Source organism: Sphingomonas sp. Leaf25, from assembly GCF_001421635.1.
Taxonomy (GTDB): domain Bacteria; phylum Pseudomonadota; class Alphaproteobacteria; order Sphingomonadales; family Sphingomonadaceae; genus Sphingomonas.
Map to the genome: position 1 here is coordinate 278,333 of NZ_LMKU01000012.1, position 55,224 is coordinate 333,556.

40 protein-coding genes and 2 pseudogenes (2 of these 42 only partly in view) are annotated in these 55,224 nt (G+C 68.4%); 15 read left to right on the forward strand and 27 right to left on the reverse strand.

Annotation, left to right across the window (positions count from 1 at the left end):
- A protein-coding gene (locus tag ASE78_RS05955; RefSeq protein WP_056494479.1) for a DJ-1/PfpI family protein crosses the window boundary here: on the forward strand, positions 1–24 show its 3' end. The gene continues 612 nt to the left of window position 1, outside the view; only the last 24 of its 636 coding nucleotides appear in the window; the start codon falls outside the window, past its left edge; it ends in the stop codon at positions 22–24.
- On the opposite strand, the gene ASE78_RS05960 is transcribed toward ASE78_RS05955, so the two are convergent.
- The 3 genes from ASE78_RS05960 to ASE78_RS05970 form a co-directional block, all read right to left on the reverse strand.
- Positions 1–989 carry the 5' portion of a FecR family protein gene (locus ASE78_RS05960; protein ID WP_056494482.1) on the reverse strand. 1 nt of this gene lie to the left of the window's left edge, so the window shows 989 of its 990 coding nt (coding positions 1–989); its start codon is at positions 987–989; the stop codon is cut by the window's left edge — 2 of its three bases fall inside, at positions 1–2. The genes ASE78_RS05955 and ASE78_RS05960 overlap by 25 nt on opposite strands.
- Positions 986–1,477, reverse strand: a complete 492-nt coding sequence (locus tag ASE78_RS05965; RefSeq protein WP_056494485.1) for a sigma-70 family RNA polymerase sigma factor — start codon at positions 1,475–1,477, stop codon at positions 986–988. Before ASE78_RS05965 ends, ASE78_RS05960 begins: the two co-directional genes overlap by 4 nt.
- 147 nt (positions 1,478–1,624) lie before the next feature.
- Positions 1,625–4,342: a TonB-dependent receptor gene (locus ASE78_RS05970; RefSeq protein ID WP_056494487.1), complete on the reverse strand. Its 2,718-nt coding sequence runs from the start codon at positions 4,340–4,342 to the stop codon at positions 1,625–1,627.
- Positions 4,343–4,571: 229 nt separating this feature from the next.
- Between ASE78_RS05970 and ASE78_RS05975 the strand changes: the two genes are divergently transcribed.
- Complete coding sequence (locus ASE78_RS05975) at positions 4,572–5,258, forward strand: acid phosphatase (protein ID WP_056494490.1); 687 nt, start codon at positions 4,572–4,574, stop codon at positions 5,256–5,258.
- On the opposite strand, the gene ASE78_RS05980 is transcribed toward ASE78_RS05975, so the two are convergent.
- Complete coding sequence (locus ASE78_RS05980) at positions 5,242–7,998, reverse strand: TonB-dependent receptor (protein WP_056494495.1); 2,757 nt, start codon at positions 7,996–7,998, stop codon at positions 5,242–5,244. The genes ASE78_RS05975 and ASE78_RS05980 overlap by 17 nt on opposite strands.
- 85 nt (positions 7,999–8,083) lie before the next feature.
- Here ASE78_RS05980 and ASE78_RS05985 point away from each other — a divergent pair, with 85 nt between their 5' ends.
- Together ASE78_RS05985 and ASE78_RS05990 are read left to right on the forward strand one after the other, a co-directional pair.
- Entirely contained in the window at positions 8,084–9,175 is a 1,092-nt protein-coding gene (locus tag ASE78_RS05985; protein WP_056494498.1) for an SPL family radical SAM protein, read from the forward strand.
- Positions 9,172–9,669, forward strand: a complete 498-nt coding sequence (locus tag ASE78_RS05990; RefSeq protein ID WP_056494501.1) for a metallophosphoesterase family protein — start codon at positions 9,172–9,174, stop codon at positions 9,667–9,669. Before ASE78_RS05985 ends, ASE78_RS05990 begins: the two co-directional genes overlap by 4 nt.
- 12 nt (positions 9,670–9,681) lie before the next feature.
- On the opposite strand, the gene ASE78_RS05995 is transcribed toward ASE78_RS05990, so the two are convergent.
- The 11 genes from ASE78_RS05995 to ASE78_RS06045 all read right to left on the reverse strand — a co-directional run bounded on the left by ASE78_RS05995 (position 9,682) and on the right by ASE78_RS06045 (position 21,570).
- A complete protein-coding gene (locus tag ASE78_RS05995) occupies positions 9,682–10,626 on the reverse strand; it encodes an FAD:protein FMN transferase (protein WP_321163086.1) in 945 nt (314 codons plus the stop codon).
- A 29-nt stretch (positions 10,627–10,655) separates the two neighbouring features.
- Positions 10,656–11,501 (reverse strand): DUF4198 domain-containing protein, encoded by an 846-nt coding sequence (locus ASE78_RS06000; RefSeq protein ID WP_056495257.1) that lies wholly within the window; start codon positions 11,499–11,501, stop codon positions 10,656–10,658.
- Positions 11,502–11,523: 22 nt separating this feature from the next.
- Positions 11,524–12,012, reverse strand: a complete 489-nt coding sequence (locus ASE78_RS06005) for a DUF2271 domain-containing protein (protein WP_056494504.1) — start codon at positions 12,010–12,012, stop codon at positions 11,524–11,526.
- 17 nt (positions 12,013–12,029) lie between these two features.
- The gene (locus ASE78_RS06010; RefSeq protein WP_414886775.1) at positions 12,030–12,701 is read right to left on the reverse strand and encodes a PepSY-associated TM helix domain-containing protein; all 672 of its coding nucleotides are present in this window, start codon (positions 12,699–12,701) and stop codon (positions 12,030–12,032) included.
- A gap of 104 nt (positions 12,702–12,805) precedes the next feature.
- Positions 12,806–13,483: a response regulator transcription factor gene (locus ASE78_RS06015; protein ID WP_056494507.1), complete on the reverse strand. Its 678-nt coding sequence runs from the start codon at positions 13,481–13,483 to the stop codon at positions 12,806–12,808.
- Positions 13,483–16,152 carry a sensor histidine kinase gene (locus ASE78_RS06020; RefSeq protein WP_056494508.1) on the reverse strand — a complete coding sequence of 890 codons (2,670 nt, stop codon included), beginning with the start codon at positions 16,150–16,152 and terminating at the stop codon, positions 13,483–13,485. The genes ASE78_RS06015 and ASE78_RS06020 overlap by 1 nt, the downstream gene beginning before the upstream one ends.
- Positions 16,152–16,736 carry a potassium-transporting ATPase subunit KdpC gene (kdpC, locus tag ASE78_RS06025; protein WP_056494512.1) on the reverse strand — a complete coding sequence of 195 codons (585 nt, stop codon included), beginning with the start codon at positions 16,734–16,736 and terminating at the stop codon, positions 16,152–16,154. Before kdpC ends, ASE78_RS06020 begins: the two co-directional genes overlap by 1 nt.
- A 12-nt stretch (positions 16,737–16,748) precedes the next feature.
- On the reverse strand, positions 16,749–18,785 hold the full coding sequence (gene kdpB / locus ASE78_RS06030) for a potassium-transporting ATPase subunit KdpB (protein ID WP_056495263.1): 2,037 nt from the start codon (positions 18,783–18,785) through the stop codon (positions 16,749–16,751).
- A gap of 13 nt (positions 18,786–18,798) precedes the next feature.
- Complete coding sequence (gene kdpA, locus ASE78_RS06035; protein ID WP_056494515.1) at positions 18,799–20,502, reverse strand: potassium-transporting ATPase subunit KdpA; 1,704 nt, start codon at positions 20,500–20,502, stop codon at positions 18,799–18,801.
- A 13-nt stretch (positions 20,503–20,515) separates the two neighbouring features.
- Positions 20,516–20,605: a K(+)-transporting ATPase subunit F gene (kdpF, locus tag ASE78_RS06040; RefSeq protein ID WP_056494518.1), complete on the reverse strand. Its 90-nt coding sequence runs from the start codon at positions 20,603–20,605 to the stop codon at positions 20,516–20,518.
- Between the two features lie 113 nt (positions 20,606–20,718).
- Positions 20,719–21,570 (reverse strand): TorF family putative porin, encoded by an 852-nt coding sequence (locus ASE78_RS06045; protein WP_056494527.1) that lies wholly within the window; start codon positions 21,568–21,570, stop codon positions 20,719–20,721.
- 226 nt (positions 21,571–21,796) lie between these two features.
- On the opposite strand from ASE78_RS06045, the gene ASE78_RS06050 reads away from it, so the two are divergent.
- Positions 21,797–22,147, forward strand: a complete 351-nt coding sequence (locus ASE78_RS06050) for a hypothetical protein (RefSeq protein WP_056494530.1) — start codon at positions 21,797–21,799, stop codon at positions 22,145–22,147.
- Entirely contained in the window at positions 22,140–23,216 is a 1,077-nt protein-coding gene (locus ASE78_RS06055; protein ID WP_056494533.1) for a DUF1176 domain-containing protein, read from the forward strand. The genes ASE78_RS06050 and ASE78_RS06055 overlap by 8 nt, the downstream gene beginning before the upstream one ends.
- Before the next feature lie 31 nt (positions 23,217–23,247).
- Here the strand turns inward: ASE78_RS06055 and ASE78_RS18585 are convergent, their stop codons facing one another.
- Positions 23,248–23,523, reverse strand: a complete 276-nt coding sequence (locus ASE78_RS18585; RefSeq protein ID WP_268795702.1) for a DUF6440 family protein — start codon at positions 23,521–23,523, stop codon at positions 23,248–23,250.
- 137 nt (positions 23,524–23,660) lie between these two features.
- Here ASE78_RS18585 and ASE78_RS06060 point away from each other — a divergent pair, with 137 nt between their 5' ends.
- The gene (locus ASE78_RS06060) at positions 23,661–24,158 is read left to right on the forward strand and encodes a hypothetical protein (RefSeq protein WP_055756029.1); all 498 of its coding nucleotides are present in this window, start codon (positions 23,661–23,663) and stop codon (positions 24,156–24,158) included.
- Positions 24,159–24,222: 64 nt separating this feature from the next.
- Here the strand turns inward: ASE78_RS06060 and ASE78_RS06065 are convergent, their stop codons facing one another.
- The 8 genes from ASE78_RS06065 to ASE78_RS06100 all read right to left on the reverse strand — a co-directional run bounded on the left by ASE78_RS06065 (position 24,223) and on the right by ASE78_RS06100 (position 39,951).
- The gene (locus tag ASE78_RS06065; protein ID WP_056494535.1) at positions 24,223–26,295 is read right to left on the reverse strand and encodes a catalase; all 2,073 of its coding nucleotides are present in this window, start codon (positions 26,293–26,295) and stop codon (positions 24,223–24,225) included.
- 146 nt (positions 26,296–26,441) lie between these two features.
- The gene (locus tag ASE78_RS06070; RefSeq protein ID WP_200910999.1) at positions 26,442–28,070 is read right to left on the reverse strand and encodes a Na+/H+ antiporter; all 1,629 of its coding nucleotides are present in this window, start codon (positions 28,068–28,070) and stop codon (positions 26,442–26,444) included.
- Between the two features lie 265 nt (positions 28,071–28,335).
- Positions 28,336–29,259, reverse strand: coding sequence for a metallophosphoesterase family protein (locus ASE78_RS06075; RefSeq protein WP_056494537.1), 924 nt, complete (start codon positions 29,257–29,259; stop codon positions 28,336–28,338).
- A gap of 65 nt (positions 29,260–29,324) precedes the next feature.
- Positions 29,325–31,838, reverse strand: coding sequence for a TonB-dependent receptor domain-containing protein (locus ASE78_RS06080; protein ID WP_056494540.1), 2,514 nt, complete (start codon positions 31,836–31,838; stop codon positions 29,325–29,327).
- 79 nt (positions 31,839–31,917) lie between these two features.
- On the reverse strand, positions 31,918–32,850 hold the full coding sequence (locus ASE78_RS06085) for a FecR family protein (RefSeq protein ID WP_056494543.1): 933 nt from the start codon (positions 32,848–32,850) through the stop codon (positions 31,918–31,920).
- A complete protein-coding gene (locus ASE78_RS06090; RefSeq protein ID WP_056494546.1) occupies positions 32,820–33,392 on the reverse strand; it encodes an RNA polymerase sigma factor in 573 nt (190 codons plus the stop codon). The genes ASE78_RS06085 and ASE78_RS06090 overlap by 31 nt, the downstream gene beginning before the upstream one ends.
- A gap of 186 nt (positions 33,393–33,578) precedes the next feature.
- Positions 33,579–36,800 (reverse strand): S41 family peptidase, encoded by a 3,222-nt coding sequence (locus tag ASE78_RS06095; protein ID WP_156351302.1) that lies wholly within the window; start codon positions 36,798–36,800, stop codon positions 33,579–33,581.
- Positions 36,801–36,873: 73 nt separating this feature from the next.
- Positions 36,874–39,951 (reverse strand): TonB-dependent receptor plug domain-containing protein, encoded by a 3,078-nt coding sequence (locus ASE78_RS06100; protein ID WP_056494552.1) that lies wholly within the window; start codon positions 39,949–39,951, stop codon positions 36,874–36,876.
- Between the two features lie 177 nt (positions 39,952–40,128).
- On the opposite strand from ASE78_RS06100, the gene ASE78_RS06105 reads away from it, so the two are divergent.
- From ASE78_RS06105 to ASE78_RS06135, 7 genes and pseudogenes are all read left to right on the forward strand, one after another.
- Complete coding sequence (locus ASE78_RS06105) at positions 40,129–40,617, forward strand: Lrp/AsnC family transcriptional regulator (RefSeq protein WP_055756045.1); 489 nt, start codon at positions 40,129–40,131, stop codon at positions 40,615–40,617.
- A gap of 289 nt (positions 40,618–40,906) precedes the next feature.
- The gene (locus tag ASE78_RS06110) at positions 40,907–42,571 is read left to right on the forward strand and encodes a hypothetical protein (protein ID WP_056494556.1); all 1,665 of its coding nucleotides are present in this window, start codon (positions 40,907–40,909) and stop codon (positions 42,569–42,571) included.
- Between the two features lie 18 nt (positions 42,572–42,589).
- Complete coding sequence (locus tag ASE78_RS06115; RefSeq protein ID WP_056494559.1) at positions 42,590–44,221, forward strand: GDSL-type esterase/lipase family protein; 1,632 nt, start codon at positions 42,590–42,592, stop codon at positions 44,219–44,221.
- A gap of 57 nt (positions 44,222–44,278) precedes the next feature.
- Positions 44,279–45,778 (forward strand): hypothetical protein, encoded by a 1,500-nt coding sequence (locus ASE78_RS06120; protein ID WP_056494561.1) that lies wholly within the window; start codon positions 44,279–44,281, stop codon positions 45,776–45,778.
- Between the two features lie 79 nt (positions 45,779–45,857).
- The gene (locus ASE78_RS06125; protein WP_056494563.1) at positions 45,858–46,934 is read left to right on the forward strand and encodes a helix-turn-helix transcriptional regulator; all 1,077 of its coding nucleotides are present in this window, start codon (positions 45,858–45,860) and stop codon (positions 46,932–46,934) included.
- A 76-nt stretch (positions 46,935–47,010) separates the two neighbouring features.
- Complete coding sequence (locus ASE78_RS06130; RefSeq protein WP_056494566.1) at positions 47,011–48,396, forward strand: hypothetical protein; 1,386 nt, start codon at positions 47,011–47,013, stop codon at positions 48,394–48,396.
- A gap of 89 nt (positions 48,397–48,485) precedes the next feature.
- A pseudogene (locus ASE78_RS06135) lies at positions 48,486–49,312 on the forward strand (IS630 family transposase).
- Positions 49,313–49,454: 142 nt separating this feature from the next.
- Here the strand turns inward: ASE78_RS06135 and ASE78_RS06140 are convergent.
- Positions 49,455–50,423 (reverse strand): alpha/beta hydrolase, encoded by a 969-nt coding sequence (locus tag ASE78_RS06140; RefSeq protein ID WP_056494569.1) that lies wholly within the window; start codon positions 50,421–50,423, stop codon positions 49,455–49,457.
- Between the two features lie 191 nt (positions 50,424–50,614).
- Here ASE78_RS06140 and ASE78_RS06145 point away from each other — a divergent pair, with 191 nt between their 5' ends.
- On the forward strand, positions 50,615–53,374 hold the full coding sequence (locus ASE78_RS06145; RefSeq protein ID WP_056494572.1) for a DUF3857 domain-containing protein: 2,760 nt from the start codon (positions 50,615–50,617) through the stop codon (positions 53,372–53,374).
- Positions 53,375–53,464: 90 nt separating this feature from the next.
- On the opposite strand, the gene ASE78_RS06150 is transcribed toward ASE78_RS06145, so the two are convergent.
- A complete protein-coding gene (locus ASE78_RS06150; RefSeq protein ID WP_056494574.1) occupies positions 53,465–54,520 on the reverse strand; it encodes a 1,9-bis(guanidino)-5-aza-nonane synthase in 1,056 nt (351 codons plus the stop codon).
- Positions 54,521–54,703: 183 nt separating this feature from the next.
- Positions 54,704–55,224: pseudogene (locus tag ASE78_RS19450) on the reverse strand (type III PLP-dependent enzyme); the annotation flags it as partial.

Below are 55,224 nucleotides of genomic sequence, written 5' to 3' on the forward strand. Positions count from 1 at the left end.
TATCGTACATCGCACCGTGGGTAGCGGGCGGACGTCAGGCACAGCCCTCCGCTTCGCCGGTCGACGGACAGATCGAACAGCGACGCGATCAGCGCGACCGAGCGGTCGGGCGTATCGAGCGGGAAGCGGCCACTGACGCTGAGCCGTCCAAGCATCGGGTCGGCGAGCCGTATCGGCGTGACGCTATAGCGTTGCAGCCGCGCGACGGCGGTGGCGAGCGGGATGGCGTCGCCATCGATCCATGCGCCGCGCCAGCTCATCCGGTCGGCATCGCCCAACCGATGGAGCAGGATGCCGCCGTCGCGAACGCTGGCATAGCGTCCCGCCTCGACCACCACCGGCTCGCTGCCGGGTACGTCGAGCCGGACGCGGCCGCGAAAGACCCGCAGCTCGCTGCCCCCCGGCAGTCGTTCGGCGCTGAAACTGGTGCCGAGCGCGGTCATTGTCGCATCGCCGGTGTTCACGCGAAACGGTCGCGTGCCGTCGTGGCGGACGTCGAAGCGCGCCGCCCCCGTGGCGAGCGACAGGTCGCGCCCGCCGCTGCCGAAGGCGATGGTGATGCGGGATGCGGCATCGAGCGTCATCGCCGATCCATCGGGGAGCATCACCGCGCGCCGCTCGGCGATCACGCTGGCATAGTCCCGCCGGTCAACGGGGCCGGGGGCGACCGCCCGCCAGCCGAGTGGCACCGCGACGACCACCAGCGCCGCCGCCGCGGCGATGGTGAGCCTCCGCCGCAACCGGGTGCCGACCGCACGTCCCCGCCAGCGCGCCCGGCGGGGTGCCGCTGCCGGCGGCAGGGCGGGCTCGCTCGCCACCGCATCGAACAGGGCCGGATCGCCCAGCAGGCGACGGAACCGGTCGAACGCGACGGCATGATCGGGCGACTCCGCCAGCCACGCGCGCAGTTCGGCACGGCCGGCGGCGTCCAGCGTTTCGGCGCGATCGGACCAGTCGGCGGCGATCGCCAGCACCCCATCGGCGATCATTGCCCAAGGTCCAGTGCGTCGGCGACAGCGGCAAGATCGATCATCGCGCGGACGAGGTGCTTCTTCACCGCTTCGATCCCCATGCCCAGCTCCTCGGCGATCTCGCCGCGCGACTTGCCCTCGATATGGCGTTTGACGAACACCGTGCGGCGCTGCGCGGGCAGGGTGGCGAGGACGGTTTCGAACCGGGCCAGCCGTTGCCGGTAATCCAGCGTGGCATCGGGCAGCGGCGCGGCGCAGACCAGGTCGGGATCGACGGGCTCGCCCGCCCGCCCGTCGCGCCGGGCACCGGCATAGACGACCGAATCTGCCACGCGGAACGCATAGGCGAGCGGTTGCTCGATCGCCTGTCGCCGGTCCTGTTCGATGACGCGCAGCATAGTTTCCTGCACTACCTCCTCCGCCTGATCGGGATCGCGCAGCCGTTTGCGGGCATAGGCGAGCAGCCGGGCATAGCCCGCCGTCAGCGCCGCCGCCGTGCCGCTCACGCGCGCGTCCCCTGCCCGTAGAGCGGGCGGCACCGGGATCGGGGACATCGTGGGGGCACAGGTGGCGGCACGCCGGTCCTTTATCGCGTGGCGGCACGCGGGCAACGACAATCGGGCGGGACCGCCGCAGCGGCCCCGCCCGGGTATTCAGAAGGTGACGCGCACCCCGCCGAGGACGGTCGCACCGGAATGGGTCGACACGTACAGGCGCTTCATCGAGTCCGAATATTGCCGTTCGCGCTGATCGGTCAGGTTGATGCCGTCGAGCGTCAACTGCATTCCCGGCACGATGGTATAGCGCGCCGAGAAATCGACATAGAAGGTGCTCTCATAGCCGGTGATGTCCTGATCCTTGCCCAACGTGCTGAACACTGGCGACGCGCTGAAGACATAGGGGCTGCGATAATTGCCCGAGACGCGCGCGTTGAAACGATCGTCCTGATAATAGAGTGTCGCATTGGCGTTGACCCGACTCAATCCCTCCAGCGTCGTCCGCGTGCTGCCGGGGATGATCGTCGCATAGTCGAACTTGGAATCGATCAGCGTCAGGTTCAGCACCGTGCCCAGATGATCGAACGGCGCGGGCAGGAACGTGAAGTCGCTCTGCCCCGACAGTTCCAGACCGGTGATGTCGGTCTTGCCGATGTTCACCGGCCGGCTGAACGAGGCGACGTTGGTCGTGTCGGTCAATCCGGGCAGCAGGCTGGTCGGCAGGCCGGTGGTGCCGAAGGCGACGTTGTTGATCGTCCGGTTGGTGATGAACCCGTCGAGCTTCTTGTGGAACAGCGCGGCGGCGACATAGCCGACCTTGCCGAAATAGCGTTCGATTGACAGGTCGAGGTCGGTCGAGCGATAGGGCCGCAGGTTCGGATTGCCGATCGATACCGTCACTTCGCCATTGTCGCGCGCCACGCTGCCGTTCACCGCCAGCGATCCGAGGCCCGGCCGGTTGATGTTGCGTGCGGCGGCGGCCCGGACGATCAGCCCGCGTGCCGGTTCGACGACGAGGTTCATCGCCGGCAACACGCCGTCATAGTCGCCGCGCACTGTCACCTGTCCGACATTGGCGACACCCGACGAGATCACGTCGGTACGGTAATAGCGGAACCCGGCATTGCCGCGGAACGGCAGCGCGCCGAGCATCTGGTCCCAGTCATATTGCACGAAGCCCGCGCCGGTGCGTTCCTCGACAGTGAAGACGTTCTGGCGCGTGCCGAGATAATCGGCGCGGTTGACGCCCAGCGCCTGCAATGCCTTGGCATAATCGACGACGGTCCAGTCCTGTCCGGGATAGTCGCGATAGGTGCGGGCATAGGCGGCGATGTTCGAGCTGACCGCGCCCGACCGGAATTGCGGCAGCAGCACATTGTCGACGCCCTGACCATAGCCGCCGTTGCCGAACCGGCGCCATTCGCCGCCGACGCTGATCGTGCCGCCGGGCATCACGTCCCAGCCAAGCGAACCCTTGGCATTGTCGAACGCCGAATCCTGATAGCTGGCGCCGATGTTGATGTTGCGCGCGTGCCAGCGCTTGGCATCGGCGGTGTCGTATTTGTAGGTGTTGACCAGCGAATAGGTGCCGCCGCGATAGTCGGACACTACGTCGCCATAGGTTTCGAGGTAGAATTTGTCGCTGAGGGGGATCGAGAAGCGCGACCGCTCGACACCGCCCAGCGCGGTCAGCCGGACGCCCGGTGCCACTTCGGCGTCGCCGCTCAGCACCAGTTGCCTGAACACGTTCTTCGTGTCCTGCCGCCGCGTCTCGGTCGCGGTGTTCGCGCCGCTGACGTCGAGGTACACGACCTCGCGCTGGTCGTTATACTGGAGCGCGTTGATGGTGGCGTTGGGATAGGTGACGCCGGCAAAGGTGCCGCCGCCGCCCAGCCACGTCGAACCGCCACCACCGCGCGAGGCCAGATGGGTTTCGAACCGGTCGCCGCTGAACCGGCCGTACAGACCGTCGAGCGTCACCGTAGCGTTCGGCATCGGCTTCCACTGGATCGATCCGGTCAGGCCGATCCGCTCCTGCGTGCTGTCCCATACCGACAGGCGATTGCCCCGCGCGAACCGCAGCGTGCCCGATCGCACCGCCGCCTGATCCTCGGCCGATAATTTGGCGATGTTGCTGCCGGCGGCGTTGTTCAGCCGCCAGCGATAGGTGTCGAATCCTTCCTCGCGCGTCTGGCGCCGGCTGTACGCCCCCGACAGCAGGATGCCGACATCGCCCCAGTTCTGCGACACCAGCGCGGTGAAGCGCGGCTGCACGTCGCGGGTCAGGCTGTTGGTGCCGATCTGTCCGCCGATGGCCGCGCGAAAGCCCTTGTTGTCGAACGGTCGCGCGCTGAACAGCCCGACGGTTCCGGCGAGCCCGCCCTCGGTCTGGTCGGCGGCATAGGATTTGCGGACGTCGACCCGGCTGAACAGTTCGGCGGCGAACAGGTTGAAATCGAACGCGCGGTCGCGGGTCGTCTGTCCCCGGCTGTCCTGCGGCGAATCGACGTTGCCCAGCACTTCCATGCCGTTCAGTTGCACCCGCGCGAAATCGGGGCCGAGGCCGCGCAGGCTGATCCGGCGTCCTTCGCCCGCCTCGCGGTTGATCGCGACGCCGGGCAGGCGTTGCAGCGCTTCGGCGAGGTTCAGATCGGGGAAAGCGGCGATGTCGGTCGCGGCGATCGAATCCTGAATGCCGGTCGCGCGACGCTTCATATCGCGCGCCTGCGCCAGCCCGGTGCGATAGCCGCTGACGACGATCTCGTCGGCGGCACCCGTGTCGGTCGTATCGCCCGGCGCGACCTGCGCCAGCGCCGGTTGCGCGCACAGGATCAGCGCGGTGGATGCCATCCACCGCCAGCTATTGTTCTGCATGAAAATTCCCCAATCAAACCCCGGTATCGTCCGGCATCGAACGATTGACCGGGAAGAACATCGACCGGTTCGGGTGGGGACAAAGAAATTTGTAAAAGTTTTGTGACAGTTATTGCAGTTTTGTTACCGGATATAAGCCACCGCTACCAAGAACGTAATCTAACAGGAATGTCCCCGATCGACAGGAACGATACTCTACCGTTCATACAGACAGCAGCAGGTTGGATCGATGTTCGTTTATCTACTCGCCATCGCGGCGGTTCAGCCCGGCTACCTCACGCCGGCGCAACGCCCGGACCTGACCGCGATCCTGCCCGGGCCGCCCCTGGCCGGCAGCGCGCGGGCCGATGCCGATGCGCGAATCTTCGCGACCGAACGCGGTGTGCCTGACGATCCGCGCTGGCGGCTGGCGGCGGCCGACGTGTCGTCGGACCTGCCCGAGCGTTTTGCCGACGCGATCGGATTTCGGCTCGATCTGACGCGGCTGCCCGCGACGCGGCGGCTGCTCGACCGGTTCGGCAGCGACCGGTCGGCGGCGATCGGCCAGGCCAAGGCATATTGGCAGTCGCGTCGGCCGTTCGTGGCAAGCGCCGCGCCGATCTGCGAACCACGGACGGCGGCGCTGGCGGCGAACGGCGACTATCCGTCCGGCCATACCGCGCACGGCTGGGCCTTCGCGCTGGTAATGGCGGAGCTGTTGCCCGACCGCGCGCAGCCGATCCTCGCCCGCGGGCGCAGCTATGGCGCGAGCCGCTGGATCTGCGGATCGCATTCGTGGAGCGCGGTCGAAGGCGGATACCTCGCCGCCGCCGCGATCGTCGCCCGCGACCATGGCGAGGCGGCGTTTCGCGCCGACCTGCGCCGCGCCGCGCGCGAACTCGCCCGCTACCGCCGGCGGCTCAGAACCGCCAGTTGATCGCCGCCTCGACGATGCGGCCCTGCTGGGCACGGCCGACGAAAATTTCACCGGCGGGGGCGCGGACCTCACCGCCGATCGCATCGCCCTGCATCACCGCGATCGCATCGAACAGGTTGGTCGCGCGCAGTCGCAGCGTCAGTTCGTCCCGCAACCGCCAGCGCGCGCCGATGTCGATCAGCGCGAACGGCGGCAGCGGCAAGGTGTTGGCATCGTCGGCATAGCGCCGCCCCATCGCCGTCGCATCGAGGTCGAGGGTGATCGGCACGCCCGGCACGTCGCCGACCAGTCCGATGCGGGCCATCGCATAGGGCACCCGACGCGGGGTCCGCCCGCTCAGATCGGTACGGACGACCGTGCCGTCGATCTGTTCGTCGACGCGATAGTCGATCAGTCGTGGGTCCTGCAGCGTCGCCGCCAAATCTATCCCGATCGACGGTGCCACCCGCCAGTGCGCATCGATCTCCACGCCGATCGTCCGCGCCCGTGCCCCGGTCCGGTCGGGGACGATCGCGCCGCTGTGCGGATGGACGACCAGCGTGTCGATCGCGATCCGGGCGAAGCGGCTGGCGAACAGCGTCGCATCGACCGACACCCCCGTGGTCCGCCACAACAGGCCCAGTTCCTGCTGGCCGACCTGCGTCGTGCGGCGGGGGTCGGCATCGGCGCTGCGGAACACGCCGGGGTCGGGCATCCGCGTCGCCCGCGTCGCCCGCGCGAACAGGCCGATCGCAGGGGTCGCGCGCCAGTGCAGCGCCGCCGTCGCGCTCCCCCCGGCGACCCGCGCACGGGCCGGCCGGGTCTGCCCAGATGGTACGACCAGCGCATCGTCGGCGATCGTCGCGGGATCGCCCCCATCGATCCGGACGGGCTGCGCGATCGTGGCGTTCATCGTCAGCCATTCGTGACGCAGCCCGGTGTCGAGGCGCAGGTGCGGCGTCAGGTTCCATTCGTCGGCGGCGAACAGCGCTGCCGTCCGCTGCCGCGCGTCGATCGCCTCATAGGTGCTGCCGCGGCTGAGCATGCCGTGGTCGGTCAGACTGCCGATCGTCCGCCCGTCGCCGTCGATCGCCACCAGATCGAGCAGCCGCCCCTGGCCCCGCGCCTCGACCAATGCCCGCGCCACCGCCCGCGCAAACCGCCAGCGATAGGCGACGCCGTAGCTGCCGAACGTCAGGTCATGCCGCCCGGCGAGATCGATGGTGCGGGTGGCGGTCATCTCGCCGATCGTTTCGCGCAGGCGGACATCGGCGGCGACGGGGTTGATCGTCTCGACCAGATCATTGCCGGGCAGCGCCGCGAACGGACTGCCGTCGACCGTCCGGCGCAGCGCGACGCCGGCCAGCGCCGGAAAGGTGGCCGCAAGCCGTGGCACGGCGGCATCGAGCACGGCCCGCGCGCTTTGCGGCACGCCCGAGGTCGACAGCGCATAGCGGTTGGTCCGCGACAGGCGCTGTCGCCCGCGCCACGTGACGCGCCAGTCGCCTACCGGCAGCACCATCGTCGCCGTCGCCGCGACCAGTCGATTGCGATTGTTGCGCGCGACCGGACGCACCCCCGTCGCCGCGAAATCGACCCGCGCCAGATCGGGGCCGAACCATGAATCGCGCCGTGGATCGAACCCCGGCAACGGCGTCACCTTCGTCCCGATGCGGCGCAGCGGGAGCGACGAGACGTTCAGCGTGTCGTCGTTGAGCAGCCGTACCGCCAGCGTCAGCCGGCCGTCGCTGCCGATCGGGCGGTCGGCGCGAAGCCGCGCCTGCCATCCGCCCAGCGTCGTCGCGATCCGCCGGACCCCCGGATCGCGCGACACACCGCCGCCCGCGATCACCGACCAACGGCCGATCCCGGCGTTGCGATAGCCCTCCAGCCGCAGCAGCCCGCTATCGTTGACCGTCACCCGTGCCGCGCCGCCGCCACCGGCCGTTGGCGCACGGGTACGAAGGTTCAGGATGCCCCCCGGCGCGTTGCTCGCGAAGATGGCCGACGGCCCGCCGCGCACATGATCGGCGCTGTCGATCATCAGGTCGGGGCGGACGAACTGGTCGATGTCGCTCCACGGCAGCGTGTCGTGCTGCACCGGCAATCCGTCCTCCTGCACCGCCAGCGCCTGATACCCGTCGAGTGGCAGGCCACGCACCCGGACGGTATTGGCGGCGGTGCCGGCCGATGGATCGACCCACAGCCCAGGCACCGTCGCCAGCACTTCGGCCAGACTGTCGGGTTGCCGCTGGGCAAACGAATCGGCATCGATATGCGTCGCGGAATAGCTGCGATCCTGTGCCGGCCGTGCGGTGACGCCCCGCCGCCCGGTGACGACGATGTCGGCCACGACCGGAACATCGCCGGGACCGGATGGAGCTGCCGCCAATCGCAACCGCTGTGGCGGTGGCACGGCGGCGGCGCGGACGACGATACCATGCGCCTCGCGCCGGCAATCGAGCCGCGCCGCGCCGCACCACCGCGCCAGCGCCCGCGACAACGCCATCCGCCCTTTCAACGGCGGGCCGGTGCGCCCCGCCAGATCCTGCGGCCGCGCGACCAGCGGCTGGTCGGCGCTGCGCGCGATCGCCCGTAACCCCGGTCCCGCCGGCCCGCGCGGCAGGTCGACGACGATGACCGGATCGTCGGGCGCTGCGATCCCCACCAGCAGCGCGATCAGCGGCACCATCGTCCCCGCCCGTCCATTCCCGATCGTCCGTCGCCCTGCATCGCGCGGTGGCGCATAGCGCCGGATCATTACGCCGGTATGGCGTCGGGCCAGATTTCGATCGAAGCCGAACCGGGCGGCCGGACCATCCCGGAGCGCCGATCGTTCACCGTCGATGCCCATCGTCCCCGAACCCGCAAGTGATTCCCGCACCGGATGGCGGCCACGCCGCCTCCTCCTCACCCGCGCGGCACGGGCATTCGCCCATGGTCGCGCCATTGCCGAACGGGCGGCGGCGATCGGCGGGATCGAGATCGTCGAATTGCCGGGCGACCGCCTCTCGCTCGACCTGCCCGACGACCCCCGCCGTGCCTATGCCGCCGCCAAATCGACGCTCGCGGTCGTCGTCGCGCCGCCGTCGAAACGCCGGCTGCAACCAATCGCGCCGAGTGCCGACTGGCGGGTCGACCTTGCCGAAGGATGCCCGGCGCATTGCGGCTATTGCTATCTCGCCGGATCGTTGAAGGGGCCGCCGATCACCCGCGTCTATGCCAATCTCGAAGAGATACTGGCCGTCCTGCCGGATCATGTCGGGCAGGGGACGATCACCTCGCGCGATCGGCATCGTGCGCACGAAGGCACCACGTTCGAGGCATCCTGCTACACCGATCCGCTGGCGCTGGAGCCGATCACCGGTTCGCTGTCGGCGACGATCGCGTGGTTCGGCCGGTGGCAGGCGCCGGTGCAACTGCGCTTCACCACCAAGTTCGCCGATGTCGCCCCGCTGCTGGCTATCGACCACGGCGGCCGTACCCGGATGCGGGCGTCGATCAACCCGCACGCCTTCGCCCGGTTCGAGGGCGGCACCTCGCCGGTCGCGGCGCGGCTTGCCGGGCTGCGGCGGATGGCGTTGGCGGGATACCCGATCGGGCTCACGATCGCGCCGATCCTCGCCATGCCGGGCTGGCGCGAGGCCTATGGCGCGCTGATCGACGATGCCGCCGCCGCGCTTGGCGGAATCTCCGATCTCGACCTGACCGTCGAGCTCATCACCCATCGCTTCAACGCCGGATCGAAGGCGGTGCAGGAAAGCTGGTATCCCGGCTCGGCGCTCGACATGACGATGACCGGTCGCACCACCAAAACCACGAAGTTCGGCACCGAGAAACAGGTCTATGATCCGGCGACGATGCGGTCGTTGCGCGGCTTCTTCGAGGAACGGATCGCGGCCGCGCTGCCGGCGGCGCGCGTCCTCTACTGGACATGACGGTCTTCTTCACCGCCGACACCCATTTCGGCGATCACCGGACGATCAATATCCAGCGCCGCCCGTTCGACAGCGTCGCCGCAATGGATGCGTGCCTGATCGAACGGTGGAACGCCGTCGTCGCGCCCGACGATAGCGTGTGGCATCTGGGCGACGTCACCCGCCGTCCGGCCGACCTCCCCGGACTGCTCGCCCGGCTGCACGGCTCCAAACACCTGCTCCGCGGCAACAACGATCCCGATGCGACCGCCGTCGCTACCGGCTGGGCCAGCGTCCGCGACTATGCCGAGATTGCGGTCGACGGCCACGCGCTGGTCCTGTGCCATTATCCGTTCCGAAGCTGGCACGGGCAGCACAAGCGCGCGATCAATCTTCACGGGCACAGCCATGGCCGGCTGAAGCCGTTGCTGCGCCAGTTCGACGTCGGCGTCGACGTTCATGGTTTTGCCCCGGTCACGCTGGCGACGTTGCTCGCGACCCGCCCGGCGCGATGACGCGACGATCCGCTACGCCAGCATCGCCGCGAATGCGGGGGTAAGGATTTCGCGCAGATCGTACCCGTCGCGCACCACGATCCGGGCGGCAATGCGCATCGCCGCGATCAGCCGGTCATCGGGCCATGCGATGGTGATCGCGGTCGCCAGCGCATCGGCGAGCGCGGCGGTGGCGGCGATGACGCTCACCGCCGCCACGCCGTTGGCGGCAGGATGGCCGCTGCGCGGATCGATCGAGTGCCGCCCGCGCCGATAGTCGCCCGAGGTCGCCACCGCGCACTGGTGCAGCGCGATCCGGATCGGGGGCAGGGCGATACCGGGCGGGTCTTCGAGGTCGACCCACCATGGGTCGCCATCGGGGCGCAGGCCACGCCCGACCAGTTCGCCGCCGATCTCGACGAGACAATGGAAGATGCCATGGCCGGCGAGACAATCGGCGACGGCATCCACCGCATGCCCCTTGGCGACACCCGACAGGTCGAGCGCCAGTCCGCCGGGTTGGCGCAGGCGTCGCCCGGCGGCATCCCATCGCAACCGCCGCCAGCCCGAACCGGCGCGCGCTGCCGCGATGGCCGCTTCGCCGGGCGAGGGTTGCGGCCCCGGCGGGCCGAACCCCCACAGGTCGACGAGATGCCCGATCGCCGGATCGAACGCGCCGCCGCTCGCATGGGCGATCCGCAGCGACAGGTCGATCACCGCCGCGAAATCGTCCGGTAGGCGGACGATGGTTCCGGCGGGCGACGTGTTGAAGCGGCACAGCGTCGACGTGCCGTCCCAATGGCTCATTTGTCCGACGAGGTCGTCGAGACGAACGTCGATCGCGCGTCGTATCGCCGCCGGATCGGCTTCCGCCGGCATGGCGCAGCGTACGCTCCAGCCGGTGCCCATCGTCCGTCCGGCCAGCGTCGCCACCGGTGCGGAGGGATCATGCGTCGCCAGCATCGCCGCGTCGGGCATCACCGGCAACGCGATGCGCGGGAGCGGGGTCAGGGCGTCATCACCTCCAGCGTGGTGACATAGCCCATCCGCCGTGCCGTGGCGCGCGGGGCGGTGGGCTTCGCATCGTCATGGGTGGCGTTCAGCCAGTACATGCCCGCTTGCGGCCAATCGAGAGCCAGCACCCCGTCCGCCCCGGTGGTGAGTTCGCGCGCACCCTCAGCATTGCGATAGCGTTTGCCGCCGGGCACCACCGTGACCTTCAGCCCCGGCGCGGGCCTGCCGTCGATCAGGAAGCGGAACCGCGCGGTTTCGCCCGCGACCAGTTCGTCGGGATGGGTGAGGTAATCGATCTCCAGCCCCTTGCCCACGGGCTTCAGCACGGCACGGGTCGGCTCGCCCGCCGTCACGAAAATCTCGTTGCGGTTGCTCGTTTCGGTCAGCGTCACGTCGGTTGCATTGGCGGGAATGTCGGCGACGGTCAGCGGCGGGCGGCGCACGCCGTCCGGCCCCGGCGGGCCACCGCGTCCACCGACGCGCTTCTCCTCGCCGTTCACCTTGAAGCTGCCCATCAGCCCCGACATCTCGGTCCCGATCTTCCACGTACCCGGCTTGTCGAGCTTCACGTCGAACACCGAGCGATAGCGGCCGGTCGCGCCGTTCTGCACCTGTCCGGCGGTGCCGTCGGGTTGCCAGACCTTGACCCCGTCGAGGCGGCCGGGCTGGTGATCGGCGTAGAACAGGTCGTTCGACGCGGCGAAATCGACTGTGACCCAGCTATCGGTGCCCGAAAACACCGTGCCCGACGGCAGCAGCCACAGGCGGTGCGCGGACACGCCGGCGGGGATCGACAGGAGAACGGCGGCGGCGAGCAGGCGCCGGGCGAAACGGGGCATCAGCGGTTCCTTGGTCAAGAGGTCAGCGGGCGGCGATGGTGACGGCACCCAGTTCGTGCGATCCGCTGGCGCGGGCCGCCTTGGCGGGTATGGTCAGCGGCACCTGCACCAGTTCGCGGCCGCCGGTTTCGCGCGCCGCCTCGACGTTCAGCACATAGGGGCCGGGGCGAAGGTCGGCCGGCAGCGGGATGCTGTGGGTGCCCGGTGCGCGGGTCGCCCCGCTGATCCCGTCGGCGGGCAGGCGCAGGCTGCGTCCGCCCTTGCGCCACCACGCCCGCAGATCGGCCAGCCATTTGGTCCCCGGTTCCGCCCCGGTCTTGCGGACATCATACCACAGCGCCAGCGTGCGCGGCGCGCCGCCACCGGCGGGTTCGATCCAGATCGCGACATAGGGGCGGTGATATTCGGCGACCGACAGGCGCGGGATGGTGACGCTGACCGTGCCGGTCGGCGGCGCGGGCGCGGCGGCGACGGTGGCACCGCCCAGCACCGCGAGGGAAAGGATACGCATCGGGCAAGCCCCCTTCGTCAATGGATCAGGAATAACGCGAGCACGACCGGCAGGACGATACCGGTCGCAACCAGTGGCCAGGTAGTCGGACGCCGCTTCGCATGGAGTTGCAGCAGCAGCAGCCCGGTGATCGAGAACAACACGCACGCGACGGCGACGACGTCGATGAACCAGAACCATGCCGTCCCGGCGTTGCGGCCCTTGTGCAGATCGTTGAGGTAGCTGATCCAGCCGCGATCGGTCGTCTCGGCACGGATCGCGCCGCTGGCCCGGTCGATGCTGACCCATGCGTCGCCGCCGGGCCGGGGCAGCGCGACATAGGCTTCGCCATCGGACCATTCGACCGGGCGGTCGGTGACGTTCAGGCCCACCGCCTGCTCGACTGCGGTGGCCACGACGGATGGCAGCACCGCTTTCGCGCGCGCCGCGGGTTCGAGCGACGCCGTCAGCCCGGCGGGCAGGGTCGCGCTACGTTCGGCGACGACCGGTTCGGCGGAGATCGACCCCGCGTGGTTCAGCGTGATGCCGGTGACGGCGAACAACAGCATCGCCGCCAGCGCGATGCCGGCGCTGATCCAGTGCCATGCGATGATCTGCTTCGCCCACCACGCCCGCCAGTTGCGCGGCCGCCTGCGCGGACCGGCCGACATCCGTGCCCCTCGTTCGGCGTGAAGATTGCTGTTGGTCATCTACCCCTCTGCACCGCAATTACTGCGACCCATTATCATTAGCAAGCGATGATACAGGGTCGTTTGGCGGCTACAGCCGACCGGACGGCGCCGGCCGTCGCTCGTCACGCATCGGGACGAAGCCGATAGCCGACGCCCAGTTCGTTGGCGATCAGGCTACCCATCGGCCCCGGAGTTTCGAGCTTTTGGCGCAGGTTGCGGATGACGATGCGCAGATATTCAACCCGTGGGTCTTCGTCGCCGCCCCATGCGGCGGTGAGGAGGCGGTCGTGCGTCACGACGCGGCCGAGATGTCGCGCAAGGACGGCGAGGACGTCGAATTCCTTGCGCGTCAGATGCAGTTCGCCGCCACCGCGCGATACGATTCGCCGGTCGAGATCGATGCCCACATCGCCGCAGCGGACGACCTTCGGCGTCGTTTCCGGCGATTGGCGATGGCGCAGCGCCACGCGCAGCCGGGCGAGGAGTTCCTGCGTATCGAACGGCTTGGTCACGAAATCATCGGCGCCAAGGTCGAGCGCGGTCACTTTTTCGTCCACGGCGTCGCGCGCGGAGACGATGAGGACCACGGCCGGCCGCAACAGCGGGATCAGGCTCAGCCCGTCGCGGTCGGGCAGCCCCAGGTCGAGCAGGATCGCATCGGGATGTTCCGCCGCCGCCTGCTGCAACGCCGCCCGGCCGTCCCCCGCCTCGATCACCAGATAGCCGGCGTGGAGGAGGGTGTTGCGCAGCAGGCGGCGGATCGCGGCTTCGTCGTCCACCACGAGGATCTTGGCAGGCATCAGACAAGTCCTTCGGGTGCGGCATCGCGGACGATCAGCGCGGCGGGGAACATCAGCGCGAAGACGGCACCGGTCCCGTCGTCGCGATTGGCGGCCTCGACGGCCATGCCCATCGCCTCGGCGAATGCCTTGACGATGGCGAGGCCAAGGCCGGTTCCACCGACGGCGCGGTCCGACCCTTCGAGGCGGCGGAACGTCTCGAACACCTCCGCCTCGCGGCCGGGCGGCAGTCCGGGGCCACGATCGGACACCAGCAGGCGCAGCTCGCCGAAGCGGTGCCGCCCCTCGATCACGATCTCGGTCCCGCTGTCGCCATAGCGGCCGGCATTGTCGAGCAGGTTGAGCAGGCAATGGTGCAGAAGCTGCGGATCGGCGCGGACCAGCGGCAGGTCGGGCGGCACGTCGAACCGGACCGGATGGCCGTCCAGCGCGCGGCGCGCGTCATGCGCGGCACCGCTGACGGCTTCCTCGAGGTCGACCGGCTGGATGTTGAGCCGGAGCGCGCCGGCCTCGACCCGCGCCATGTCGAGCAGGTTGGCGACGAAACGGTTGAGCCGCGCGGCCTCGGCCTTGATCGTGCCGATCAGTTCGGGAGTCGCGCCGTGATCGAGCTGGTCGGCGGCGGCGATCACCGCCGTCAACGGCGTGCGCAGATCGTGGCTCACCGACGACAGCAGCGCCGCGCGCAGCCGGTCGCGCGTCCGCACCGTCTCGACATCGCGCATCTCGACCTCCAGCCGCAGCCGTTCGAGGACGAGCGCCGACTGGTCGAGCAGGCTGCCGAGCAGCGGCAACTGATCGGGCCGGACCGGATCGGCGGCCGATTCCTTGGCGATGCCGAGGACGCCCAGCACCCGCCCGCCAGCCTTCAGCGGGCGGAACAGCCATTCCGACGCCGCCAGCGTCCCCGATCCCTTGCCCGCCGCCGTGCCGGTGTCGAGCGACCATGCGGCGGCGGCGGTGTCCATGGTGCCAAGGCGATAGCCGGGGTCGCTCGCACCAAGGATTTCGAGCGTCCGGTCGGCCCCCGGCACCATCAGGATCGCCTGCACGTCGAGCAGTCCGCGAACATCGTCGCAGATCCTCTGCGCGGCGACGCCGATGTCGTTGACGCTGGTAATCTGGCGCAGGAAACCGGCCAGCGTCGCGTTGGTCCGCGCGCTGGCGGCCGCCAGATCGGCCTGTGCCCGGACGCGCGACGTCAACTGGCTGGTCGCGACCGCGATGCCGAGCAGGACGACGACCGACACCAGATTTTCGGGATTGCTGATGCTCAGCGTGCCGACCGGCGGCAGGAAGAAGAAATTATAGGCGAGGCTGGAGGCGATGCCGGCATAGACGCCGGTGCGCAGGCCATACAGGCTGGCCGCCGCCATGACCGGCAGGAGATAGAGCAGCGCGACGTTGCCGAGGTCGAGGATGCGGAACAGCGCGCTGGCCACCGCGGTGATCGCCGCGACCATCGCGGTCGTGACGACATAGCCGGCGGGCGTCCCCCATGGTGCCGGCCGCCGCCGGCCGCGCGCCGCCGGATCGGCGACCACCGGCAGGACATGGACGGCGACGCCGGGCGTGTCGCGGATCACGCGATCGACGACCGATCCGTGCAGCAGTTCGAACCAGCGCGACCGCCGCGATTTGCCCATCACCAGTTGCGTCGCACGCGCGTCGGCAAGGAAGCTCTGGATACCGGTCACGACATCGGTCGCCGGCACGGTCGCCACCGCCCCGCCGAGCTGGGTGGCAAGGGTCATCGCCGCCGCGATCCGCCGGTGTTCGACGTCGGAGAAATGCGCGGTACGCGGGGTTTCGATGAACAGCGCGGTCCACGGTCCGCGCAGGCCGTCGGCGACCCGTTTGGCGGCGCGCACCAGTGTGTCCGAACCGGGCAGTTCGTTGATCGCGACGACGATCCGGTCGCCGCCCGCCCAGGTGCCGCCCAGTCCCAGCGCGCGGACGTCGTCAAGCATCCGCGCGTCGACCGCCTGCGCCGCGCGGCGCAGCGCCAGTTCGCGCAGCGCCGACAGGTTCGATTTCGAGAAGAAGTGCGACAAGGCCCGTGTCGCTTCGTGCGGCAGATAGACCTTGCCCGCGCGCAGCCGCTCGATCAGCTCGTCGGGAGGAATGTCGACGACCTCGATCTCGGCCATTTCCAGCACGAAATCGGGCACGGTTTCGCGGACGCGGACCCGGGTGAAGCTGGCGACGACGTCGTTCAGGCTCTCGACGTGCTGGATGTTGACCGTGGAATAGACGTCGATCCCGGCGGCCAGCAGTTCCTCGACATCCTGATGCCGCTTGGCATGGCGGCTGCCCGGCGCGTTGCTGTGCGCCAGTTCGTCGACGAGGACGAGGCGCGGCGCACGGGCAAGGATCGCGTCGAGATCCATCTCGTCGAGGCTGCGCCCTTCATGGGCGACCGGGCGACGCGGCACGATCTCATGACCACGGGTCAGCGCCTCGGTTTCGATCCGGCCGTGCGTCTCGACGATGCCGACGACCACGTCGGTGCCGTCGCGGCGGCGGGCCGCCCCTTCCGAGAGCATCTCGAAGGTCTTGCCGACGCCGGGGGCGGCGCCCAGAAAGACCTTCAGCCGGCCGCGACCCTCCTGCGCGGCGGCGCGCAGGAGGGCGTCGGGATCGGGGCGGCCGTCACCCGGACGCGCCATCAGCGTGGGCGCGCGCCGGGCAGGGCGTCGAGCGCGCGATTGAGCGCCAGCACGTTGACATGGGCGTCGCCGAGCACCGGCGTCCCGGTCGTCGCCGCCACCAGCGCGCGGACCCGATCGACCGGCAGGCCCCGGACGCGGGCGATGCGCGGTGCCTGCACCAGCGCGGCGGCGGGGGACAGGTCGGGGTCGAGCCCCGAGCCGCTGGCGGTGACGAGATCGGCGGGGAGGGGACCTGCCACGCCCTCGGCGCGCCGCGTCGCGACATCCGCCTTCACCCGGTCGGCCAGCGCCTGCGAAGCTGGGCCGAGGTTCGATCCCGACGAGGCGAGCGCGTCATAGCCCTTGCCCGCCGCCGATGGCCGTGTCTGGAAATAGCGGTCCGACGTGAATGCCTGTCCGACGACGGTCGATCCGATCACCGTGCCCCGTGCGTCGCGGACGAGGCTGCCGCCGGCCTGTGCCGGGAACAGCATCTGGCCGATGCCGGTCATCGCCAGCGGATAGGCGATCCCGAGAAGCAGCGCGAACAGGATCGTCATCACGATCGCGGGTCGCAGCGCGGAAGAGAAATCCTTGCCCATGTCGATATTCCTTTAGGCGAGACCAAGGCCGCTGACCAACAGGTCGATCAGCTTGATGCCGATGAACGGGGCGATCAGGCCGCCCAGACCGTAGATCGCGAGATTGCGGGCGAGCAGCGGGCCGGCCGCCATCGGGCGATAGGTCACGCCGCGCAGCGCGAGCGGCACGAGGCAGGGGATGATGACCGCATTGAAGATAATCGCCGACAGGATCGCGCTTTCGGGCGAGCCCAGCCGCATGACGTTCAGCACGCCCAGCCCCGGATAGAGGACGACGAACATCGCCGGGATGATCGCGAAATATTTCGCCACGTCGTTGGCGACCGAGAAGGTCGTCAGCGCGCCGCGCGTCATCAGCAACTGCTTGCCGAGCCCGACGACCTCGATCAGCTTGGTCGGATCGCTGTCGAGGTCGACCATGTTGCCCGCTTCGCGCGCGGCCTGCGTGCCGGTGTTCATCGCCACGCCGACATCGGCCTGCGCCAGCGCAGGCGCGTCGTTGGTGCCATCGCCGCACATCGCGACCAGCTTGCCCCCTTCCTGTTCCTTGCGGATCAGCGCCAGCTTGTCCTCGGGACTGGCCTGCGCCAGGAAATCGTCGACCCCGGCCTCGGCGGCGATCGCGGCGGCGGTGAGCGGGTTGTCACCGGTAATCATCACCGTGCGGATGCCCATGGTGCGCAGTTCGCCGAAGCGTTCGCGGATGCCCGCCTTCACCACGTCCTTCAGGAAGATCGCACCCAGCAACCGTCCGTCACGCGCGACCGCCAGCGGGGTTCCGCCCGCGCGCGAAATCTCGTCGGTGATACGGCGCAGTTCGGTCGCCGCCGCCGTCTGCCCCGCGCCGGGATTGGCGCGCAGGATCGAATCGACCGCGCCTTTCTGGATCAGCGACCCGCCGATGCGCACGCCCGAAATCCGGGTCTGCGCGGTGAACGCGATCACCTCGGCATCTTCGGGCAGCGCGGTCGTCGTCACCTGAAACCGCTGCCGCGCCAGCGCCACGATCGACCGGCCCTCGGGGGTTTCGTCGGCAAGGCTGGCGGTCAACGCCGCCTCGGCCAGTTCGGCGTCGCCGGTGCCGCCGACGCTACGGAATTCGGATGCCTGCCGGTCGCCGATGGTGATCGTGCCGGTCTTGTCGAGCAGCAGCACGTCGATGTCGCCCGCCGCCTCGACCGCGCGGCCCGATTTGGCCAGCACGTTGAAGCGGACGAGCCGGTCCATGCCGGCGATGCCGATCGCGGAGAGCAGCGCGGCGATCGTGGTCGGGATCAGCGTGACGAGCAGCGCGGAAAGGATCGCCACCGGTATCCCGCCGCCGGCATAGCGCGCGAAGCCGGGAATAGTGGCGACCGCGATCAGGAAGATGATCGTCAGCCCGACCAGCAGCAGCGTCAGCGCGATCTCGTTCGGCGTCTTCTGCCGCTCGGCCCCTTCGACCAGCGCGATCATCCGGTCGAGGAACCCCTTGCCGGGTTCCACCGTCACCTTCACGCGGATTTCGTCGGAAATGACGCGCGTGCCCGCCGTCACCGCCGAACGATCGCCGCCCGCCTCGCGGATCACCGGCGCGCTCTCGCCGGTGATCGCCGCCTCGTTGACCGAGGCGACGCCGGAGACGACCTCGCCGTCCGACGGGATCAGGTCGCCGGTCTCGACCAGCACGACGTCGCCGACGCGCAACTGGCTGGCCGGGACGTCGTCCCATGCGCGGCCGGCTCCGGTCAGCCGCTTGGCGGTCAGGTCGGCCTTGGTCGCGCGCAGCGACGCGGCCTGCGCCTTGCCGCGCCCCTCGGCCAGCGCCTCGGCAAAGGTGCCGAAGAGGACCGTCAGCCACAGCCAGACGACGAGTTGCAGCTTGAACGCGGTGGTGAGGTCGTCCTGCCCGATCACGAGTAGGACGGTCATCAATGCGGCGACCACGGCGGTGACGAACATCACCGGATTGCGGACGAGGTCGCGCGGGTTCAGTTTGACGAACGCCGCCCGGCAGGCCGGCAGGACGAGGTCGGCGGTGAACAGGCTGTTCGATTGGGTCTTTGCCATCATGGCCCCCGTGTCAGGACAACTGGCCGCGGATCATCGCAAGATGATCGGCGATGGGACCGAGCGCGAGGCCCGGCAGGAAGGTGAGGCCGCCGAGGATCAGGATGATGCCGATCAGCAGCCCCACCCACAGTCCGCCCGTCGTCGGGAACGACCCCGCGCTTTCGGGCGTGTATTTCTTGGCGGCGAGGCTGCCGGCGACGGCCAGCATCGGCACGATGATGAAGAACCGGCCGACCCATATCGCCACCCCCAGCAGCCCGTTGTAATAGGGGGTGTTGGCGGTGAGGCCGGCGAAGGCCGACCCGTTGTTGGCGACCGCGCTGGTGAAGGCGTAGAGGATCTCGCTGAACCCGTGCGGCCCCTTGTTGAGCGGCCCGGCCAGCCCCTGTTCCAGCACCGACGACAGTGCGGTGAGGCCGAGGATCATGAGCGGCAGCACGGCGATGGCGAGTACGGCCAGCTTCACCTCGCGCGCCTCGATCTTCTTGCCGACATATTCGGGGGTGCGGCCGACCATCAGCCCGGCGACGAACACCGCGAGGATGGCGAAGAGCAGGAAGCCATAGATGCCGGCACCCACGCCGCCGATCACGACCTCGCCCAACTGCATGTTGAACAGCGGGATCAGCCCGCCCAGCGCGGTGAAGCTGTCGTGCATCGCGTTGACCGCGCCGCACGACGCGGCGGTGGTGACGACCGAGAACAGCGCGGAGGCGGCGATGCCGAAGCGGACCTCCTTACCCTCCATGTTACCGCCCGCCACACCGATGCCGTGCAGCACCGGATTGCCCGCCGCCTCGGCCCAGTAGGTGACGGTGGTGCCGACAAGGAACAGGATCATCATCGCCGACAGGATCGCCCAGCCCTGGCGCGTGTTGCCGACCGCCTTGCCGAACGTCCACGTCAGCCCCGCGCCCAGCACGAAGATCGACAGCATCTGCACGAAATTGGTCAGCGCGGTCGGATTTTCGAACGGATGCGCGCTGTTGGCGTTGAAGAAGCCGCCACCGTTGGTGCCGAGCATCTTGATCGCTTCCTGGCTGGCGACCGGTCCCAGCAGGATCGACTGGCGCGCGCCTTCCAGCGTCTGGACGTCGACGATGCCGGCCAGCGTCTGCGGCACGCCGCCGGCGATGTAGACGAGCGTCAGCATGACACAGGCCGGCAGCAGCAGGTAGAGCGTGATCCGCGTCATGTCGGCCCAGAAATTGCCGATCGCCTTCGCCTGGGTCCGGGCGAAGCCGCGGAACAGTGCGAAGGCAAGGGCGATGCCGGTCGCCGACGACAGGAAATTGAGGACGGTCAGCCCCAGCATCTGGGACAAGTTCGACATGGTGCCCTCACCGGCATAGCTCTGCCAGTTGGTATTGGCGACGAAGCTGATCGCGGTGTTGAACGACAAATGCTCGCCGACACCGGCCAGCCGCTGCGGGTTGCCCGGCAGCACGCCCTGCAACCGCAATACGCCATAGGTGAAGAACGTCAGCAGCGCGTTGAACGCCAGCATATGCACGGCATAGCGCCGCCAGCCCTGTTCCTCGGCCGGGTCGATGCCCGACAGCCGGTAGAAGCCACGCTCGACCGGCCCGAGCAGGCGGTGGAGCGGCGTGCGGCGGCCTTCGTACAGCGCGAAGAGCCACAGGCCGGCCGGTTTCGTCAACGCCAGCAGGACGCCGGCGAAGGCGAGGATCAGGAGCCATCCCTGAATGGTCACGGGTTCGCCTCCTTCAGAAACGTTCGGGGCGGAGGAGGACCGCCACCAGATAGATGAGAAGGCCAAGCGCGGTTATCGCCGCTAGCCACAGGTCGGGAGTCATCGCGCGCTCCCTCAGGCGTTGTCGCACAGGCGAACATAGGCGAGCGTCAGCGCCACCAGTCCGGCCATGATCGCGATCCAGAGCAGATCCTGCATATACGGTCCTTTCGGGGTTCAGAAGGCAGCGGTCAGCGCGACCAGCAGCGTATCGCCGGCGATGGTGCCGGTGCCGTCCTGGCCCCGGCTGAAGCCGGGGCGGAGGTAGCGGGCGTCGCGGGACGAAATGTCGGTGCCGACATAGCCGACGCCCAGCGTCAGGTTGCGCCATGTCGTATCGACACCCAGCGACCAGTCCCAATAGGCGCCGGTCGGGGCGACGGCGGTGGCGTTCGGACCCAGGCCGTCCTGTCCCCGGCTATGGCCGAGATGCGTCTTGGCCGTGATCGGCGTACCCGCCACCGCCAGCGCGCCGTCGCCCCACAGGTACAGATTGTCGTGCTTGGCGCCGGGGTTCGTATGGATACCGGCGGCGGCATCGGCGCCGGTGGCGTACCATTTGCCGATCGCCTGCTGGGGCGGCGCATAGGCGGCACCGGCGGTCAGCGTAGCCGGGCCGGCGGTGCCGGTCAGCTTGACATAGGGTTCGGCGAAATCGGTCTTGTCCGCGCCGCCGGGATACAGATACCAGGTGAGGCCGACGTCGAGCACGGCATTGTCGGCAAGCCTGGCCTTGTAGCCGCCGATCAGGTCCAGTTCCATGTTCGCGCCGCCGAACGTCCCCCATCCGGCAAGGTTCGAGGCCCATAGGCCGATGTACGCCCCGCTTTCATGCGCGACGGTCATCCCGCCCTGCACCGCCATGCCTCCGTCCGACTGCGACACGCCGCGAAACCGGTAATCGGAAGCGATGGTCGCCGATCCGCTGACGGTGATCGCAGGCGGCGGCGCGGCCGGCAGCGACTGCGCATGCGCGGCGATCGGCAACGTCGCGCATGCGACGGCCATGGCCGCAGGACGGAAGTTCATCGTGACACCCCTTGCAGACGGCACCGTCCCGTGACGGGCACCTTCAGGGCGTTGCGATTAGGCGCATGCCGCGTAGCAATTCGAGATCGATTCCGGCAAAAGCCGTATAGCGCGCATATAGGCGACGCATTTTATCCGTCCGTACCGGTTCTCCCAAGCGACGCTCGATCACCCTGCGTCGGCGAGGGACCATGGCGGCGGGAGACATTCTCAACGGGAGAAGCCGATGTTCATCATCTGGAGTGGCTGGGGCGCGCTGACGATTGTCATCGTGGCGGCGGTAACGATCGTGGTGGGTGCGATCGGACAGTTGCTGCTCACCGCCATCGGCTATCCCGACTGGGCGTTCGTCGCGGTGAGTATCGGCCTGTTCTCGGCGGCGGCGGTCAACTGGATCGTCGGCAGGCGAATGAACGCGGCACCGCCGCGCGAACTGGTCGACCCCGCGACCGGGGAGCGCGTCGTGCTGACCCGGACGCACCGGCTGTTCTGGATCAGGATGGAATATTGGTCGTTTCTCGTGGCGCTGCTGGGCTTCGTCCCGTTGCTGGCGCTGCCGGGAGCGCTTCATGGCTGACCGGCTCGCGCGATCGATCCTGCTGCTGCCGCTCGCGTTGTGCCTACAGGGACCGGCGGCGATGGCGGCCACCGACGCACGGCCGGTCTACCGTGAGATCGGTGACTGGCTGCTCGCATGCGACAATCTGCGCAATTGCGTGGCCCGGGCGGCGCGCGACCCGGCCGCCGCGCCGGTGGCGGGCGACGATGCGGAGGTCCGCATGGACATCGCCCGCGATTCAGGACCGAACGGCGCCGTCACGGTCCGGTTGCAGGCCGAGCATCGGATCGATCCGACAAGCATCCATATCGGCACACGGCCGCTGCCGCGGGACCTGCCGTGGCGGATCGGCGGCGATCGACAGGACGCCTCGCTGACCGGGGAGCCGGCCCGGCGGTTCGTCCGCGCGATCGTCGATGCGCCCGCACTGATGCTGGCCCGCGCCGGACCGGCGCAGATCAGCCTGCGCGGGCTGGCCGCCGTTCTGCTGGCGATGGACGAGGCGCAGGGGCGGGTGGGTAACGCCAGCGCACTGGTCCGCCCCGGTTCCGGCCCGGCCGACCTGACACCGCCGCCGATGCTGCCGCCGCGTATCCGGGTCGGTCCACCCGCGCCGGCACTGGCCGATGCGCAGCGTCTGGCGCGGGCTGTCCGGCGCGGACAGGCCACCATCATCGCCGCGCATGAATGCGATCGGTCGTCGGACGACGACGCGGCCTATCCGCTCACGCGGACGGAGGCGATTGTCGTCCTCGGCTGTGGCCGGTTCGCCTATCAGACGTCGGTTCTCCTGTTCCGCACCCCGCGCGACCGGCCGGCGGCGGCGACGCTGCTGACGCTGCCCGACCCGCCCGCCGCGCGTCCGACCGACGCGGCCAGCGCCGGCGAATATGTCGAGGGCGATTATGATCCGGCGACCCGAACCTTCGTCGAGGTTTCGAAAGGCCGGGGCATGGCCGATTGCGGCAGCGCGACCGAATGGACCTTCGACGGTACGGCCTTCCGCGTATCCGCCTTTCGCTGGCAGGACCGTTGCGCCGGGACGACACCCGGCGAATGGCCGGTACTGTACCAGACGCGGCGGTAGGCGAAAGCGGAAGGGGACGACGAAACCAGGGTCAGCTACCGCACATCGGACGACCATCTGCCTTCAATCTGGGGGTCAGGCTGCCGGTCCGCCGCCGGCCCAACGCCAGATATTGGCAGCCGGTTTCGGGGTCGCGCCAGACCCGCACCCGTTCGTTCCCCGTGCTACGGCGAAGCACTTCGGCTTCGGTCGTCGCAGTGTTGTCCGGCACAGACCGGGACGAATCGAACTTGTCACAGCCGGCAAGCAGCGACGTCAACAGACAAAGGGCCAAAGCCGCGCGCATCATTTCCCCCGCCATCGGCATATCCAACGACGCCAGCCTATGGCCTGGACCGTTCCGGCGCAAGGTCGGGCCATGCCGCATGATTCTGCCGCCAGCGGCACAAAGAACGAACCGTGTCTTGCCATCCGACTCCGCCCTGCCGCATAGTGCGGCCAGCGATGCCGATCCGTCCCGAGCACACCTATCTCTATCCGATCGATTGGCGACATATCTCGCATTTCGTGAGGTTCGTGCGCGCGAAGGGTTGCTGCGAACATTGCGGCCGGCGGCACCTGCAACGGGTGTTCCACATGGGCGACGGCCGATGGTGGGATGCCGACCGGCGCTACTGGCGCAACGGGGAGGGGCGGCGGGTGCGCCGTCCGACCGAGGACATCCTCCATGCCGGGCGATGGACGTCGGTGGTACTGGCCTGCGCCCACCTGACCCATGATCCCAGCGACAGCCGGTTCGAGAAGCTGGCCGCGCTGTGCCAACGCTGCCACATGATCCACGACGCGCCCGAGCATCGCCGCCGCCGCTGGATGAACGCGCATTATCGCCGGGCGCTGGGCGATCTGTTCTACGGGCCTTATCCCGAACGCGGCGCCGACTGGATCATGCCGACGCCCGCAAGCATGCTTGACGATCCCCGGTTGCTCTACCTGCGAGTGTAAGCTGGCCCGGAAGCATCGGGAGCAAGGTGCGTGGCGAGCCGGCCCGACCGGCTCGCCACCCGGATCACGCCAGCGTACGCACGCCGGGTTCGCGGGCGTAGAAGCGCCGCGCCGCCGCAGCGACGAAATCGTCCTCCACCCCGACGATCCCGTCGTCAGGTTCGACGCCGGCCTTGTCCAGCAACGGTTTCGCGCCCGCGCTCGCGCCGATCGCCTTGAGGTGGCCGAAGGCATCCATGACGAACTGCACCGCCGCCGCTTCCTTCATCAGCGTGCGACAGCCCGCGTCGGACACGATCACCGCGACCGCGTCGAAGAGCTGGCTCGGCGTACCGGCAAGCTGGCCATCGGCCTTGCGCTTCGATCCGTCGGCCAGCGTCGCGCCGCCGACCTTGGGCGCAAGCAGAACCGGCTTGCCCTTCGCCGCCTTGACCGCCGCGACCAGCGTGTCGATCGCCGCGCCGTCGCTGCCGTCGGTGAACAGGATGCCGACGCTGCGTCCCTCCAGCGTCGTCTTCATGTTCTTGTGGATCGACAGCGCGTCGGACGGTGCCATGTCCACCGGCTCGCGGGCGGGCTTGGCCTTGGCCGGCAGTTCGATGCCGAGGCCGTCGGCGACGCGCTTCGCCAGATCCTCGTCGACGTTGCGCAGGTTCGCGACCATCCGCGGCGGCACCTGATCGAGCACGCCGACCTTCGACAGTTCGAACACGAACGACGACGCGATATGCGCCTGCTCGCTCTCGGTCTGCGAGCGATAGAACAGGCGCGCCTGGCTGTAGTGATCGGCGAACAGTTCGGCGCGGACGCGCAGCTTGTCGCCCTGCTCGTCGGGACCGGTCGCCGCGTTCACCGTGACGAAACCGCGCTCGACACTCTCGCGCGGGCCGCCGTCCTCGCCATGCGCGGCAAGGCTGTTGGGTTCGTAATTGGCCCGGCCCTTGGGCACCTGCGTCTGCATCTTGCCGTCGCGCTGGAAATTGCCGAACGGACAACGCGGCGCGTTGATCGGGATCTGGTGGAAGTTGGTCGTCCCCAGTCGCGAATTCTGCGTGTCGAGATAGCTGAACAGCCGCCCCTGCAACAACGGATCGTTGGAAAAGTCGATGCCCGGCACGATGTTGGTCGGCAGGAACGCGACCTGTTCGGTTTCGGCAAAGAAATTGTCGGGATTGCGGTTCAGCGTCAGCGTGCCGATGATGCGCACCGGCACATCGTCCTCGGGGATCAGCTTGGTCGCGTCGAGCACGTCATAGGGCTGCGCCTGGGCAAACGCCTCGTCGAACACCTGGATGCCGAGGTCCCATTGCGGAAACGCGCCGGTATCGATCGCTTCCCACAGGTCGCGACGCTGATAGTCGTTGTCGGCGGCCTGAAGCTTCAGCGCCTCGTCCCAGATCGTCGATTGCAGGCCGAGTTTCGGCTTCCAGTGGAACTTGACGAAGCTGGCCTTGCCCTCGGCGTTGACCAGTTTGAAGGTATGGACGCCGAACCCCTCCATCGTGCGGAATGAGCGGGGCAGGGTACGGTCCGACATCGCCCACATCAGCATGTGCGTCGTCTCGGGCATCAGGCTGGCCCAGTCCCAGAAGGTGTCGTGCGCGCTGCCGGCCTGCGGATAGGCGCGGTCCGCCTCCATCTTCACCGAATGGACGAGGTCGGGAAACTTGATCGCATCCTGGATGAAGAACACCGGAATATTGTTGCCGACGAGGTCCCAGTTTCCTTCGCGCGTGTAGAATTTCACCGCGAAACCGCGCACGTCGCGCGGCGTGTCGACCGATCCCGCGCCGCCCGCGACCGTCGAGAAGCGCACGAAGACCTCGGTCTGCTCGCCCTTGGTGAACACCGCCGCCCGGCTCAGGTCCGACAGGTCGTCGGTCGCCTCGAACACGCCATGCGCGCCCGAACCGCGCGCGTGGACGATCCGCTCGGGGATGCGTTCGTGATCGAAGTGAAAAATCTTCTCGCGGAGAACGAAGTCCTCCAGCAGCGTCGGTCCCCGCGCACCGGACTTCAGGCTGTTCTGGTTGTCGCTGATCGGTACGCCGTGGTTGGTGGTCAGGACGGCGTCGTCACCGGTTGCGCGCTGGTGCGTTTCGCCGCCCTTGCCGATCGCTGTGTTCGTGTCGCTCATGTCGATCCTTCGTTCCCCGGATGGGCTCCCCCGTCCTAACGAAGCAGCGCCGCGAAGGACCCATTCGCGAACGCTTATCAACAGCTTGCCGGCAACGGACCGCGACATGACCCCGACGCCGGGTCTGGCGTCGGCTCACGCTCCCGTCACCCCCGATACCGGGCCTCGGCAAGATCGAGTTCGCGCACCAGCTTCCGTGCGGTTTCGCTGCCGATGGTCCGGCCACGGATCAGTTCGGTGAGTTGCTCGCGCTCTGCCTTCACCCCGATCAGCCCCAGTTCGGCCGACAGCCGTTCCTGCGTCCGCATCGCATCGGCGGTGCCGCCGGTCAGCCCGTCGATCCGCTCGCGATAGAAGTCCATCACCCGCGCGCCGGCGGCGGCATACAGGTCGGGATCGTCATGCGCTTCGGCCAGCGCGTGCTGCTGCCGCTCGATCGCGCGTACCGCCGCCTTGGCGGTGGCGATGCGGGCGCCGTCCTCCTCGGCCTGACGCGACGGTTCGGCGGGAAGCGTCAGGCCGTTCAGCAGCACCGGCAGCGCAACCGTCGCCAGCAACAGCGAGACGATGATGACCCCGGCGGCGAGGAAGATCGCCAGGTCGCGCGCGGGAAAGGCGGTGCCGTCGTTCAGCGTGAGCGGCAGGGTCAGCACGCCGGCCAGCGTGATCGCGCCGCGCACCCCGGCGAACGAGGTCGTCGCGACCAGTCGCCAGTCGGGGCTGCGCATCGCTCCCGGCCGTGTCTTGCGCAGGATGGTGAGGCGTAGCGACACCCATACCCAGCAGAACCGCAGCAGCGCGAGGCCGCCGACGATCGCGAGGACATAGACCGCAAGCCACCATGGCGAGGCGTGGCCGGTCAGCGCCACCGTTTCGCGCGCGCCGTCGAGGATGGCGGGCAATTGCTCGCCGAGCAGGACGAAGATGATGCCGTTCAGCGCGAACTGGACCATGTCCCACACCGAATTGCGGCGCATCCGCGTGACCGCCATCGCCTGTCGCGAGATTTCGGCATAGGTCATCGTCACGCCCGCCCCGACCGCGGCGAGAATGCCCGAGGCATGGACATGCTCGGCAAGCAGATAGGAGCCGAACGGGATCAGCAGGCTGACGAGGATCTGCGATCCGGTATCCTCGCCGTAGCGGCGCGTCACCCACGCCTTGGCGCGCGACACGGTGAGGGTGAGCGCGACGCCGATCGCAAGGCCCGCGCCCGCGACCCACAGGAAGTTGAACGCGGCCTGCGTCGCCGAAAAGCTGCCCGTCAGCGCGGCGGCGATGGCGAAACGCAGGCAGACGAGGCCCGAGGCGTCGTTGAGCAGCGACTCCCCTTCGAGGATGTGCATCATCCGCTTGGGGATCGGCACCCGCGCGGCGATGGCCGATACCGCGATCGGATCGGTCGGCGAAACGACGGCGGCCAGCGCGATCGCGACCGCCAGCGGCATCGCCGGGATCATCCAGTGGATGAAGAACCCCATGCCCACCACGGTCAGCAACACCAGCCCCAGCGCCAGTTCGACGACGGTCGACAAATCCTTGAACAGCTCGTCCTTGGGGATGCGCCAGCCATCGAGGAACAGCAGCGGCGGCAGGAAGAGGAAAAGGAACAGTTCGGGGTTGAGCGTCACGCGATGCGCGGTCGACAGCCCGATCACCCCGCCCAGCGCGATCTGGACGAGCGGCGTCGGCATCGACCACGGCAGCATCCGCGCGATCGCGCCGCTGACGACCACCGCCAGCAACAGGAACAGACTGATCGACACGACTTCCAAATAGCTTCTCCCCAGACGTCAGCGGGTTGGTAGAGAAGTGTCGCGGTGTAGGGCAACCTGCAACTGGCCGACGGCACGCTGGTCGGGGTGTTTGCCGGCCGGGCGCCGACCCACCTTTACGATCCAGGCCGGCGTCGGGCAGGGCGATCATGCGTGGCCGATCGGGTATCCGTCCCGCCGGGGCGCCACCCAGTATCCGCATCGACCCGGGAAGAACGTCTGGCGTTCGGACGCCAGAAGCCGGGCTCGAATGTTGGCGTCTCGTTCAGACGATCACATCGTGTCGGTCGATCGTACGAAAACCAAAGCCGCGATAGCGCGGGATGACCTGATCGCCATCGACCGCGATGTCCATGTACCCCTCGTCCGTGCCCAGGAAACTGCCCTGCCACCAGTTGCCGCTGACCGCCCCGCCGGTAATGAACGGGATACCGTTCAGCGTCACCGTCTCGGCGACATGGCTATGCCCCTGGAGCACCGCGATCACGTGATAGGGGCGCAGGACGCGCAACACCTCGCGGGCGTTCACCACGTTGGTCCAGTTGTGCGGCGTCCTCGTCCATTCCTCCGGCTCGTAGATCGCCAGCGCGGTGACGATCGGGATATGGGTCGCGACGATGATCCGCGTACCCTTAGGCTGCGCGGCCAGATCCCGCGCCAGCCAGGCGAGTTGTGCCGGATCGATCCGCCCTTCATAGCTGCGATCCGGGGTCAGCCCGATCGAATCGAGCACGACGAAATGCACCCCCTTGTGATCGAAGGCGTAATAGGTCGGGCCGAAGCGTTCGATATAATATTGCTTGCCATAATCGGGCGCGGACGGTGCGACGCCGCTGGTCGGGAACACGCCGAAACAGTCGTGATTGCCCAGCACGTGATGCACCTTCGATCCGATCGCCTGTTCGGTTTCGACATACAGGTCCATCAGCCGGTTCGCCCGCGCGCGGTCGACTTCCAGCGCGTCATAGACATGGTCGCCGCCCTGGATGACGAAGTCGTAACGCCCGCGCGCGACCGCACGGAAACATTGGCGGCATCCGTCCACCGCCTGCAATTCGGGCTGGATATGGCAATCGGTGACGAAGGCGAAACGGAAGGACGGGTCCGCCCGGCCGCGATCAGCGGCACGCGCGGCGGGCAGCAGGAGCGGTGCGGCGAGCGCCCCGGACAGCAGATGACGACGGTTCATGGCAAATCCTTCGCAACGACGGGCGGCCCGATCCCGATGACCGCGCCGCCCGCCCCCGTCTTGTTTCAGAAATGGGCGCGGATCGTGGCGTAGAGCTGACGCGGTGCGGCGACCTGCAACGTCGTGTAGGTGCCGCCGGGGTCACTGTTGCGAAAACCGCTGGTGCCGAGCGAGGCATAATAGCGGCGATCGAACAGGTTCACGACATTGACCAGCAGTTCGGCACCGGGCCGGGCCTTCGTGCCGGTCAGGCGATAGCCTGCCGAAAGGTCGACCGTCGCTGCGCCGGGCACCGGGCGGTCGTTGGTGAAGGTATAATAGCGGCGGCTGCGATAATGGCCGCTTACCTGTCCCCACAACCGGCCGTCGTCATACGCCAGTTCGAGGTTGCCGGTGTTGCGCGGCGAGGCGACGACCTGATTGCCCGCGATCGCCACCGGCGCACGGCCGGGCACCGCGACATCATCGTCATAGGTCGCGACGTTATAGCCCCAGCTTCCGTACAACGACCAGTCGGGGGCGAACCGCCAGTTGGCGGCGCCCTCGACGCCGCGCGACGTCACGCTGCCGACGTTCTGGAGCACATTCTGGTTGCCGACGATCGTCGCGCTGATCGACGATGCGAGCAGCCGGTTGGCGAAGCGGACGTGATAGCCGGTGAGCGACAATTGCAGCGCGGCATCGTGATAGCGATAGCCGCCCTCGATCGTGCTGGTCGTCTCGGGCTTCAGATCGTCGCGGATGAAGTTGAACCCGGCCTGCGTGGTCGAGAACGGGCCGCTCGCGGCGGAGGCGACGAAGCCCGCCATGTTGCGCGTATAGTCGGCGAAGACTTCGTTGTGCGCATCGAGCCGGTAGAGCGCGCCGACGGTCGGCAGGAACCAGTTGGTCGCGCGGATTGTGCCGTCGATCGGCTGGCGGCTCGTGATCGTCTCTGCCGTGTTGCTGGTGACGAGCGCCTTCACGCCGGCGTTCAGTTTCAGCGCCTCGCTCGCCTGCCACGTATCGCCCAGATGTACCTGCGTGATCTTCGTCGTGAAGCGATAGTTCCAGCGGGTGAAGAATGGATTCTCATAGAATTTCTGGAACCGGCGCGGTGCGACGCCCGCCTGCAACCCGTAATAATACGCCTGCTGATGGAAGCGATTGTCCTCGATCCAGATCCCGCCCTCGACATGATGATCGCCAAGGTCGGCGGCAAGGCGGGAGATCAACCCCTTGCGGTTGATGTCGTATTTGACCGCCGATACCGAAACCGGCGACCCGCCGAATGCCGCGGGCGAGGGGTCATAGGGGCTGGCGAAGGTGCCGATACCCTTGTCGAGATGCCAATAGACGGTCGTGCTGCCGCTGATCGCGTCCGACAGGCGATAGGCGAGCTTTTCATACGCCAGCATGTCGCGCCGTACGCCGCCGCCGTTGTAATAGACGTCGTCGGCATTCTTATAGGGTGCGGGTACGGCGGTTCCGTTCTGGAGCGCGCGCGCCAGCGCCTCGGCCAGCGCGAAATTGTCGGTCACGTTGTCGACGTCCCAGCCCAGCCGGTTGACCAGATCGAACGACACGTCCGCATAATCGTCCTCGCGACGATCCTGCAGGTTGAGATAGGTGGTCGAGGTGACCGCGTCACCGATCGGCTGCACGAACTGGACGTTCAACTGGTCCTGTTTCTGCTTGCCGGACCCTTTCCATTTGCCGGTATTCTGATGCGCAAAGGACAGCGCCACGCGCCCGCCGCCGGGCAGGATGCCGCTGTTCGCCCGGGCGAAAGTGCGCCACGTATCCGCGCTGCCATAGGTCTGGGCGAGGTCGATGCCGAAGCTGTCGGCCGGCGGCAACGACGTGAAATCGATCGTCCCGCCGATGTTGCTGGTGGAGGCGGTGCCCAGCGCGCCGCTGCCCTGCGACAACGTCACCGCACCGTTGTTCTCGGTGATGAGGGCGCGGCCGATCGCCAGGCCGTTGTTGTTGCGATACTGCATGTTGCCCAGCGGGACGCCGTCGAGCGTATAGCCCATCTGGTCGGTGGTGAAGCCGCGGATGGTGATCTGCTGCGCCCATTCATACGCACCCAGCGGGTCGGACGACACGAAGTCGACGCCGGGCAGCTTGGCGAGCGTCTGCAACGGCGACGTGCCGGGCGCTTCCTTGGCGAGTTCGCGCGGCGACAGCGTCTGGCTCTGGCGCGACTGGCCGCGACCAAGCACGATGATCTCCTGCGGTTCCGGCTCGGGCGCGGTCGCCGCACCGATGGTCGTCGGGCGCGGTGCGGCGGCAGGCGCGACCGCGCGGAGCGCGATCATCGTCGCGCTCCGCGTGCGGATTTCAAGCGGCTGCCCGGCCATCAGGTGGCGGAGCGCGGCGTCGCGGGTATAGGAACCGCGCAATGCCTTCACCTTGCGTCCGGCCAGCGCGTCATAGGGGAACAGGATCTGCACCCCCGCCTGTTGTGAAAAGCGGTTGAAGGCGACCGTGGCGTCACCTGCCGCGATGTCGAAATGATAGGTCCGCTCCGCAGCCTGCGCAGCAGCGGGCACCGCCGCGCACAGCAGCGCGACGCCGTTCAGATACCGAAACATGCAATCCCCCGAACAATGTGTCGTTCGGAATGCAGGACGGGTGGTCGGGGACGAACCGCTATCGCTTCGGCAAATTTATTTACGCGGTGACCAGAATGATCGTGCCGTTGGCGTCACGGCGCGCGGCGATGCCGAAGCTGGCCCGCATCGCTGCCAGGAATTCGCGAACGTCGCCGTTCGAGAAGCGTCCGCCAAGGCGCAGACCGGCCAGCCCCGGTTCGCCGATCCTGATCTTGTCGCGCAGATAGCGGTTGTATTCGGCGAGCGCGGCGTCGAGCCGGTCGCCTTCGAGCACGAGTACCCCCTGTCGCCATCCACGTAGCCGATCGATGGCCGCATCGTCGCCCGGTTCAATGCGTGCCGTCCCGCCCGCCAGCAACAGCCGTTGGCCGGTACGCGCGGTCCGGCCGTTACCGGTCCCGCTGCCTTCGAGCACGGTCAGCGTACATGCCGCACTGCCAAGCCGGGCGTTGAACGACCCGCCACCAAGCATGAACCGCCCGGCGGAGGTCCGCAATTCGACTGGCGTCGCATCGCTGCGGCAGTCGATCGCCGCCTCGCCCCGGTCGAGCCACAGCATGGGTCGGTCGCCACCGGTTCGCCAATACAGGATGCTGTCGGTGTTGAGATCGACCGTCAACTGGTCGTCGATGCGGATCGTCCGGCGTTCGCCGACATCGGTGACGGCACGTTCGCGAGCATAGGCGCTATAGGCGAAGCCGCCGCCCATCGCCGCCACGACGCCGGTGCCGATCGCACCGCGCAGGATCGCGCGCCGCGGATGACGCCGGGGTGCGGGCGGCGGCGGTGCCTGCTGCTGCAACAGTCGCAGCGCGCGCACGCCATCCAGCGCCCGCCAGGTCGCGGCGACCTCGGCAAAGGCGATTGCGTGCCGGACATCGGCATCGCGCCACCCCTCGAACGCCGCACGGTCGGCCGTACCCGCGTCGAGCGCCGCCAGCCATGCCGCCGCCGTGTCGGTCAGTTCCGTGCCTTGTGCGTGCTGGTCCATTCCGTCCGGCTATTCTCTTGCGCGCCCGATTCCGCCGAACGCATCGCCGTGGTGAGCAGCGACAATCCCTTGGCGAGATGCTTTTCCACGGTAGAGACGGAGATGGAAAGCCTTTCCGCTATCGTGCCCGGCGAGAGGCCGTCGATTTTGCGCAGCCGGACGACGCGCGCGCATTGCGGCGGCAACGCATCGATCAATTGCAGCAGATGATCGAGGTCGGACTTCGCCGATGCGACCGAGAAGGCATCGGGCGCCGGATCGGCCAGCACCAGCGTGTCGATCGACGCCAAGTGATCGATCGACACCACCTGCGCCCGGCGCAGCCGCTCGATCGCGAGGTTCTGGACGATGGTCAGCACGAAGGCGCGGGGATGCTGGATTGCGCGGTAATCGGCGACGGCCAGCACGCGGGCATAGGCCTCCTGCACCAGATCGTCCGCCTCGCCGGCACCACAGAACAGCGCGGCCTTGCGAACATAGGCCGGCCCGGACGGCAGCACCTCGGCCATGAACCATCGGTCAATGTCGCGGAGCCAGCTCACACCCGTTACCCTCGAACGTCACGGCCGCTCCTAGTCGACCGATGTGACGCGACAGCGACAGCCCGAACCGGTGCTCCCTCACCCCGGCGAACATGGCGTCGTCGAGAGCATGAACCCGGCGACGCCGATCGGGCCGACGCAGGCGGCGCGGCTGTCGGACAGGCTCGACCTACCGCTTGCCGGCCTTCACCTGCTTCCACTCGCGATCGGCGGCATGGGCTGCCCCGACCCCAGCACTTCGATACCTTTCAGCAACTGCGCATCGCCGCTCTCGCCAAGCGGGCGGGTGACGTCGACATCGACCGGACGTGGGTGCATTTCGAGGTCACGGCCGGCGGTATCGCGGATGCGGGTGTGCGGCACGCGCATGATCGATCCATCGATGAGCGCCGTCGGGCTGGTATAGATGATCCAGCCCGCCGTGGGCTGGCCGACGACCTTGCCCAGCCCCAGCGTGCGATAGCCCTCGGTGAAATCCTCCGCGTCGGACAGCGACGATTCATCGGTCAGCAGCACCGTCGGCAGCCCCAGCGCGCGCTGGCCAAGCGCCTGGCGGCTGGGCACAGGTGGCTGGCCGCGGGTCTGCATGGTCAGGAAGTTGCGCCGTGCGAACACGTCGAGCGCATAGCCGTTGACGAACCCGCCGTCGTTGTGGCGCAGGTCGATCACGACCCCTTGTCGCGCCTGGTTGGTGGCATCGAGGTCGAGATAGAGCTGGGTCAACGATTCCGCCGACATGTCGGGGATATGGACATAGCCAAATCGCCCGGCCGACAGCCGTTCGGTCATTGCCCGCCGCTCCGCCACCCATGCCCGGTAGCGCAGCCCGGCGGCGACGCTGGCCGAAACCGGGCGGACCACCGTCTGGCGGCGCGTACCGCCGCGATCGATCGTCACGCTCACCCGGTCGCCGACCCGGTGGTCGAGCAGCGCGTCGAGATTGTCGTGCGGGCCGATCGCCACCCCGTCGATCGCGACGATCCGGTCGCCCGGCGCGATCGCGGCGCTGACCGCCGCCGGGCCGTTGGGCACCAGCGTCGCGACGACCAGCCCGCGTCCCGCCTCGGCGGCGGCGGGATCGAAGGTGACGCCGAGATTGCCGACCCGGTCGACCGGCAGCGCGCCGTCGCCGCGCATCGGCCGGTTGATCCCCATGTGCGACGCATTCAGTTCGCCGAACATCAGGTTGATGACCCGGCGCAGTTCGTCGGGCGTCGCCGCCGCCAGCGCATGGGGGCGGAAGCGCGCTCCGATCGCGCGCCAGTCGTGCCCGGTGAAGCCGGGATCGAAGAAGCCGCGATCGAGCGTGCCCCATGCCTGATCGAACACGATGCCGCGTTCGGCGGCGAAATCGACGTCCATCTCCGCGCCAATGTCGACCATCTGCGGCTTCGGTTCGGCGAGCGGCGTGGTCATCACCCGCCCGTCCTCCAGCCATGCCAGCAGCTTGCCGTCGCCCGACAGGTCGAAATCGCCCTTGGGCCGGTCGGTGGCGGTGATCTGTTGCGCCGACGGCGGCGTGGCGGCCTGTTCGTCGAGGCTGTAGCGATAGAGATTGTCGCGTTCGCGTTCCTGCGCGCGGAACACCAGCGTCTTGCCGTCGGCGGCGATCACCGGCGCCTCGGCGCTCATCCCCAGCGGCAGCACGCTGGCGCGATCGCGCAGGCCGTCCCACTCGATCCGCACCACCGGGCGGACCGGGGCGGCATCGGCGACGGGTTTCGGCGCGGCGGCCTTGGCGGCATCGGGCGTCGCGTCGGGTGTGTCGTCGAACAGCCCGCGGAACAGATCCTCGCGATAGCGTGGCACGCGGGGGATCAGGTCGATGCGGACGATGCGCGACGGCTCGGTCCGCTGCGCGGTGTCGAACAGGATGTAGCGGCCATCGGGCGACCATGCGATCTGCCCCAGCCAGCCATTGGCGAGAAACCCGACCTGTCGCGCTTCGCCGCCCGCCGCCGGCACGACATGGACGTTCACGAACGACCGTGCGTCGCGCACCGGAAAGGCGATCCACGCGCCATCGGGCGACCACACCGGACGCGGCCCATCCTCGTCCACCGCCAGCGCGCCGGTGAACAGCAGCGTGTCGCTGGCCGCGACCTTGCCCTGTGCCGGGCGATAGACGCGCAATTCGCGGCGGTTGCGGACATAGGCGATGGCGCGGCCGTCGCCCGACCATGACGGCGCGACGGCGACGCCGGCCCCGGTCAGCATCGTTTCGCGCCCGCCAGCGATGTCGCTCAGCGCAAGGCGGCGATCCTGCCCCGCTTCGGTGACGTAGAGCAGCCGGCGCGAATCGGGCGACCACGCGACCTCGCGCTCGGCGGCGAGGCTGGTGGTGATGCGCTGCGCCGGGCCGCCGTCCTTGGCCGCGGCGGCGAACACCTCGCCATGCGCGATCAGCGCGACCTTGCGCCCGTCGGGCGACAGCGCCATGCGATCGAAGCGGGCGAAGCGTTGATGGCGGCGCGGTTCGGCGGCGGGGGCACCGCGCAGGCGGATCGGCACCGGAGCCGCCGCGCCCGTCGTGGCATCGAACCGCCATACGCCCATGTCGCGTTCGAACACGATGTCACCGCCCGCCCGCGCGCCCGAGGGGAACAGCAGCCGGCCATCGGTGAAGCGGGTCAGTTGCTGCGGCACCGCGCCAGGCGTCAGCGCGACGCGCCACAGATTCTCGGTGCCGTCGCGGTCGCTCATATAGGTGATCGCACCGCCATCGGCCGACCAGATCGGCCATGCGTGCTTGGCCCCGTCGCCCAGCAGCAGGCGATAGGCCCCGGTGCCGTCCGCCTGTTTCAGCCAGACCTCGTTCTCGTCGATATGGCTGTGGCCGTTGCGCCACCATTGTGTGTTGGCGATGCCGCGCGCGACTAGCGCGATCCGCCCGCCATCGGGCGAAGGGGCCGCCTGAAATTCGGACAGATAGCGTTCGCCGCTGACCGGTTGCGGCGTGCCGCCCGTGACCGGCACCCGGAAGATGTCGCTCTGGCGCGCGACGTCGCCCGCGCTCGATGCGAAATAGAGCCACTGGCCGTCGCCGGACCAGCCGTCCAGTTCCTCGTTCGCCTCGGCATAGGTCAGCCGGGTGATCGCGCCGTTGTCGAGGTTCAGGACATGGATGTTGGTGCTGCCACCCCGGTTCGAGGTGAAGGCGAGGCGGCGGCCGTCGGGCGAATAGCGTGGCCGCCCCTCGGTCGCCGGATCGGTCACGAGCAGGCGGGCGATCCCGCCAGCGGCGGGCACTTCCCAGATGTCCCCGCCCGACACGAACGCGATCGTCGTGCCGTCGGGCGACAGCGCCGGTTCGGACAGCATCGGTCGCGCTACGGACGCGGCGGGGTCCTGTGCGGCAAGCGGCACGGCGGCGGTGGCCAGCAACAAGGCGGCGAGGCGGGCGATCATGCGGGCAACATCCATGCGAAACGCGAAACTGGCAAGGGGCCGGGCGTGTCGCCACGCCCGGCCCCCCGGCGGATCAGAAGCCCTGCTTCAACCGGACGAAGAACGACCGGCCGGTCAGGTTGTACTGGTTCCCCGCGACCGATCCGATGCGGTAGGTGAAGGCATCGGGGCCGATCACCGCCGGTCGCCGGTCGAACAGGTTTGTCACGCCGACCTGCAGGGTGGTGCGTTCCAGCACCTGCGCACGCAGCGAGGTGTAGGCGGTGACATAAGCCGGCACCGACAGTTTCTCGACCACTTCGGCGAAGTCGTTGGAATTGCCATAGGTGTTGCGGCCGGCATAGGCGCCGTAGAAGCGGAAATGATCGGTGCCGGGAACGAACGCTTCCTCGTCCGTCCAGTAGCGCGTGTCGTCGACCTTCCCGATATAGTTCGCGCCGACGAACCAGCTCAGCTTGCGCCAGCTCAGGTTCGCCTCCGCATAGCCGCTGAGTTCGGGGAAGCCCGACAGGCCGTTGCGCTCCAGTTTCGTGCTCAATGCGTCGCGCGTGACCGAGGTTTCGAGCGCGCGGGTGCCGCGCAGTTCGAAGCCCAGCCGAACCTCGCCGGGCAGCGGCACCGCCAGTTGCAGCGCCACGTCGATGCCGCGCGCGCGCTGTTCGGACAGATTCAGATAGCGGTTCGACACTTCGGTGATCGCGCGCGTCACCGGATCGCGGGTGATCTGCGAACAGAAGCTCTGCCGCTCGGGGCCGCTCAGCCGGTAGCAACTGCCGATGATGTTCGACACGCCGAAGGTCGTCACCTGGTTGCGGACGCGGATGTCGTAATAATCGACCGCGAGCTGCAAGCCGGCGAACCCGGGCCGCACCACCACGCCGAAGTTGAGGTTGGTCGACGTCTCCGCCTTCAGATTGCCCGCGCCGCCGCCGCTGATCCCGCGGATCGAGGTGATGTTGGCGGGGGTGAAGTCGGCGGCGAAGCCATCGGCGCGGCAATTGGCGGCGACGGTCGCGTTGGCCCCCTCGCCATAGCGCTGGCAGGGATCGGTATAACCGAAGAACGACGTCTGGTCGGCGAGGTTGAGTTCGTAGATCGTCGGCGCGCGGAACGACGTGCCATAGGAAGCGCGCAGCGCGATCGGCTTCACCACTTCCCACGCGCCCGCCACCCGGTAGGTGCCGTTCGATCCATAGGAGCTGTAATCGGTGTAGCGCCCCGATGCGGTCACTTGCAGGCTGCGGATCAGCGGCAGGCCAGCGAGCAGCGGGACGCCCAGTTCGCCGTACACTTCGCGCACCGTGTCCGACCCTGCCGTGCGCCCGGCGGTGGAGAAGGCGAAATAGTTCTGGTTGCGCGCGTTATAGCCCGGCGTGTCGTCGAGATCGTCGGTCCTGATCGTGCCGCCGACCGCGAGCGCCACGTCGCCGGCGGGCAGCGTGAACAGCGTGCCCGACAGGCTCGCCTCCAGCGCGAACTGGTCGTAGCGGGTATGGCCTTCCTCATAGCCTTCGAGGAAACTGCGTTCGGCATCGCTCCAGTTCTGGTCGACGAGGAACCGCTTGGTCAGCCACGGGATCGACACGCACGGCGTCGGGCCGGAAATGGTGATCCGGCGCGCGTCGCAGGCGGTGCCCGGCGCGGTCGCCGCGTTCAGCCGGTCCTGATAATAGAAGGTCTGGCCATAGGTGCCGCGCGACAGGCCGACCCGGGCATTGGCGTCGTAGCGCCAGCCTTTGAGCGCGCCGCCGGTGAAGGTGCCGCGCAGGCCGAAGCTGGCCTGGGCGAAGTCGACACGCTGTTCGGCGCGGAACGGGCGCACGACCTGCGGCCCGACGACGCCGGGCGAATTGCCGCCGCTGGCCGCGATCAGCGCCGATCCGACGGTGTTGTTGGGATTGGTCGCCGCCAGCAGCGGATAGAGGAAATACCAGCTATTGGACGTCGACTCGCGATGCGAATACAGGCCGGTCAGATAGAACTCGCTGTGCCCCGCAACGTCGAACCCGGCCGAGAAGAACGCATTGAGCCGGCTGTACGGCGAGATCGAATCCGCTTCCTCGAACGCGCGGCTGGTATTGGGCGAATAGGCGAAGGTGTCGGGGAAACCGGCGCGGTTGGTGCGTACCCAGTCGCGCAGCGGCGCGGTCGCCGGATTGGCCAGCGATTGCAGGTTCAGCGCGGCGGCGGGGTAGGGGCCGTTCGCCCGGCCCGGATCGAGCGTGAAGCTGCCGCCATACCAATAGGGATCGAAGAAGATGCCGGTCGGATTATGGTTGTAGCAGCGGAAGTTGCCCGACCGGTCGCGGGCATCGACCCGCTCGCCGCTGGTCGGGGAATAGACGAAATCCTGCGCGCAGGCGGTTTCCGCCCGGTCCTTCAGGTTCAGTTCGTATTGCCGGTCATATTCGACCGCCAGCGACGCATAGAAATTCTCGTAATTGCGGCCCCAATAGGCGTTGGCGTTCAGATACTCGCCGCCGCCCGCCTGCGACACGCGCCCGAAGCCGCCGATCTCCAGCCCGTTGCCGCCCTTGCGGGTGATCGCGTTGACGACGCCCGCGATCGCGTCCGATCCATAGACCGACGATGCGCCGGTGGTCAGCACCTCGACCCGGTCGAGCGCGATCGCCGGAATGACATTGTAATCGACCGGCGCGACCTGGCTGCCGGTGCCCGACGGCGCGATGCGCTGCCCGTTCAGCAGGGTAAGGGTGCGGATCGCCGACAGGTTGCGCAGCGATATGGTGCTGACGTTCGCGCCGCCGCTGACGACCATGCCGCCCGCCCCGGTCGCCGCCATCTGGTTGTTGACCTGTTGCGTGCCCAGCGCCGCCGTCGATCGCGCGACCATTTCCGCGGCGGTGGCCAGGCCGGCATTGGCTGCCGTATCGGCGCGGATCACCTGCACCGGCGCGGTCAGCGAAAATTCAGAAGGCAGCCGCGAACCGGTGACGACGATGGCGTCGTCGTCGGCGTCCGGCACGACCGGATCGGTCACGGGCAGCGGGGCCGCGTCGGGATCGGCCGATACGGGATCGGGCGCGGCGCTCTGCGCGCCGCGCTTCGGCGTGGTCTGCGCGGATGCGGCGGTGCCGTGGATCAGCGCGATGGAAAGAACGAGCGACGATACTCCGGTATGATAGCGCATGATGTAGCCCCCAGCTTCATGACTGCTTTCACCCCTGCGTGATGCCGTTGTGGCGGTGCGGAATCTCTTTCGGATTCCATTGTGCGCTTGCTAACACCAAACCGGACGGGGGTTCTCACCAATCTTTCCCCGGAAATCGTGTATCGATGCACGATATTGCAGCGAAAGGATGATCGGATGACGAAAACCGACGCGGTTGATCTCGATCGAATCGATTATCGCATTCTTCGCGTGCTTTCGTCGCAGGGGCGGTCGAGCGATGTCGCGATCGGCGAGGAAGCCGGACTGTCGAGCAACGCCGTCGCACGCCGCCGCCGGCAGATGGAGGAAAGCGGCGTAATCGCCGGCTATTCGGCCGACATCAATCTGCGACGCATCGGGTATGGCCTGCTGATCCTCGTCCAGATCGAACTCGCCTCGCAATCCGACCGGGCGATCGGGGAGTTCGAGCAGGCGATCCAGCGCTGCACGGCGGTGTCGAAATGCTGGTTCGTTTCGGGCGACGTCGATTTCCTGGCGCTGGTGCATGTCACCTCGCTGGAGGACTATGACGAAACCTATCGTCAGGAACTATCGATCCTGCCGAATGTCGCGAAAATCCGCAGCTCGTTCGTCCTGCGGCGGGTGCTGGACCGGGCCACGCCGCCGTCCGCGATCAAATATTGATCGGCCGTCGCGCAACGCGCGCATCGCGGGGACACGGGTTTTCGGCAGGCGTCGGCGCTCGGCTGGCGTAGATCCTCGACCGGGTTCTCGCCACATTCCCCAGACCCGGTGCCGGCCGATCGTCGGGACGACGACGCGGCCGGACGTTGACCGCACCGCGCAGGTCGTTCCGGGACACCGCCTTACCCGGTGGTTTCCACCGATTACCACTGTTTGCCACCCCTTGCCCGGTTCCTTACCCTCCGCCTGATCCGCCATCGTTGCCGCACAGCAGATAGGGGGCAGGCTAATGCGGGGCGACATCGGTGCGGCACGACGATCGGGGGCGGTGGCGGCGGGCATAACCCTGCTGGCGCTTGCCTCGCCGCTGGCGGCGAAGCCCCGGATCGACCCGGCGGGCCTGACCCCCGCCGTCCTGCGCGGCGACGGCGTGGCGGCGCTCCGGGCGGGCGATCCGGCGGGGGCGATCCCGATGCTGTCGGAACTCGCCTCGCGCCAGCCGCGCGACGCGACCGCGCAGACGCTGCTGGCGCTCGCCTATCACCAGTCGGCGCAGGTGCGCGGCGACACCCCCGATCTGGCGCTGGCCGGCTATGAGATCGCGGCCCGCGCCGATCCGGGCGAGATGTGGCCGGCCGCCCTCGCGGGCCGGGCGACGTTCGATCAGGGCCGCTATGGCGAGGCGAGCGAGCATTTCGCCCGCGCCGCCGCGCTCCGCCCGGGCGACGCGCGGCTGCTCGGCGCGCTGGCGGCATCGGCCTATATGGCGGGCGATCCGGCGCTGGCGATGCTGGCGGCGACCCGCGCGACGGCGATCGACGGCGAACGCGATGCCGGGCTGCTGCGCCTCGCCGCGCTGGCAGCAGCAGCAGCGGGCGATCCCGCCGCCGCCCGCGCCCGCCTCGCCCGGCTACAGGTGGTCGCCCCCGATCTCGCCGCCCCCACCGGCGCGCGCGTGGCGCAGATCGAACGCACCGCCGCGCTCGACGCCGCGCCCGATCCGGCACCGGTGGTCGAGGAGGGCGTGCCCGGCCAGGTATCGGTCGACGTCGCGATCATCCTGTCGCAGAATACGCGGCGCGAGCGGACGGGGATGAACCTGCTCGACGGGCTGAGCCTGCAATATGGCCTGACCCGCACCGGCACCCGCACCACCCGCGACGACGGCGCGGGCGGGGGCAGCAACGAATATCAGCGCGTGCTGACCAGCGCGATCGGCGTGCCGCAGCTCAACTACAACCTCAACCTGTTCAGCCGGGGCGGGCAATTCTATTCGGTCGTCGCCCGCCCGCAACTGACCGCCTATCGCGGCGAGGCCAGCGAGTTCTTCGTCGGCCGCACGATCAAGGTCGCGGTCAACGGCATCCAGTCGGGATCGCTCGAACAGATCGACATCGGCGTCGCGCTGAAAGTCACCCCGGTCGAGATCACCGCCACCGGCACCCGCGTCAAGGTGGAGGCGGAGCGCAGCTTCGTCACCGCCGACCCGGCGGGCTCGTTCAGCGAGGCGCTGACCACCTTCCGGCAGAAAGTGCTGGCCACCGCCGAGATCCGCTTCGGCGAGACGCTGCTGCTCTCGGGCCTCAACGAAACCGTCGACGACGCGACCTTTTCCAAGACCCCAATCCTCGGCGACCTGCCGGTGGTCGGCAACCTGTTCCACGAGCGCGCCCGCACCCAGCGGCGCGACGCGGTGATCGTGCTCGTCACCCCCGCCCGTGCGACCGGCATCGCCGCGCGCCCGTTCGCGCGCGGCGACCATGCCGCGCGGCTGACGCGGCTGTGGACGCAGGTGGTCGACCCGGCGAGCAACGCCGCCGCCACCGCCGCCCGGCTGGAGCGCACACGCTTCTTTACCCGCATGACCCGCGGCGACGTGACCATGCCCTTTCCCGACGCGGTGCAGGCGGCGGGCGAGATGCTCTCCGACCTCCTGCTCCCCTCGCATCGCTGACCCGAAAGGATTTCCGACATGTCCAGGACCCTGTCCCGCGCGCTCGCGCTGCTCCTCGCCGCCACCGCGCTGCCGGCACTGGCGCAGGACGCGCCGCCGCAGTTCGTCGCCTATGACGACGTGCCGTTCGGCCCCGGCGACCGCGCGCTGCCGCTGGCGGTGAAGCTCGATCCCGGCGACACCTCGGCCAATATCGCGATCTGGGTCGTCTATGGCGACGATGCGGCCGAGGTGCGGGCGGCGACGCTGACCGGCCAGCAGCCGCGCGGCCGCGTCGCGATCACCGCGACCTCGGCCGAGGGGGTGGCGCGAGCGCGCTTCGTGTTTCCCCACTCCGACAACACGACGCCCAACGCGCAGGACGTCCGCGCGCGCAAGCTGTCGTCGGGCGACCGCGTCTTCTACAAGGTGGTGAAGGCGCGTGGGGCCGCCCTCGTCGAATCCCCGGTCGTCGCCTTCGTCATGCCCGACAAGCTGACCATCGCCAATCTGGGCGATTCCTATGCCAGCGGCGAGGGCGCGCCGTATCGCACCGGGGCGAAATGGGACAATGAACTGTGCCATCGCAGCGGCAATTCAGGGCAGGCGCGCGCCGTCGCCACGATCATCGACGAAAATCCCGAAACGGCCATCGCGTTCAAGAACGTCGCCTGTTCGGGCGCGCAGATCACCGAGGGGTTGTTGCTGTCGCAACTCAGGCCGAGCTGGATCTGGGAAGAGGTCCAGACGAATTTGCAGACGCCGGTCCGGCCGCAACTGGCGGTGGTCCGCGACTGGCTGGCCGACAATGGCTATGCCGAACTGAACATCGCGATGGTGTCGGGCGGCGGTAACGACGTCGATTTCGGCGATTTCGTCCGGAATTACCTCGTCCTGCCGGGCGTCATGGGGCCGGACGACGAAGCCGGCGCCAATTTGCGCCGCCGCATCGCGCAGGACGTGCCGCAGCTCTATGCCAGTCTGCGTCAGGCGTTCGACGCGAACTTCACCTACGACCGGGTGCTGGTGTCCGAATATGCCGATCCGATGCGCGGCGCGGACGGCGCCTATTGCGACCTGCCGCCATTCAGCCCGCGATCGGAATTCGCAGCACTCGACGCGGCGTTCCTGCGCCCGCTCAACGCCGCGATCCGCGGCGCGGTCGGCGACGGGCCGAAATGGTCGGTGGTGGCGACGGCGGATCGCGCGCGGGGCCACGGGCTGTGCAACGATCGCGAACCCTATTTCAACAACCACCTGGTCGCGTCGTTCGCGATGCAGGGCGATGCCTATGGCATCGTCCATCCCACCCGCACCGGCCATGCCAGCACCTACCGGCCGGCCTATGAGATCGCGCTGCGCGACGCCGTGCGCGACATCCGCCGCAAATGGGCGATACTCGCCGCAAAGCGCAGCGCGAGGGAAAAGGCGCAGGCCGCCGCTACGGCCCGCGCCATCGCCGAGCGCACCGCGATCCGTCCCGGTGCCGCCGGCGCCGTGCTGCGCGTCTCGGTGCCCGCCGGGCTGGTCAACCGTCCGCCGCTGACCGCGCCGGCCGGCGACCGGGCGGCGATCACCGATCTGCTCGCCCGCGCCCGCGCCGAGGCGACGGGCAAGGGGGTCCCGGGCGATGCCATTCCCGACAATCGCATCGCCGACGGGCGCGAATGATCCGTCGCGTGACCCCCGTCCTCCCGTCCTTCCCGTTCGAACCCCGGAGTATCGCTCATGACCACCCCTGCCTCGACGTCTGTCCTGTCCCGCCGCCACCTGCTGGCCGGCACGACCGCCATCGGCGGCCTGTTCGGCATCGGTGCGCCGATCGGCGCGCAGCCACGCTTCGCCAAGGTGCCAGCCAAGCTGCCCGCGCTGTTCACCGCCATCCCCGACGGGATCAAGGGACCATGGGGGCTGGTGCGCGCCACGGTGATCGACGGCGAACTCTGCCCGTTCCTGATCCGCTCGGCCGATGGCAACGGCCTGTTCGATTTCGGTGGGCGGATGGCGACGATCCGCCTCGGCGACGAGGCCACCGGCCTGACGCTGACCGCTGAGGGGTTCGCGGTCGGCAAGGACAAGCCGCGCCCGCTGAAAGGCAATGTCGCCGCGCTGGTCAAGCTGATCCGCGGCAACAAGGGCTGGACGCGCAGCGCGATGCAGCTCCGCTCAGCCTATGCCACCGCCTTCCCGGTGCTGGCCGCGCAGAAGAAACAGCCGGTCGGCAAACGGCAGATGGCGACGATCGGGCAGGTCTGGGACGATCTGGGCAGCGCCGCCAACTGCACGACCACCACGATCACCGAATCGGTCGAACGCCGGGTGCGCGAAACGGTCGACGTCTGGATGTCGGCGCAGGAACGCTATGCGAAGTGTTTCGACGAGACGGTGCGCGACAGGGACGGGGCCTGCGGATGGTTCGGCGCCGGCGATCCCTCGTTCCAGCCCGCGCGGGTCTGTGCCGCGACCTATTGCGTGGGCAAGGGGTTCGTCGACATCGTGGTCGGCACGATCACCGTCTGGTCGACCATCGTCGATGAAGTCACGCGCGAAGTGACCGAATGCACCGCCCCGCTGCGCGGCTATCTGCCCGACCGGTTCGACCTGCCCACCCTGCCGATCCCGGAGCTGAAGGAACCCGATTTCATCCGCCAGATCCGCGAAGGCATCATGCAGTCGCAGGACGTGCTGCGCGCGGTACAGTTGCTGCGGCGGCACCTCGACGGCGTGCTGTCCGAACTGGGGCCGTTCCGCTGCTTCATCGAAGGCGAATGGAGCATCGCCGCGCTGCCATTGGTCGCGGGCATCGGCATCCCCTTCGGCGTCAACATCTGCATCGATGCCGCCTGCGCCCGTTCGCTGACGCTCGACCGGGTCGGGGCGGACACCGCCGACGCGCTCGGCACCGCGCTGTCGCTGCTGGCGACGTTCCATTCGGGGGTCGCCACCGCGCTCAACATCGCGCCGATCGCCGAACTGGCGACGGCGGTGTCGGGCCTCGGGCCGATGGCGGTCGCGGCGGGGGCGGCGATCGCCTCGCTGCTGATCGCGGCCATCTATCATGCGGTGGTGATCTCGGCGCAACTGACGCTCGCGCTGCGCTTCAGCGACGTCGCCGCCGATGGCAAGGTGTGCTTCCACCATCCGACGCTGGCCGCCGCGCTGCTGGCGGCGGTGACGGTCGGGTCCTTGTCGCCGGTGCTGCTCACCCCGCCGCTGATCGTCAACTGACCGGCGCGGGCCGCCCGCCGCGCGATCCTCTGGGCGCGGCGGGCCGGCGCGGATAGAATGGCGGGCAAAGGGAGCGCCGATGCGGATCGAGGATATATATGCAGCGGCGTTCGGGCGCGAACATCTCGCCACCCTGCTCGAACAACTGGTGCGGTCGTTCGATGCCCAGTCGGGGTTCCTCGCCTGTACCGTGCCCGACGGTGCGGCGTTCCAGGCGCAGTTCGGCAACGACCCCGCGTGGCTCGACCTGTATGCCACCCGCTATCACCAGCACGACATCCTGTTCCCCCGGTTGATGCAGGCGGCCGAGGGACAGTGCGTCACCGCGCACGCGATGCTGGCCGAACCGGCGGTGCGCGCCAGCATCTTCTACCGCGACTATCTGGCGCCGATGGGCGTGGTCGACAATCTGGCGGTCAACCTGTTCAAACAGCCGGGGCTGAGCGCGCATCTGGCGCTCATCCGGCGCGGTGCCGTGGCACCCTTCGCCGATACCGATCGTGACCGGTTGCAGGCGCTGGTCCCGCATCTGCGCCGCGCGGTCTATGTCGGGTCGCACCTGTCGCGCGCGATCGACCAGATGGCGGCGCTGCGCACGCTGGTCGCGGCACGCGGCGATGCGGTGCTGATGCTCGATGCCCAGCACCGCGTGATCGACCATGATCCCGCCGCCGCCGACCTGCTGGCGCTGCGCCACGGCGAACCGGTGCGCCTGCCCGCGCTGGCCCGCGCGATCAACCTCGCCCGGACCGGGGGACAGCCGGTCGCGGTCGAACTGGCGGACGGTGTCGCCACCCCGCTGCCCGTGCTGGTGCAGGTGCTGCCAGTCATCCGCGACCGGTTCGCCGATCTGGGCGACACCGGCGGCATCGCCTGTATCGTCCACCTTACCCGGCTCGACCGTCCCTCGACCATCGCGATCGGCGCGATCGCCGCCTTCTACCGCCTGACCCCGACCGAGGCGCGGGTGCTGGACGATGTCGTCACCCATGCCGACCTGATCGGTATCGGGTCCCGGCTCGGCATGGCGCGGGCGACCGCGCGAACCCATCTCCACCGCATCTATGAAAAGACCGCGACCGGCGGACAGGCCGCGCTGATCGCACTGGCGCATCGCTTCGTCACCATTTCCGGCGGTGACACCCTAAACAGATGATGGACGCACGCCGCCGCCCACCGGGGTAAACATCTGCGCAGACGGGCGGGGTGGGGCGATGCAGACCACATTTGACATGGATCGCGCAACCGCATTGCCGGAGCGGGACGTCGCGTCGCGCTTCGCCGAGGACCGGATCGATGGCTGGAAATCGATCGCGGCCTATTTCGGGCGCGACCGGACCACCGTCATCCGCTGGGCGCGCGAACGGGCGTTGCCGGTCCATCGCCTGCCCGGCGGCCGGGTCGGCACCGTCTATGCCCTGCGCGGCGAACTGGATCGCTGGGCCAGCCGGCCCGTCGATGGCGCGGATGCGGTCGACACCGTCGCACCGGCACCGCCCATGCTGTTGCCTGATTCTTCTGCCGCGTCCGTGCCGGTCGCCCGGGGCCGTCCTCGTCCCCGCCTGCTGGCGATACTGGCGGCGCTGCTGGTGATCGCCATCGTCGCGCTGGTGACGGTGTGGCCCGCCGCACCGCGCGCCTCGGGCGTCGTGCTGCCGGCCGATCCGGCGGTGGCGTCGCGCTTCCTGATGGCGCGCGATCTGGTTGCCGCGCGCAGCCCTGCCACGCTTGCCCGTGGCGTCGCGCTGCTTCAGGCTGTGACGACCGCCGCGCCCGGCTTCGCGCCGGGCCATGCGGCACTTGCCGAGGCGCTGCTGCTGTCGCGCGAGTTCGCGCAGCAGGACGATGCCGAGGCGTTTGACCGCGCGCGCGTGGCGGCGCGGCGCTCGCTGCGGCTTGCCCCCGACCTGCCGATGGCGCGGCGGGCGATGGGGTTCATCGCCTATTGGGCCGATCACGACCGGGCGGAGGCCGACCTGCAATTCGGCGCGGCGCTCGCCGCCGATCCCGACGATGCGCTGACGCGCTTCTGGTACGGCAACATCCTGTCCGACCGGGGCGACCATGTCGCGGCCTTGCGCGAACTGGACCGCGCCCGCCTCGCGCTGCCCGGATCGATCGCGCTGATGACCGATTACGGCTGGGCGCTCTGGGCCGCCGGCCGCGATGCCGAAGGCCGCGCCATCCTCGACTGGGTCGAACGGGCGCACCCCGATTTCCCGGTAGCGCATGAATGCCTGTCGATCGTCGCGCTGGTCGAGGGTGATTTCACCGCCCATGCCCGCCACGTCGTCCGCGTGGCCCGGTTGCGACAGGGGCGGTCGCTGCAACGCGATGCCGCCGGACTGGACCGCGCGCTCGCCGCCGGTCCGGCGGACGTCCGCCGTGTCGTCACCGACCGGGCGGTGCGGCAATTGCAAGCCGGCACGGACCCGTCCCCCGCCGTCGCGATGCTGATCGCGGCACGGGCCGGACGATGGGACGCGGTGGCGGCCCGCCTGCGCATCGGCGAGGCCCGCCGCGAACGCTGGGGCGAGGCGGGGATTCTCGATCGCGTGGTTCGCTTATCCCCCGATGCCAAGGTCTGGGAAGCACGCATCGCCCGCCGGAGAATCTAGAGCATGATGAGGTTTGGTTGAATCGTGGGATTCCCAATGTTCTGCTTTTCTGATTCAAGTTATGTGCTAAAATCGGAGGCCAGCGCGGCATGGCACGACTTTATCCGACAGATCTTCGCGAGCGCGTGTGTTGGCGGTGGAGCGTAACAGCCTGTCGCGCAATGCGGCAGCACGGCGGTGAACTGGCTGCATCGGCATCACAATACCGGTAGCGTCGAGCCGGGATGGATGGGCGGTCACAGGCTGCGCGGGATGACCGTCGATTACCGGACGCTCTGGTCGTTCGTGCACGATGAGGGGCTGAGCTTCCAAAAAAAGCGTTCTTCCCGCCGAACAGTTGCGGCCAGTGATCGCGCGCCGGCGCGAGCAGTGGAAGAAGTACCAGGGACGGCTTGATCCAGCCTGGCTCGTCTTCACCGACGAAATTTGGGCCAAGACGAACATGGCTCCATTGCGCTGATGGGCACACCGAAGTCAGCGATTACACGCCAAAGTGCCATACGGGCATTGGCGCACGACGACGTTCCTTGTCGCCCTGCGCTGCGACCCAATCGACGCACCGTGCGTCCTTGACCAATCAGTCAACGGTCAGATCTTCAACGATTATGTCGAACACTGCCTCGTGCCCACGCTGTCGCCCGGCGATGTCGTCATCATGGACAACATGAGCAGCCACAAACGCTCCGCCGTCCCCAAGGCCATTCGCAGTGCCGGTGCCAGGCTGCTGTTCCTGCCGCCTTACAGCCCCGACCTGAACCCGATCGAGCAGATCTTCGCAAAACTCAAGCATCTCATGCGTAAAGCTGCCGAACGCACCTATGAGGCCACGTGGCGATGTATCGGAACGCTGCTCGACTGCTTCACCGCCGAAGAATGCGCCAACTACCTCGTCAACTCGGGATACGCTCAAACCTGATTTCATCATGCTCTAACGGCTTGTTTGCCGGGACTGTCACCTTCGCCACGAACCGACCCAGCCCCGGCCCAGTTTCGGGTGAACAGTGTCCTGCACTGTTCACCNNNNCTACTCAGGTGGCGTGGTGTAGGACAGTGCGGCGTCAGCGGCGTTCGCCGATCCAGCGGATGAAGCTGTCGGTCCAGGTGCGGCGCGAACTGTCCGCCGGGCTGTGCAGCGCGCCCCAGCCATGGCCGCCGTTTTCGAACAGATGCGCTTCCACCGGCACCTTCATGCGGCGGCAGGCGGCGATCATGTCGAGCGACTGGTCGACCGGGACGGTGCCGTCGTCGATCGAATGGGCGAGGAACACCGGCGGGGTCTGCGTGGTCACGCGCGCAGGGATGTCATAGCGGGCATAGACCGCGTCCTCCGCGTTCGGCCCGGCGAGATTGTCGCGCGATCCACGGTGCGACATGGTGCCGATGTTCGTCACCGGATAGACGAGGCCGGTGAAGGCGGGGCGCGCCGACTGGCGGTCCGCTGTGTCGAGGGGCGCATAGACCCGGTCGTCGTGCGCCACCGTGACCGACCCGGCGAGGTGCCCGCCCGCCGAGAAACCGCAGACGCCGAGCTTGGCCGGATCGATGCCATAGCGGGCGGCATTGGCACGGATCAGCCGCATCGCGCGCTGCGCATCCTGTAGCGGCACGTCCTGCCGCTGTGCCCAGCCTTCGCCGGGCAGGCGATAGGCGAGCGCGAACACGGTGATTCCGGCCGGGTTCAGTGCCTTGGCGACATCGATCCCCTCATTCTCGATCGAGACGAAGCCATAGCCGCCACCGGGGATCGAAAGGACGGCGATGCCATTGGGCCGGGCGGGGCGGAACACGCCGACGACCGGTTCGGCGACGCCGCGCAGCCACAGTTCGCGCGTGCCCGGCCGGCCGTGCATCGACGGGGCATAGGCGGGCAGCGTCGCCGGGCTGCCCGGCGGGCGGCCGGGCCACAGCCGGAAATGTTCGCGCGGCGGCCACGCGGTCGGTGTCTCGCCACCCTGCACCGTGGCGGCACGGGCGGCGACGGGCAGGGCGATGGCCGCCCCCAAGATGGTGCGCCGGTCGATCGTCATGGCATGGTCCCTCTCGCTGTGTCGCTTTGCCGCCGATTGTATCGGTTGCGGCGCGGGGGTCAAAGCGTCTCGATCGCTCTCGACAATCGCCGTGGGTGCGATAGACCTTTGGCACATGCCGGTGGGGACCGGCGATACGGGGGGATGGTTCGGTGCGGCGGATGCTATGGGCGGGGTGCGCCCTGACGGTTTTGACGACGGCGGCGACGGCACGGGCGAGCGAGACGCCGCTGTATCAGCCCGCGCCGGCATGGATCGCGGCGGCACCGGCCGCCCCGACCGGCGAGGGCAGCCCGCCGGTCATGCTGGTCGATATGCAGCACCGGATCGAGGACGGCCGACTGTGGAGCTATGCCCGTCAGCAGACCCGGATCGCGACCAGCGAGATGTTGTCGCAGGCGGCGACGCTGACGCTGCCATGGGCGCCGGACAAGGGCGACCTGATCGTCCACGACCTTGCCATCCTGCGCGACGGCAAGCGGATCGACCTGTTGGCGCAGGGGCAGAAATTCACCGTGCTGCGCCGCGAGGAATCGCTCGAACAGCGCGAATTGACCGGCATCCTGACCGCGACGATGGCGGTCGAGGGATTGCAGGTCGGCGATGTGCTCGATCTGGGCTTCTCGACGACCGAGCGCGACGGCGCGCTCGGCGGGCGGGTGCAGGACGTAACTCCGCTGATCGCCGCACCGGCGCGGATCGGCGCGGGGCGGGTGCGTTTTTCGTGGCCGACCGCCGCCGCGCCGAAATGGAAGCTGCTCGCCGATGGCGTGACCGCCACCCCGGTGAAGAACGGTGCCTATACCGAGCTGACCATCGCGCTCCCGCTGGCGAAGCCCAAGGAGATGCCCGACGATGCGCCGAGCCGCTATCGCCATCCGCCGCTGATCGAGCTGGCGACCTTTGCCGACTGGGCCGATGTGTCGCGGACGTTCGCGTCGCTCTATGCCCCCGACGGGCTGATCGCGCCGGGCAGCGCGCTTGCCGGAGAGGTGGCGGCGATCCAGACGGCGGAGGCGACGCCGATCGGCCGCGCGCAACGCGCGCTGGAGGTGGTGCAGGACAAGATCCGCTATCTCGCGGTCGGCATGGACGGCGGCAATTACGTGCCGCAGAAGCCGGCGCGGACGTGGGACGTGCGCTATGGCGACTGCAAGGCCAAGACGCTGCTGCTGCTGGCCATGCTCAAGGCGATGGGGATCGAGGCGGAGGCGGTGGTCGCCAATGTCGGCGAGGGCGACTTCGTCCCCGAACGCCTGCCGAGTGCCGCCGCGTTCAACCATGTGTTCGTGCGCGCGACGATCGACGGGCAGTCGCTATGGCTCGACGGGACCGGCAGCAACGCCCGGATGGCGGACATCCGCGATACCCCGCCGGCCGGTTATGTCCTGCCGCTTCGCGCCGGTGGGGCGACGCCCGAGCGGATCGTGACCCGCGCCAATGCCCGGCCGATGATCGACCTGACGATCGATGCCGACGAGAGCGGTGCGGTCGACCTGCCGAGCCCGTTGGCGATCACCGCCACGATCCACGGCGGCTTGGCGAGCATGTTGCGGATGGCGAAGTCGCAACTGGGTGCCGAGGAGCAGCGCGACCTGCTGAACGGGATGTTGCAGCAATGGATCGGCGAAGGGCAGTTCGCCGATGTGACGCTGACCGCCGACGGGCCGAGCGGCGACATGGTGGTCAGGGCGACCGGCGTCACGACCACGCCGTGGCGCAGCGAGGACCGGCGGCGCAAGCGTTCGCTCACCTATCGCTACGCGAATTTCGGCTTCGCGCCCGATCGGAGCCGGCCCGAATGGACCGGTATCCCGGTGGTGGTGCCCGCCCCGACCGGCATCCGCAGCCTGCTGCGCGTGAAACTGCCCGAGGGTGGGCGCGGCATGACGCTGGAGGGTACGGGCGACGCCGACCTGCGCGTCGCGGGGTTCGTGGTGAAGCGCACCACGCGGCTGTCGAACGGGGTGCTGACGATCGACGAGCGGGTCGATTCGACCGGCGGCGAAATTCCCGCCGCGCAGGTCGCCGCCGAGCGCGACGCGGTGGCGACGATGCGCGCGCAACTGCCGCAACTGGTGGCCCCGGCCGATACGCCGCGCCGCTGGACGATGACCCCGGCGGCGATCGAGGGATCGGGGCAGGTCAAGGCGATCCGCGCGGTGTTCGCCAAGGCGATCGCCGACGATGTCGAGGAGCCGAGCGGCTATACCAGCCGGGCGACGTTCGAGAGCGCGATCGGCGACCGCCGCGCGGCGCTGGCCGATCTGACGAAGGTGATCGGCATCCAGCCGTCGGTCGACCTGTATCTGCAACGCTCGCAGGTCCATGCCAGGCTGGGCGATCCGGTACAGGCGCTGGCCGATGCCGAACGGGCGCGGGCGATTGACCCCGCGTCGTTCACCGCGATCGGGCAGGTCGCGCAGATGAAGGCGGAGTCGGGCGACCTTGCCGGCGGGCTGGCGCTGCTCGACCAGCGGATTGCGCTGGGCGGTGAATCACGCGTTCCGCTGCGCCGGATGAAGGCGACGCTGCTCGGGGATTTCGGCGCGGCGGCGGAGGCGGTCGCGCTCTATGACACGTTGATCGGCGAGAAGCCGGGGTCGCCGCTGCTGCTCAACGGCCGCTGCTGGGTGAAGGGCACGCGCGCGGTGATGCTCGATACCGCGCTGAAGGACTGCACCGCCGCGATCGAGCTGAGCGACGACACCGCCGCCGCGCTCGATAGCCGGGCGATGGTCTGGTATCGGCTCGGCCGTTATGCCGAGGCGATGACCGATGTCGACACGGTGCTGGCCGATCATCCCGACCATGCGTCGACCCGCTATCTGCGCGCCGCGATCCTGAAAGCGACGAAGCGCGACGGCGAGGCGGCGGGGGAACTGGCGATCGCCCGGCGGCTTTCGCCGACAATCGACCGTGAATATGCACGCTACGGGTTCAAGCTGTGACTTCACCCCACCCTTCCGGGGAGGGGTGAAAAGGAAAACGGCGGGGGATCGCTCCCCCGCCGTTTCCTTGGTCCAGACTTCTTCGACGGATCAGTCGTTGAAGATCTTGCCCCATGCGCGCTTCGGACGGTCCTTCCACGCGCCGCGATGATAGGCGTCCGAGGCGAGGAGCGGCATGACCGATCCGGCTTCGGCGAACACCATCTGTTCGAGCGTGGTGTCGACCTTGCCCCAGCTCGCCGCTTCCTTGAGCGTCGACGACGAGCAGGCGCCGTCGCGCACGTCGGCGACGGTGATCTGCACCGCGTACTTGTGCATCTCGACATCGTCGTGACCGAGGATTTCGGCGCAGACGACGGTGTCCTGGATGAAGTTCTTCGGCACGCCGCCGCCGATCATCAGCAGCCCGGTGGTGCCCGCCTTGATCTTGATGTCGGTCAGTTCGCGGAAGTCGGCGATGGCGTCGAGCACCATGTACGGCTTGCCTTCCTTGGCGCGCTCGACCTGGTGCTTGACCAGACCGAACCCGGCCGAGCTGTCGACGAACGCCGGGCAGAAGATCGGCACGTCATGCTCATAGGCCAGCTTGACGAGACTGTTGTCCTTCTTGCCATGCTCGACGAGATACTTGCCCATCTCGCGGATGAACGCGCGCGACGAATAGGGCTTGGGTTCGAGCGAATTGGCGATTTCACCGATGGTGTGGTCGCAATCCTGGAGCTGTTCCTCGTCGATGTACGTGTCGTAGATGCGGTCGATGTAGAGCGAGCGCAGCACGTTGTCGTCGGGGATTTCCAGCGCCTGATAGTGCTTGTGGCCGAGGCCTTCGAAGAAATCCATGTCGACGATCGACGCGCCGGTGGCGACGATGCCGTCGATCATGTTCGAGCGCAGCAGTTCGGCGTACAGGTCCATGCAGCCGCCCGCCGAGGTGGAGCCGGCGATGACAAGAAAGATCGAGCAGTCCTTGTCCTCCAGCATCTGGTTGTAGATGCCGGTGGCGCGCGCGAGGTCGCGGCTGGTGAAGCTCATCTTGCCCATGGCGTCGATGATCGGGCGCGCGTCGAACTTGGTAATGTCGATATGTTCGACGGTGGTCGAGAGCAGCTCGGCCTTGCGGGTGTCGTTGATCGTCGTGTCGGTCATGATGGTCCCATCATCATCGATAAGCCGTCGTCGTTAAGGGGACGCGGAAACCCGGGTGGCCTCCTGCCCGCGCATGGGGAAGGAGCCAGAGCGGGCCGCATAGCGCCAATGCCATGCAAAGCCCAGCCCCGGCCCCTCCCGCACGGCGCGGGAAGGGGGAGGCATCTGGTTAGAACGAAGCGGTTACAGCTTGACGACGTTGTTCGCGACGAACGCCGGCACTGCTTCGAGTTCGATGTACATCGACTCCATCGGCTCGTCGTCGGTCACGACCGTCTCGCCGTTGCCGAAGCCGTTGAATGCAGTACGCATCGCCGAGCCATAGGCGCCGAGCATGCCGATCTCGAAATAATCGCCGCTGCGGGTATCGGCCGGAAGCGGGAACGGACCCTTCATCTGGTCGATGTCGTCGCAGGTCGGACCCCAGAAGCTGAAGTCCATGTCGCGCGCGTCCGATTCCGGCTGGCGGAGCAGTTGCACCGGATATTTCCAGCCGATGTGCGCCGCATCGAACAACGAACCATAGGCACCGTCGTTGATGAACAGCTCGTTGCCGCGGCGATGCTCGACGCGAACGACGACCGACGCATATTCCGCGCACAGCGAGCGGCCCGGCTCTGCCCAGAGTTCGGCCGAATAGCTGACCGGCAGGCTTTCGAACGCGCGGTGGATCGTCTCGAAGAAACGCTCCAGCGGCGGCGGGG

Coding starts and splice junctions, on each gene's coding strand:
- ASE78_RS06050 (WP_056494530.1), top strand. CDS start 21,797: ATGTTCATCATCTGGAGTGGCTGGGGCGCGCTGACGATTGTCATCGTG.
- ASE78_RS18585 (WP_268795702.1), bottom strand. CDS start 23,523: ATGCCGATGGCGGGGGAAATGATGCGCGCGGCTTTGGCCCTTTGTCTG.
- ASE78_RS06015 (WP_056494507.1), bottom strand. CDS start 13,483: ATGCCTGCCAAGATCCTCGTGGTGGACGACGAAGCCGCGATCCGCCGC.
- ASE78_RS06080 (WP_056494540.1), bottom strand. CDS start 31,838: ATGTTTCGGTATCTGAACGGCGTCGCGCTGCTGTGCGCGGCGGTGCCC.
- kdpB (WP_056495263.1), bottom strand. CDS start 18,785: ATGGCAAAGACCCAATCGAACAGCCTGTTCACCGCCGACCTCGTCCTG.
- ASE78_RS06065 (WP_056494535.1), bottom strand. CDS start 26,295: ATGAGCGACACGAACACAGCGATCGGCAAGGGCGGCGAAACGCACCAG.
- ASE78_RS06075 (WP_056494537.1), bottom strand. CDS start 29,259: ATGAACCGTCGTCATCTGCTGTCCGGGGCGCTCGCCGCACCGCTCCTG.
- ASE78_RS06055 (WP_056494533.1), top strand. CDS start 22,140: ATGGCTGACCGGCTCGCGCGATCGATCCTGCTGCTGCCGCTCGCGTTG.
- ASE78_RS06085 (WP_056494543.1), bottom strand. CDS start 32,850: ATGGACCAGCACGCACAAGGCACGGAACTGACCGACACGGCGGCGGCA.
- kdpF (WP_056494518.1), bottom strand. CDS start 20,605: ATGACTCCCGACCTGTGGCTAGCGGCGATAACCGCGCTTGGCCTTCTC.
- ASE78_RS05995 (WP_321163086.1), bottom strand. CDS start 10,626: ATGCCCGACGCGGCGATGCTGGCGACGCATGATCCCTCCGCACCGGTG.
- ASE78_RS05975 (WP_056494490.1), top strand. CDS start 4,572: ATGTTCGTTTATCTACTCGCCATCGCGGCGGTTCAGCCCGGCTACCTC.
- ASE78_RS06095 (WP_156351302.1), bottom strand. CDS start 36,800: ATGATCGCCCGCCTCGCCGCCTTGTTGCTGGCCACCGCCGCCGTGCCG.
- ASE78_RS06110 (WP_056494556.1), top strand. CDS start 40,907: ATGCGGGGCGACATCGGTGCGGCACGACGATCGGGGGCGGTGGCGGCG.
- kdpC (WP_056494512.1), bottom strand. CDS start 16,736: ATGGGCAAGGATTTCTCTTCCGCGCTGCGACCCGCGATCGTGATGACG.
- ASE78_RS06020 (WP_056494508.1), bottom strand. CDS start 16,152: ATGGCGCGTCCGGGTGACGGCCGCCCCGATCCCGACGCCCTCCTGCGC.
- ASE78_RS06120 (WP_056494561.1), top strand. CDS start 44,279: ATGACCACCCCTGCCTCGACGTCTGTCCTGTCCCGCCGCCACCTGCTG.
- ASE78_RS06005 (WP_056494504.1), bottom strand. CDS start 12,012: ATGCGTATCCTTTCCCTCGCGGTGCTGGGCGGTGCCACCGTCGCCGCC.
- ASE78_RS05980 (WP_056494495.1), bottom strand. CDS start 7,998: ATGATCCGGCGCTATGCGCCACCGCGCGATGCAGGGCGACGGACGATC.
- ASE78_RS05990 (WP_056494501.1), top strand. CDS start 9,172: ATGACGGTCTTCTTCACCGCCGACACCCATTTCGGCGATCACCGGACG.
- ASE78_RS06105 (WP_055756045.1), top strand. CDS start 40,129: ATGACGAAAACCGACGCGGTTGATCTCGATCGAATCGATTATCGCATT.
- ASE78_RS06130 (WP_056494566.1), top strand. CDS start 47,011: ATGGATCGCGCAACCGCATTGCCGGAGCGGGACGTCGCGTCGCGCTTC.
- ASE78_RS06045 (WP_056494527.1), bottom strand. CDS start 21,570: ATGAACTTCCGTCCTGCGGCCATGGCCGTCGCATGCGCGACGTTGCCG.
- ASE78_RS05970 (WP_056494487.1), bottom strand. CDS start 4,342: ATGCAGAACAATAGCTGGCGGTGGATGGCATCCACCGCGCTGATCCTG.
- ASE78_RS06060 (WP_055756029.1), top strand. CDS start 23,661: ATGCCGATCCGTCCCGAGCACACCTATCTCTATCCGATCGATTGGCGA.
- ASE78_RS06100 (WP_056494552.1), bottom strand. CDS start 39,951: ATGCGCTATCATACCGGAGTATCGTCGCTCGTTCTTTCCATCGCGCTG.
- ASE78_RS06115 (WP_056494559.1), top strand. CDS start 42,590: ATGTCCAGGACCCTGTCCCGCGCGCTCGCGCTGCTCCTCGCCGCCACC.
- ASE78_RS06150 (WP_056494574.1), bottom strand. CDS start 54,520: ATGACCGACACGACGATCAACGACACCCGCAAGGCCGAGCTGCTCTCG.
- ASE78_RS06125 (WP_056494563.1), top strand. CDS start 45,858: ATGCGGATCGAGGATATATATGCAGCGGCGTTCGGGCGCGAACATCTC.
- ASE78_RS05985 (WP_056494498.1), top strand. CDS start 8,084: ATGCCCATCGTCCCCGAACCCGCAAGTGATTCCCGCACCGGATGGCGG.
- ASE78_RS06140 (WP_056494569.1), bottom strand. CDS start 50,423: ATGACGATCGACCGGCGCACCATCTTGGGGGCGGCCATCGCCCTGCCC.
- ASE78_RS06010 (WP_414886775.1), bottom strand. CDS start 12,701: ATGACCAACAGCAATCTTCACGCCGAACGAGGGGCACGGATGTCGGCC.
- ASE78_RS06000 (WP_056495257.1), bottom strand. CDS start 11,501: ATGCCCCGTTTCGCCCGGCGCCTGCTCGCCGCCGCCGTTCTCCTGTCG.